Source organism: Streptosporangium amethystogenes subsp. fukuiense, from assembly GCF_042665875.1.
In the GTDB taxonomy this organism is placed as follows: Bacteria; Actinomycetota; Actinomycetes; order Streptosporangiales; family Streptosporangiaceae; genus Streptosporangium; species Streptosporangium fukuiense.
Genome location: NZ_JBHTEE010000001.1, coordinates 9191304 through 9248818, shown reverse-complemented (window position 1 = coordinate 9248818; position 57515 = coordinate 9191304). Strand labels below are relative to the sequence as shown.

47 protein-coding genes (2 of these 47 cut by a window edge) are annotated in these 57515 nt (G+C 70.7%); 20 read left to right on the top strand and 27 right to left on the bottom strand.

The window, feature by feature from the left end; translation table 11 throughout:
* From ACFQVD_RS41035 to ACFQVD_RS41010, 6 genes are all read right to left on the bottom strand, one after another.
* Positions 1 to 221, bottom strand: partial view of an endonuclease/exonuclease/phosphatase family protein gene (locus ACFQVD_RS41035; RefSeq protein WP_343962957.1) — the 5' portion only. 577 nt of this gene lie to the left of the window's left edge; 221 of the gene's 798 nt are visible here — the first part of the coding sequence; its start codon is at positions 219 to 221; its stop codon lies off the left edge, out of view.
* Between the two features lie 20 nt (positions 222 to 241).
* Complete coding sequence (gene tmk / locus ACFQVD_RS41030) at positions 242 to 844, bottom strand: dTMP kinase (RefSeq protein ID WP_343962958.1); 603 nt, start codon at positions 842 to 844, stop codon at positions 242 to 244.
* Positions 841 to 1932, bottom strand: a complete 1092-nt coding sequence (locus tag ACFQVD_RS41025; RefSeq protein ID WP_343962960.1) for a radical SAM protein — start codon at positions 1930 to 1932, stop codon at positions 841 to 843. The genes tmk and ACFQVD_RS41025 overlap by 4 nt, the downstream gene beginning before the upstream one ends.
* Before the next feature lie 245 nt (positions 1933 to 2177).
* Positions 2178 to 2507 (bottom strand): hypothetical protein, encoded by a 330-nt coding sequence (locus ACFQVD_RS41020; protein ID WP_343962962.1) that lies wholly within the window; start codon positions 2505 to 2507, stop codon positions 2178 to 2180.
* The gene (locus ACFQVD_RS41015) at positions 2504 to 2830 is read right to left on the bottom strand and encodes a hypothetical protein (protein ID WP_343962963.1); all 327 of its coding nucleotides are present in this window, start codon (positions 2828 to 2830) and stop codon (positions 2504 to 2506) included. Before ACFQVD_RS41015 ends, ACFQVD_RS41020 begins: the two co-directional genes overlap by 4 nt.
* Positions 2814 to 3233 (bottom strand): hypothetical protein, encoded by a 420-nt coding sequence (locus tag ACFQVD_RS41010; RefSeq protein ID WP_343962965.1) that lies wholly within the window; start codon positions 3231 to 3233, stop codon positions 2814 to 2816. The genes ACFQVD_RS41015 and ACFQVD_RS41010 overlap by 17 nt, the downstream gene beginning before the upstream one ends.
* A gap of 632 nt (positions 3234 to 3865) precedes the next feature.
* On the opposite strand from ACFQVD_RS41010, the gene ACFQVD_RS41005 reads away from it, so the two are divergent.
* The 3 genes from ACFQVD_RS41005 to ACFQVD_RS40995 all read left to right on the top strand — a co-directional run bounded on the left by ACFQVD_RS41005 (position 3866) and on the right by ACFQVD_RS40995 (position 6013).
* Positions 3866 to 4354, top strand: a complete 489-nt coding sequence (locus ACFQVD_RS41005) for a hypothetical protein (protein WP_343962967.1) — start codon at positions 3866 to 3868, stop codon at positions 4352 to 4354.
* 279 nt (positions 4355 to 4633) lie between these two features.
* Positions 4634 to 5371, top strand: coding sequence for a hypothetical protein (locus ACFQVD_RS41000; protein ID WP_343962968.1), 738 nt, complete (start codon positions 4634 to 4636; stop codon positions 5369 to 5371).
* Positions 5372 to 5377: 6 nt separating this feature from the next.
* Entirely contained in the window at positions 5378 to 6013 is a 636-nt protein-coding gene (locus ACFQVD_RS40995) for a 2'-5' RNA ligase family protein (RefSeq protein WP_343962970.1), read from the top strand.
* 251 nt (positions 6014 to 6264) lie between these two features.
* Here the strand turns inward: ACFQVD_RS40995 and ACFQVD_RS40990 are convergent, their stop codons facing one another.
* Positions 6265 to 7362 (bottom strand): glycerophosphodiester phosphodiesterase, encoded by a 1098-nt coding sequence (locus ACFQVD_RS40990; RefSeq protein WP_343962971.1) that lies wholly within the window; start codon positions 7360 to 7362, stop codon positions 6265 to 6267.
* A 95-nt stretch (positions 7363 to 7457) separates the two neighbouring features.
* On the bottom strand, positions 7458 to 8687 hold the full coding sequence (locus ACFQVD_RS40985) for a CynX/NimT family MFS transporter (protein WP_343962972.1): 1230 nt from the start codon (positions 8685 to 8687) through the stop codon (positions 7458 to 7460).
* A 394-nt stretch (positions 8688 to 9081) separates the two neighbouring features.
* Between ACFQVD_RS40985 and pcaB the strand changes: the two genes are divergently transcribed.
* Genes pcaB through ACFQVD_RS40970 form a run of 3 tightly spaced genes read left to right on the top strand, consistent with a single transcriptional unit; the run spans position 9082 to position 11699 of the window.
* Positions 9082 to 10428 carry a 3-carboxy-cis,cis-muconate cycloisomerase gene (gene pcaB / locus ACFQVD_RS40980; RefSeq protein WP_343962973.1) on the top strand — a complete coding sequence of 449 codons (1347 nt, stop codon included), beginning with the start codon at positions 9082 to 9084 and terminating at the stop codon, positions 10426 to 10428.
* 43 nt (positions 10429 to 10471) lie between these two features.
* A complete protein-coding gene (pcaC, locus tag ACFQVD_RS40975; RefSeq protein WP_343962975.1) occupies positions 10472 to 10894 on the top strand; it encodes a 4-carboxymuconolactone decarboxylase in 423 nt (140 codons plus the stop codon).
* Positions 10878 to 11699, top strand: a complete 822-nt coding sequence (locus ACFQVD_RS40970) for an IclR family transcriptional regulator domain-containing protein (RefSeq protein ID WP_343962976.1) — start codon at positions 10878 to 10880, stop codon at positions 11697 to 11699. The genes pcaC and ACFQVD_RS40970 overlap by 17 nt, the downstream gene beginning before the upstream one ends.
* 17 nt (positions 11700 to 11716) lie before the next feature.
* Here ACFQVD_RS40970 and ACFQVD_RS40965 read toward each other — a convergent pair whose 3' ends face one another.
* Positions 11717 to 12127, bottom strand: coding sequence for a winged helix-turn-helix transcriptional regulator (locus ACFQVD_RS40965; protein ID WP_343962977.1), 411 nt, complete (start codon positions 12125 to 12127; stop codon positions 11717 to 11719).
* Between the two features lie 91 nt (positions 12128 to 12218).
* Here ACFQVD_RS40965 and ACFQVD_RS40960 point away from each other — a divergent pair, with 91 nt between their 5' ends.
* The 3 genes from ACFQVD_RS40960 to ACFQVD_RS40950 all read left to right on the top strand — a co-directional run bounded on the left by ACFQVD_RS40960 (position 12219) and on the right by ACFQVD_RS40950 (position 15434).
* Positions 12219 to 13076, top strand: a complete 858-nt coding sequence (locus tag ACFQVD_RS40960; protein ID WP_343962978.1) for an SDR family oxidoreductase — start codon at positions 12219 to 12221, stop codon at positions 13074 to 13076.
* Between the two features lie 224 nt (positions 13077 to 13300).
* Complete coding sequence (locus tag ACFQVD_RS40955; RefSeq protein WP_343962979.1) at positions 13301 to 14404, top strand: hypothetical protein; 1104 nt, start codon at positions 13301 to 13303, stop codon at positions 14402 to 14404.
* Positions 14405 to 14444: 40 nt separating this feature from the next.
* Positions 14445 to 15434: a LacI family DNA-binding transcriptional regulator gene (locus ACFQVD_RS40950; protein ID WP_386273775.1), complete on the top strand. Its 990-nt coding sequence runs from the start codon at positions 14445 to 14447 to the stop codon at positions 15432 to 15434.
* On the opposite strand, the gene ACFQVD_RS40945 is transcribed toward ACFQVD_RS40950, so the two are convergent.
* Together ACFQVD_RS40945 and ACFQVD_RS40940 are read right to left on the bottom strand one after the other, a co-directional pair.
* Positions 15431 to 16267, bottom strand: coding sequence for a pentapeptide repeat-containing protein (locus ACFQVD_RS40945; protein WP_343962980.1), 837 nt, complete (start codon positions 16265 to 16267; stop codon positions 15431 to 15433). The genes ACFQVD_RS40950 and ACFQVD_RS40945 overlap by 4 nt on opposite strands.
* Before the next feature lie 66 nt (positions 16268 to 16333).
* A complete protein-coding gene (locus ACFQVD_RS40940; RefSeq protein WP_343962981.1) occupies positions 16334 to 17608 on the bottom strand; it encodes an MFS transporter in 1275 nt (424 codons plus the stop codon).
* A 67-nt stretch (positions 17609 to 17675) separates the two neighbouring features.
* On the opposite strand from ACFQVD_RS40940, the gene ACFQVD_RS40935 reads away from it, so the two are divergent.
* Positions 17676 to 18671 (top strand): ArsR family transcriptional regulator, encoded by a 996-nt coding sequence (locus ACFQVD_RS40935; RefSeq protein ID WP_343962982.1) that lies wholly within the window; start codon positions 17676 to 17678, stop codon positions 18669 to 18671.
* Positions 18672 to 18772: 101 nt separating this feature from the next.
* Here the strand turns inward: ACFQVD_RS40935 and ACFQVD_RS40930 are convergent, their stop codons facing one another.
* Entirely contained in the window at positions 18773 to 19531 is a 759-nt protein-coding gene (locus ACFQVD_RS40930; protein ID WP_343962983.1) for a hypothetical protein, read from the bottom strand.
* Between the two features lie 61 nt (positions 19532 to 19592).
* Positions 19593 to 20246, bottom strand: a complete 654-nt coding sequence (locus tag ACFQVD_RS40925; RefSeq protein ID WP_343962984.1) for a class I SAM-dependent methyltransferase — start codon at positions 20244 to 20246, stop codon at positions 19593 to 19595.
* On the opposite strand from ACFQVD_RS40925, the gene ACFQVD_RS40920 reads away from it, so the two are divergent.
* Positions 20245 to 20982, top strand: coding sequence for a TetR/AcrR family transcriptional regulator (locus ACFQVD_RS40920; RefSeq protein WP_343962985.1), 738 nt, complete (start codon positions 20245 to 20247; stop codon positions 20980 to 20982). The genes ACFQVD_RS40925 and ACFQVD_RS40920 overlap by 2 nt on opposite strands.
* Here ACFQVD_RS40920 and ACFQVD_RS40915 read toward each other — a convergent pair.
* The 6 genes from ACFQVD_RS40915 to ACFQVD_RS40890 form a co-directional block, all read right to left on the bottom strand.
* Positions 20951 to 21826, bottom strand: coding sequence for an MOSC domain-containing protein (locus tag ACFQVD_RS40915; protein ID WP_343962987.1), 876 nt, complete (start codon positions 21824 to 21826; stop codon positions 20951 to 20953). The genes ACFQVD_RS40920 and ACFQVD_RS40915 overlap by 32 nt on opposite strands.
* A 74-nt stretch (positions 21827 to 21900) precedes the next feature.
* Positions 21901 to 22833: a carbohydrate ABC transporter permease gene (locus tag ACFQVD_RS40910; RefSeq protein ID WP_343962988.1), complete on the bottom strand. Its 933-nt coding sequence runs from the start codon at positions 22831 to 22833 to the stop codon at positions 21901 to 21903.
* 79 nt (positions 22834 to 22912) lie between these two features.
* The gene (locus ACFQVD_RS40905; protein ID WP_343962989.1) at positions 22913 to 23800 is read right to left on the bottom strand and encodes a carbohydrate ABC transporter permease; all 888 of its coding nucleotides are present in this window, start codon (positions 23798 to 23800) and stop codon (positions 22913 to 22915) included.
* Between the two features lie 63 nt (positions 23801 to 23863).
* Positions 23864 to 25156 carry an ABC transporter substrate-binding protein gene (locus ACFQVD_RS40900; protein ID WP_343962990.1) on the bottom strand — a complete coding sequence of 431 codons (1293 nt, stop codon included), beginning with the start codon at positions 25154 to 25156 and terminating at the stop codon, positions 23864 to 23866.
* 255 nt (positions 25157 to 25411) lie between these two features.
* Positions 25412 to 26188: an AMP-binding protein gene (locus ACFQVD_RS40895; RefSeq protein WP_343962991.1), complete on the bottom strand. Its 777-nt coding sequence runs from the start codon at positions 26186 to 26188 to the stop codon at positions 25412 to 25414.
* Between the two features lie 774 nt (positions 26189 to 26962).
* Positions 26963 to 29356: an ATP-binding protein gene (locus tag ACFQVD_RS40890; protein WP_343962992.1), complete on the bottom strand. Its 2394-nt coding sequence runs from the start codon at positions 29354 to 29356 to the stop codon at positions 26963 to 26965.
* Positions 29357 to 29676: 320 nt separating this feature from the next.
* Between ACFQVD_RS40890 and ACFQVD_RS40885 the strand changes: the two genes are divergently transcribed.
* Positions 29677 to 31554, top strand: a complete 1878-nt coding sequence (locus tag ACFQVD_RS40885) for an ABC transporter ATP-binding protein (RefSeq protein ID WP_343962993.1) — start codon at positions 29677 to 29679, stop codon at positions 31552 to 31554.
* Positions 31555 to 31649: 95 nt separating this feature from the next.
* Here ACFQVD_RS40885 and ACFQVD_RS40880 read toward each other — a convergent pair whose 3' ends face one another.
* Both ACFQVD_RS40880 and ACFQVD_RS40875 read right to left on the bottom strand, forming a co-directional pair.
* Complete coding sequence (locus tag ACFQVD_RS40880) at positions 31650 to 33071, bottom strand: penicillin-binding transpeptidase domain-containing protein (protein ID WP_386368812.1); 1422 nt, start codon at positions 33069 to 33071, stop codon at positions 31650 to 31652.
* 177 nt (positions 33072 to 33248) lie between these two features.
* Entirely contained in the window at positions 33249 to 33611 is a 363-nt protein-coding gene (locus ACFQVD_RS40875; protein ID WP_343962995.1) for a MerR family transcriptional regulator, read from the bottom strand.
* Between the two features lie 103 nt (positions 33612 to 33714).
* Here ACFQVD_RS40875 and ACFQVD_RS40870 point away from each other — a divergent pair, with 103 nt between their 5' ends.
* Positions 33715 to 34653, top strand: coding sequence for an aldo/keto reductase (locus tag ACFQVD_RS40870; RefSeq protein WP_343962996.1), 939 nt, complete (start codon positions 33715 to 33717; stop codon positions 34651 to 34653).
* A 161-nt stretch (positions 34654 to 34814) separates the two neighbouring features.
* Here ACFQVD_RS40870 and ACFQVD_RS40865 read toward each other — a convergent pair whose 3' ends face one another.
* The 3 genes from ACFQVD_RS40865 to ACFQVD_RS40855 form a co-directional block, all read right to left on the bottom strand.
* Positions 34815 to 37109 carry a hypothetical protein gene (locus tag ACFQVD_RS40865; RefSeq protein WP_343962997.1) on the bottom strand — a complete coding sequence of 765 codons (2295 nt, stop codon included), beginning with the start codon at positions 37107 to 37109 and terminating at the stop codon, positions 34815 to 34817.
* A 14-nt stretch (positions 37110 to 37123) separates the two neighbouring features.
* Entirely contained in the window at positions 37124 to 46621 is a 9498-nt protein-coding gene (locus ACFQVD_RS40860) for a calcium-binding protein (RefSeq protein WP_343962999.1), read from the bottom strand.
* A gap of 582 nt (positions 46622 to 47203) precedes the next feature.
* On the bottom strand, positions 47204 to 47860 hold the full coding sequence (locus ACFQVD_RS40855; protein ID WP_343963000.1) for a TetR/AcrR family transcriptional regulator: 657 nt from the start codon (positions 47858 to 47860) through the stop codon (positions 47204 to 47206).
* Positions 47861 to 47929: 69 nt separating this feature from the next.
* On the opposite strand from ACFQVD_RS40855, the gene ACFQVD_RS40850 reads away from it, so the two are divergent.
* Positions 47930 to 49231 (top strand): GH1 family beta-glucosidase, encoded by a 1302-nt coding sequence (locus ACFQVD_RS40850; protein WP_343963001.1) that lies wholly within the window; start codon positions 47930 to 47932, stop codon positions 49229 to 49231.
* A gap of 126 nt (positions 49232 to 49357) precedes the next feature.
* On the opposite strand, the gene ACFQVD_RS40845 is transcribed toward ACFQVD_RS40850, so the two are convergent.
* Positions 49358 to 50170 carry an aldo/keto reductase gene (locus ACFQVD_RS40845; protein ID WP_343963002.1) on the bottom strand — a complete coding sequence of 271 codons (813 nt, stop codon included), beginning with the start codon at positions 50168 to 50170 and terminating at the stop codon, positions 49358 to 49360.
* 515 nt (positions 50171 to 50685) lie between these two features.
* Here ACFQVD_RS40845 and erm point away from each other — a divergent pair.
* Positions 50686 to 51378, top strand: a complete 693-nt coding sequence (gene erm / locus ACFQVD_RS40840; RefSeq protein ID WP_386274444.1) for an ErmE/ErmH/ErmO/ErmR family 23S rRNA (adenine(2058)-N(6))-methyltransferase — start codon at positions 50686 to 50688, stop codon at positions 51376 to 51378.
* 46 nt (positions 51379 to 51424) lie between these two features.
* Here erm and ACFQVD_RS40835 read toward each other — a convergent pair whose 3' ends face one another.
* A complete protein-coding gene (locus tag ACFQVD_RS40835; protein WP_343963004.1) occupies positions 51425 to 52246 on the bottom strand; it encodes an AraC family transcriptional regulator in 822 nt (273 codons plus the stop codon).
* Positions 52247 to 52364: 118 nt separating this feature from the next.
* On the opposite strand from ACFQVD_RS40835, the gene ACFQVD_RS40830 reads away from it, so the two are divergent.
* From ACFQVD_RS40830 to ACFQVD_RS40810, 5 genes are read left to right on the top strand one after another with little or no spacing between them, the layout of a single operon-like run.
* Positions 52365 to 53366 carry an ABC transporter substrate-binding protein gene (locus tag ACFQVD_RS40830; protein ID WP_343963005.1) on the top strand — a complete coding sequence of 334 codons (1002 nt, stop codon included), beginning with the start codon at positions 52365 to 52367 and terminating at the stop codon, positions 53364 to 53366.
* Complete coding sequence (locus ACFQVD_RS40825; protein WP_343963006.1) at positions 53363 to 54178, top strand: siderophore-interacting protein; 816 nt, start codon at positions 53363 to 53365, stop codon at positions 54176 to 54178. Before ACFQVD_RS40830 ends, ACFQVD_RS40825 begins: the two co-directional genes overlap by 4 nt.
* Entirely contained in the window at positions 54168 to 55157 is a 990-nt protein-coding gene (locus tag ACFQVD_RS40820; protein WP_343963007.1) for a FecCD family ABC transporter permease, read from the top strand. Before ACFQVD_RS40825 ends, ACFQVD_RS40820 begins: the two co-directional genes overlap by 11 nt.
* The gene (locus ACFQVD_RS40815; RefSeq protein WP_343963008.1) at positions 55154 to 56185 is read left to right on the top strand and encodes a FecCD family ABC transporter permease; all 1032 of its coding nucleotides are present in this window, start codon (positions 55154 to 55156) and stop codon (positions 56183 to 56185) included. Before ACFQVD_RS40820 ends, ACFQVD_RS40815 begins: the two co-directional genes overlap by 4 nt.
* Positions 56170 to 56946 carry an ABC transporter ATP-binding protein gene (locus ACFQVD_RS40810; RefSeq protein WP_343963009.1) on the top strand — a complete coding sequence of 259 codons (777 nt, stop codon included), beginning with the start codon at positions 56170 to 56172 and terminating at the stop codon, positions 56944 to 56946. Before ACFQVD_RS40815 ends, ACFQVD_RS40810 begins: the two co-directional genes overlap by 16 nt.
* 50 nt (positions 56947 to 56996) lie before the next feature.
* On the opposite strand, the gene ACFQVD_RS40805 is transcribed toward ACFQVD_RS40810, so the two are convergent.
* A protein-coding gene (locus tag ACFQVD_RS40805; RefSeq protein WP_343963010.1) for a hypothetical protein crosses the window boundary here: on the bottom strand, positions 56997 to 57515 show its final stretch. The gene runs 603 nt beyond the window's last position; only the last 519 of its 1122 coding nucleotides appear in the window; the start codon falls outside the window, past its right edge; its stop codon occupies positions 56997 to 56999.

The window sequence follows — 57515 nt, the reverse complement described above, 5'->3', positions numbered from 1 at the left end:
ATCCGGCTGACCAGGGCCGCCCCTCGCTCGCCCTCGTCGGGCGTTTTGACGACCGCGTAGCCTGCGCGGCGGAACCGATCCAGCAGGTAAGCGGTGCCAGTGCCCGCGCTGGTCTCGGTCAGCAGGAACACGTCCTCGGGACGGGAGATGAGCCAGCGCAGCAGCAGCTCGGCGCGCTCCCTGGATGCGGCCCCGATGTTGACGGTCAGCGCTGTGACCATCTGGCTCACCTCATCTCGTATCACGTTTCGAACTGCTTCAGGTGCTGGAGGAGCTGCGCCACCACACCGTCCGGGGTCAGAACGCGGCAGTCGATCCGTGCCTGACGCCAGCCGCGAGCGGCAAGAAAGCTGAACGCGTCCTCGTACAGGTCGAGCTCTCGCCGGGGTGAGCCGGCACGCTCCAGGCGTGACCGCTTGGCGCGCTGCTCCAACCGCTGCCATAGCACTTCGGGGGTGTGGTGCAGGTAGAAGGATAGGGATGCAGGTGGCACATGAGCGTTGTAATGCCAGATCTCTCTCAGGGGCAGGCCGTCGAGGCGCTGGAGCACCAGGGAGGACTGCACGTAGCGGTCGCTGATCACCACCTTCCCGGCCGCGAGTGCCGGGAGGATCTCGGCCTCCAGGTGGGCGTATCGGTCGGCGGCCACCGCCAGGGCCAGGGCCCGGCCGGTCAGGGCGCCTTCGCTGGTGCGGATCAGGCGCCCCAGCGGCGTGTCGGACGGCTCGGTGGTCATGTGGACGGCGCGGCCAGTTGAGCGGAGCCGGTCGGCGAAGCGCGCGACGGCGGTGGTCTTGCCGACGCCGTTGGGGCCTTCCACCGCGATGAACAGGCCGCCGGTCATGACGGGCGGGTGGTGATCTGCAACAAGGGGACGGGGCACTGTTCGGTGTCCACTTCACCGATCCGCTGCCCCCGGGAGATGAGCGCGGCCGGGCAGCCCTTACCGCAGCTGCTGTTCATCGAACACGACCGGCAGGTGGGGTTGTCGCCCATGCCGAGGTTGTCGGCGAGGTCGTAGCTGTCCAGGGCCGCTACGACCTCGTCGGTGAGGATGTTGCCGACGAGGAACTCTCGGTCGGAGTAGGGCGACTGCGGGGTGCGGGCGGCGAACACCAGGTAGGGGCAGACCGCGGTGAGCCCGTCGGCGAAGACGTAGATGAGCTTGCCGGCGTCGCAGCCGGCGAGCGGCTTGCCGTCGTCGTTGGGGAAGCGGATGTGGACGACGTCGATGCCCTGCTCGCGGAACCGCCCGGTGATGTCGGCGATGGCGCGCATCTTGTCGGCGTCGGCGGCCAGGCGGCCCTGGCTCTTCACCCCGCGGCCGAACGACGACAGCGGGTTCATCAGCACGTACTCGGCGCCGATCTCGACGGCGAAGGAGCACAGCGCGCCGAACTCCTCCACATCGGTGAGCGCGTTGGGAGTGGACAGTAGCCCTTGCAGCAGGCCGGCCTCGGCGAAGGCGCGGGTGGTGACCAGGGTGGTGTTGAACGACTTGACGTTGCCACGGAACTTGCCGTGGCTTTCGGGCCGGAACCCGTCGAAGCTGACGTTGATGTGGACGTTGCCGAGGTTGGCCAGGGTGGCGATCTGCTCGGGCGTGGTCTGCGTGGCGTTGGCGCAGATCCCCAGGGGCAGCCCCATGTCGGCGACGGCGTGGCAGATCTCCATGATGTTCGGGTGGACGAACGGTTCGCCTCCGGTCAGGGTCAGGCGTTCGACCCGGGCGCGGCGCAGCCGGGGGAACACGGTCTCGACCAGGTCCTCCAGGCGCATGTGCTCGCCCCAGTCGCCGGAGGAGACGAAGCAGTGGGCGCAGTGCAGGTTGCAGCGCTCGGTGATCTGCACCAGTGCTTTGCGCTCGTCTCCTCCGACCGATGTCCGGAAGTAGCAGGAGCTGGCATGGGTGTCGATGATGAGACGTTTCACGGTTCTCCCTTTGGTGGAGCTTGTAACGAAACAAGTGCTCAAAGTGACCGAAAAGGGGTGGAGATAGCCGGTTACCGTGTGTCTGCGTTCAGGATGACCAGCCATACAGATTCAGGCCAGATGGCGACCGTCTTTCCAATGGCGCGTCGCCTGCCCCGCGGGCGGCCCCTGGTTGTGCACCACCGCCCGCGGGGAGTTGAAGGTGCGGCGGCACGGGACGGGGTGTGGTGTGCCGCCGCACCAGCTCAGGGTGGGGTCACCGGGTCGGCGTAGTGCGTGCCGAGTCGTCCGGCGATGCGGTGCGCAACTCGCGGCACGTCGTCGGTCGGCGCCTGGTCGGCGGGTTCTTCCATGAAGGAGGCGCCCCAGCAGAAGACCGTGCCCGCCTGGTCGGCCCACACGGTCAGGTCAGCGCTGACCACGAGTCGCGGCCGGCCTTGGTCGTAGAAGATCTCCGGGTAGATGCGGTGGGTGTGCAGCTCGATGCGCAGGCTCTGCAGGGCGGCGATGGCGCCCGGGTGCCAGGTGGCCACGTTCAGCCGGTCGCCTGCCGGGGTGTCGTGAGGCGGGATCAAGACCTGTCTCTTTCCTGCGGGGAGTGGTGGGGCCTCGGGACTCGTTCGTCGCCCCCTATGGGCAGGACGCGGGGGTGGGGGACGAGCCCCAAGGCCAGGAGCGGCGGTGGCGAGATCCGCTGCAGCTTGACTTCTGCCTGCTGCATGAGGTCCCACAGTTCGGCGGCGCTGGCCGCGTGGACGATGCGGCATTCGTTGGGGTCGGCGCACTGCCAGGCTTCGAAGCGGCGGTGTCGCAGGCTCCACATAATCAGCCAGGTCGGCGCGTACTCCTGCACCTGCTGGGCGGCGCGGGCCGCGTCGGCATCAGCGCGGGACAACATGGTCGGCGAGGATCGCGTCGGCCAGCAGCGGCAGTTCGCCGTCCAGCAGCGAGATGGCGGGGCGGGTGCGCAGGATCGCGTAGTGCTCGGCGAGCCGCTCGGCGGCGGCGGCCGGTTCCAAGGCGGCGCTGAGCGGGTGGTCGCCGGGTCCGGTGAGCTCGGGGCTGGTCCACCAGAAGTTCTCACCGTCGGTGTAGGCCAGGAGGCCGCGGTAGACGGAAACGATGGCGTTGCCGGAGGCGAGTTCGTGGACGTCGGCCGAGATACCGTGGGTGCGGTCCAGTTCGGCGGCCAGCTCTTCGGCGCGAAGCCGGGCGGCGGACGACGGCGCGGCGGCGATCGCCTGGGAGGCGGGACTGCCGCCGCGCCTGCTTGTGGGGGTGTCGCCCTCTGGGGTCGTCATGCGAAGACCTCCCGCCGGTGCGGCTCGTATCGTCGGGGCGGGAAGGCGTCCGGCGGGTGGCTCCGGCCGGGGGCGGCCGTCATCGGCCGCGTGTGACGGCCGGACCATAGCTGGGGGGTGGTAATGGGCGGGTGGGTCTTCAGCGGGCGCGACGGCACAGCGGCAGGCATCGGACCGCACAGGCCCAGGCGCCGCCGGGTGGCCATGCGGGCGCATACCTGCCGGGGAGTGGGCTGCTCCCACCGGTGGTCGCGGCGATGCGGCAGAGAGTGCGCGTCGTAGGCATAGGGGGCGTGTCCGCACCAACGGCAGCCGAGTGGCAGCGGCGGTTTCTCTGCTCCCCAGCGGATCCGAATGGCTCTAACCTTGCTCATGGATCGCAGCTCCTTTGCGATCAAGGAGCCCGTCCTGATGTCGGCTACCAGTGGCGGGCTCCGCTTTTATGTGGCGGGATCTCCAAGTGTCCGGAGGCATTCCCAGCGGGTAGAGAGCCAGAAGAGTTAGCGCCCGGCGAGGCTCTGGCCTGGGCGCGAACTCTGGACCCGCTTTAATAGTTAGCTGTCAAGAAGCCGAATCTGCGCGTACGCCGTGAAAGCCAAGCGCTTCGTTATTTACACCAGGCGGACACAGTAATGGACAAATCCACCAATCCTGGTAGGCGGCAACGCGCGCACCGTTCCCAGCAGCTCAGGATCCGCGGTCTGACGTGGGATCAAATCGCCGCCGTCTGGGAAACGGACCATCCGGAAATCGGCCCCCGCATCGCGCTCCGGTGGGCGATCAACGCGAGCCACCAGGAAGTCGCCGACCGCTGGAACGAACTCGATTCCGGCGAGTCAACCATGGTCAAGGCCAGGATCTATCAATTCGAACATTGGCCGGAGAAAGGTCGGCGGCCGAGCATAGCGGCACTGCACGCCCTCGCCCGCATCTACCAGGTACAGGGGCGTCGGCTACTCACCAACGCCGAGTACGCCCTATACAACGCCGCCGACCGCGCCGAGATCGATCGCATCGACTACCGGCATCTTGACGCTAACTTCACCGGAGCGGGGCCGAGTCCGGGCGCATCGCCTGCATTTCCCGGAACCGCCGAAGTAGCGTCACCATCCCTTTCGTAGACACGTGATCTCCGGCCGCTTTCTAGCAGCGAACAGTTATCTCTCTACGCCCGGGAATCCGACCTCATTCTCAGCGAGGCCGAAAACAGTAACGCCGGCGCCTCGACGATCGAGCGCCTCAACGCTGACCTCCAGCGCATCGCGGCCAGCTACCTGAAGGTGCCCACGGGGCCACTGCTGGTCGACGTGCGGCGTATCCGAGATGAGGCCCTGCGACTGCTGGAGAGACACCAGCCGCTGCGTCGCCGTAGAGACCTGTATCTAATCACCGGTTGGGCGATGACGTTCCTGGCGTGGGTCAGCACCGACCTGGGCCGCCCAGACGCGGCCGAAGGCCACGCACGAGCCGCATGGCATTTTGCCGAGGAATGCGGACATAGTGGCCTGCTCGCCTGGGTGTGCAAGACCCGGCAGGTCGCCGCTTACTGGGATGACCGCAAAGAGAATGCCTTGCGCCACGCCGAGCACGGGCTTCGCTACGCCATGCGGGCCGGCGGGGAGACCGAGGTGATGCTGGCCAGCACTCTCGCCCTGGACTACGCCCGGCTCGGCCGCGGCGACGAAGCGCGCATCATGCTACGCCACGCTCAGGAGGTCGGACCGGGGCGAGCGGACTACCCCGGCGGGCCGCTGAGCTGCGCGCCGGAACGCGCGCTGAGCTACTGGGCGGACGCTTGCCTGGTGCTGTCGGACCCGTGCCAGGCGCTGGAGATGGCCAGCCGCAGCGTGGAGATCTCCCAGGGCAGACCCGGGCGGACCCGGAACCTGGGAACCGAGCGGATGACCGTGCTCCACATGGTTCGGGCCCATATCGATGGCGGCGCTCTGGACGGAGCGGTCGAGGCGCTCGCGCCGGTCCTGCAAACCCCTCCGGAGGCGCGTGCGGCGCCCCTGCTCCTCCAACTCGCGGAGATCGTCGGCCGGATCCCGGATGCGTCCCGCAACGGGGGGCAGGGCAGAGTGATCAAAGAAGCTATCGGCGCGTTCTGCGACGAGACACCATACACGGAAGGGTGACCCCCCTTGGCAGGAGACGACATCGAGACCCGCGACCACTGGTGGTGGCGGCCAGGCTGGCGGCCAGGCCGCAGCTTCTACACCTGGCACTTCCTCGTGGATGACCAGCCCGAGGTGCACGATCTCGTGGCGCGGATGCGTCCCGATCTCGATGACGTGGCGATACTCGACCCCATCCCGCCCCAGTGGCTGCATATGACCACTCAGGGCGTCGGCTTCGCCGACGAGGTGGGCGAGGAGGAACTGGCGGCGATCGGCGCCGCGGTGAGCGAGCGGGTGGCCGGCCTCGGCTCGATTCGGGTGACGCTAGGCCCAGTGGTGGCGGATGCCGAAGGCGTACATCTGCCGGTGCGGCCTGTCGAGGCCGTGGCCGCGGCGCGCCGGCTTGTCCGTGAAGCCATCGCCGAGGTCTGGGGACAGGGCAGGGTGCCGGAGGCCGCCGAGGGCTTCCGGCCACATGTCAGTCTCGCCTACGTGAACACCAGCGGGGTGCCGCTGGCTCCGCTCCGGGAGATGCTTGGTCGGCACGCCGATGCTGTGCCTGTCACCTTGTCGTGCATCGCCCTGATCGATTTGAACCGGGATGAGGGCTACCGCTGGAGGACCGTTCTGACCTCGCCGCTGTCCCTGCGGACGGCTTGAGTGTTTCCAACCGCCCGCAGGGACAGCACGGCGATGTACGCCTGGGATGGTGGTCTACCGCCGCGCTTGTTCGCACCGTACGCCAAGCAGGTCCTGGCTGGCCATGGCCAGCCAGGACTATGTCCGGGGCTGATGTTCCCCGAGTTCCGCCCAGTACCAAGACCTTCATGGGCACGATCATCACCCGGCGAGGATGTTCTGGTCGGCCGTTCCGAGGAGACCGTGGGCGGAGGCCCACCGAACCCGGCGGGTCAGAACACCCGCGCCCGCACCGCCCTGGCCATGCCCGGGTCGTCGGCGAAGACGCCGTCCAGGCCGAGCCGGTAGAGCCGCTCCAGCCAGCCCATCACGTCGCCGGTGGCCCGGGGGAAGGCCGGGCTGGCCGGGTTGCCCAGCCGGAAGTCCACCGGAAGGTGTGAGTTCTCGTTCCTGACGGTCCAGGCGTGCACCTTCAGTCCCGCCTCGTGGGCGTCCCGGATGAACGTGGTGGGCGGCAGCAGGCGGCCGTCGGGTCCCGCCGGCACGATCCGCCGGGTGTCGACGCCGACACCGTCCGCGTAACCGGCCACCTCACGCAGCCCCGCGGGGGTGACCATGGTGTCGTAGCTGCGCGGATCTCCGGCCGCGATCCAGTCGTACGGGGCGCCGCCGGCGGTGATCAACTGGATCAGCGGCAGTTCCGTCCTCTTGCTCAGCTCGCGCAGGTTGGCGGTCTCGAAGGACTGGATGAAGACCGGGGCACCGTTCCCGTTCCAGCCGTGCCTGCCGAGCACCTCCAGCAGCGGATCCTCCAGGGAGAGACCGAGGGAGTCGAAGTAGCTCGGGCTCTTGGTCTCCGGGTAGACCCCGACCCCGTGCCGCCGCGCCAGCTCGACCACCTCGTCGAAGGTGGGGATCTCCGCCAGGCCGTTGAAGACGGCGTTCTGCGGGCGCAGGTCGGGGATGCGCTCCTCGGCCCTGAGGGTCTTCAGCTCGGCGAGCGTGAAATCCTCGGTGAACCAGCCGGTGATCGATCTGCCGTTGACGGTCTTGGTGGTGCGGCGGTCCGCGAACTCGGGATGGCTCTCGACGTCCGTGGTGCCGCCGATCTCGTTCTCGTGCCTGGCGACCAGCACGTGGTCCTTGGTCGCGACCAGGTCGGGCTCGATGTAGTCGGCGCCGAGCGCGATGGCCGCCTCGTACGAGAGCAGGGTGTGCTCGGGCCGGTGGGCACTGGCGCCCCGGTGGCCGATGACGATGGGTTCGCCGCCGCGAGGCTCGGCGATCACGGGTTCGGATTTTGGCAACACGAAGGCGACGGTACCGGTCGCGAGGAACGCCAGCAGCGCGACCTGAAACCTACGGATCATGCCTGGGAACGTACGAGGCCGGGACCGTGATCGGAACAGCGACCTGCGAAACAGGTGATTCAGGAATCGACAAAGGCTGGGATCGCCGGGGTGGGTCAGGCCCGGGAGGGCGAATCCTCGGCCGGTCGTGGCTCGCCCACGCCGGTCGGCGTCGCCGGGCGGCCCACCAGGAATCCGGCCACCAGTTGCAGGCCGCACGCGCCGAGACCGGCCAGCAGCGGCAGCGTCCAGCCGCCGGAGAACTGGTGGATCGCGCCGACCACCAGCGGTCCGAGCGCGGCCAGCACGTACCCGACGGACTGGGCGACGGCCGAGAGCGCGGTCACCGAGACCGGGTCGGGGGCGCGGAGCGTGATGATGAGCAGGGCCAGCGCGATCGAGGCACCCTGCCCCACCCCCAGGACGATCATCCAGAGCCACGGGAGGGTGGCCGGGGCGAGCAGCACGCCGAGGTATCCGACCACCGTGATGAGGGTCGCGGCGGTGACGTACGACACCTGCGATCGCGCGCGCCCGGCGAGGATCGGGACCGCCAAGGTGGCCGCCACCTGGGCCAGGCTGGTGAGGCCGAGCAGGTATCCGGCCTGGTCGGCGGGGAGCCCCGCGTCCTTGAAGATCGTCGGCAGCCAGGCCAGCATGACGTAGAAGGTCAGCGACTGCAGGCCCATGTAGGCGGTGACGTACCAGGTCATCCGGGCGCGGAGCAGCGGTGCGAACGGTCTGGGCGCGACCTCGGAGCGGGCCGGTCGGCGCAGTGCCTGGGGCAGCCAGAGCGCCGCGGCGGCCAGCGCCGGGATCGCGGCCATCGCGGTCACCTCGCGCCAGCCGTACCCGGTGGCACGCTCCAGCGGGATCATCAGCCCGGACGCCGCGGCGGAGCCCAGCACCAGGCCGGAGACGTAGATCCCGGTGAACAGGCCGACCCGCGAGGGGAAGTGCTGCTTGACCACGCCGGGCATCGAGACGTTCATCACGGCGATGGCCATGCCGGCGACGGCCGCTCCGGCGTAGAGCGCGGGGACGCTTCCCGCGCTGCGCAGCATCACCCCGGCGGCCAGGATCAGCAATCCGGCCATCAGCGTGCGGTCCAGGCCGAAACGGCGGGCGAGCAGCGGGGCGAGCGGGCCCAGCACGCCGAGGCAGACCACCATGGCCGTGGTGATCGCCCCTCCCCCGGCGGCGGTCAGCCCGAGGTCGCCCATGATCTCGTCCAGCACCGGGGAGACGCTCGCCAGTGCGGGCCGCAGGTTGAGCGAGGCGAGCGCGAAGCCCGCGATGAGCACCACCCGCGACACCCGCGACACACCGACCCCCCGCTCGACCATTGGCCAACCTTCCCACAGCCCGCTCGGTGGCCTGTGAGGGGGAGCACACCATCGTGGAGAAGTACGGCGAGACCAAGCTGTCCTTGTCCCCTACACCTGGTGGGCCGAACAGCAGGAACGTGCGAACCGGGACACGCTCGCGCCCTAACAGGCACCCCCGCTCGTGCTGACCCCGGCCCGAAGGCCGGGGTCGGCACCCTTCGAGCATCAGGTCAAGGAACGATGGTCGCCACGTTGACCGTCCGCACGATGGGTCAGTAGGTTCACCAAAAGAACTTTCGTTCGCATGGCGCACATGTGTGAAGGGGCGCGATGGCCACGGTGGTTCCGCTCGCCGAAGCGGTGGCCGATCTCGTGCACGAGGCTCCCTGAACGACATTCGAACCATCCGGAGGTGACCGTGACCTCTCCCGCCACCGCCGGGCTGTTCTCCGGGATGTTCGCCCGGGGCGGGGCCGCCGCGCAGGTGTCGGACGTCGCGTGGCTGGCCGCCATGCTGGACGTCGAGTCCGCGCTGGCCGCCGCGCAGGCCGGGATCGGACTGGTCCCCGCCGAGGTGCCCCCGGCGGTGGCCGCGGCCTGCCGCCCCGAGCTCTACGACCTCGCCGGGCTGGGTGCCGAGGCGGCCCGGAGCGGCAACCCCGTCATCGGCCTGGTGGCCGCCCTGCGGACACGGATCGAGCCCGGCCTGCGGCGGTTCGTGCACTACGGCGCCACCAGCCAGGACATCAACGACACCGCGGCGATGCTGGTCGCCCGCCGGGCCCTGGCCCCGGTCCTGGCCGACCTGTCCGCCTGTGCCGGGGCGTGCGCGCGACTGGCGTCCGAGTACCGCGGCAGCGTCATGGCCGGGCGTACGGTCGGCCAGCACGCCGTACCGGTCACGTTCGGGCTGAAGGCCGCGGGCTGGCTGAGCGCGCTGGACCGCTCCCGAACCGAGCTGGCGCGGGTTCCGTTGCCGGCCCAGTACGGCGGGGCGGCGGGCACCCTGTCGGTCCTCGGCGAGCGGGGCCACGAGGTGCCGCCGCTGCTCGCGGCCGAGCTCGGGCTGGCCGAGCCGGTCGTTCCCTGGCACACCGACCGGACCCCGGTCGCCCGGCTGGCCTGCGCGCTCGGCACCGTCGCGGGGACACTCGGCAAGATCGCGAACGATGTGAAGCTGCTGGCCCAGACCGAGGTGGCGGAGGTCGCCGAGCCCACCGGGCCCGGACGGGGCACCTCCAGCGCGATGCCGCACAAGCGGAACCCGGTGGGCTCGATGTCGGTGCTCGCCTGCGTCCAGCGCGTCCCCGGGCTGGTCGCCTCCCTCCTCGGCGGCATGATCGCTGAGCACGAGCGCGCGGCCGGGCCCTGGCAGGCCGAATGGGAGACGCTGGGCGAGCTGCTCCGGCTCACCGGCAGCGCCGCCCGCTGGCTGCGTGAGGTGCTGGAGGGCATGACCGTGGACACCGCCAGGATGCGCGCCAACCTCGACGCGACCCGGGGGCTGCTGATGGCCGAGCAGGTGGTCGTCCGGCTCGGCGGCACCCCGCAGGACCGGCGGCTGGTGGACGCCGCCTGCGCCCGCGCCGCCGCCGGGGGCCTGACGCTGCGGGAGGTCCTGCTCGCCGATCCCGGCGTCTCGCTGACCGCCGAGGAGGTCGACGCGGCCCTCGACCCGGCGGGTGCCCTGGGCTCCGCCCTCACCTTCGTCGACCGGGCGCTCGCCGCCCACCGGAACCTCGCGGGACCAGGCAGGTGAGCGCCGGGAAGACCGGCGGACGAGCATGGGAGGAACCAGGGACATGAGCGCGGGAGAGAGCAGGGAGATGAGCGGCTGGGAGGCCGGGGACGCGACACGCCGGGCCGTACTCGGTGACGAGCACGTGGACCGCGCCACCGCGAGCGCCACCCCGTTCACCGCCGACTTCCAGGAGTTCATCACCAGGTACGCCTGGGGCGAGATCTGGAACCGCCCCGGCCTGGACCGGCGCACCCGCAGCTGCATCACCCTCGCCATGCTGGCCACGCTCGGGCAGGAGCACGAGCTGGCCATGCACGTGCGGGCCGCACTCCGCGTCGGTCTCACCGAGGAGGAGATCAAGGAGGTGCTGCTGCAGACCGCGATCTACGCGGGCGTACCCGCCGCGAACCGGGCGTTCGCGGTGGCGCGGGCGGCACTAGAGCTCGATCGGAACGAGGAGGACGGCGATGATCGAACCGGTTGACCGCGGCTCCGACCACGTGCAGTCGCTGGCGCGCGGGCTCTCGGTGATCAAGGCGTTCAGCGCGACGAGTCCCGAGCTGACGCTCAGCGAGGTCGCCCGCGCGACCGGCCTGACCAGGGCGGCGGCCCGGCGGTTCCTGCTGACGCTCGTCGACCTCGGCTACGTCAGGACCGACGGGCGGCTGTTCGCGCTCTCCCCCCGCGTCCTGGACCTCGGGTACGCCTACCTGTCCGGCCTCTCCCTGCCCGAGATGGCCGAGCCACACCTCGAACGGCTGGTCGCCGAGGTGCACGAGTCGGCGTCGGTGGCCGTGCTCGACGGCGAGGACGTCGTCTACGTGGCCCGGGTGGCCACCACCCGGATCATGCGGGTGACCATCAACATCGGCACCCGCTTCCCGGCCCACTGCACCTCGATGGGCCGGGTGCTGCTCGCCTGGCTGCCCCCGGACGAGCTGGACGCCTACCTGGAGCGCGCCGAACTGCCCAGGTTCACCCAGAGGACCGTTACGACCGCGGGCGCGCTCCGAGCCGAGCTGGAGCGGATTCGCGCCCAGGGCTGGGCGATGGTCGACCAGGAACTGGAAGAGGGGCTGCGCTCGATCGCCGTGCCGGTCCGCGACCGCTCCGGCCGGGTGGCCGCCGCGATGAACATCTCCTCCCACGCGAGCCGTACCACCCCCGAGTCCGCCCGCCGTGACCTGCTGCCGCCGCTGCTCGCGGCGGCGGCCCGCGTCGAGGCCGACCTGCACGCGGCCGGGACGGCGGGAGGCGCCACCCGGGCCTCCTGGCGCGAGTCCTCCTGAGCCGTTCCCGCCCGCGGTCACGCCTGGCGGCTGTCGTACGCCTCGCGCGCCGCGCCGATCTCGTCCACCGAGCCTTCGAGTAGATCCGCGAGATCGCGCAGGCGCTCGGCGACGCGGGCGCCGAGCGGGGTCAGGGAGTACTCCACCCGGGCGGGTATCACCGTCAGGACCTCGCGGGTGACCATGCCGTCTCGCTCAAGGGTCTGCAGGGTCTGCGCCAGCATCTTCTCGCTCACGCCCGCCACCCGTCGCCGCAGGGCGTTGAACCGGTAACCGGACTCCCCGAGGGCGAGCAGCGCGAGGATTCCCCACTTGCCGGCCACGTCCTCCAGGGCCGCCCGGGAGGTGCAGCCGCGGGCGAACACGTCGCTGATGAGTTCGTCGGTGGGCTCACCGGCGTCGGGGTCGGGGGCACACGCGTTCGGCATACCCCAAGGGTACATATGTCGTAAAACAACTAGTACTGTGTAAAAGTTAGTACTATCGCTTGGTAACCACAGGTGACCTCCAGGAGAGATCATGACCGTCCACGCCGTCACCGGTGCCACCGGCCCCCTCGGCCGTCTCGTCATCGACGCGCTGCTCGCCGGAGGCGTCCCCGCCTCCGACGTCGTCGCCGTCGCCCGCACCCCCGCCAAGGCCGCCGACCTCGCCGCCAGGGGCGTCGTGGTACGCGAGGGCGACTACTCCCGGCCCGAGACGCTGCCCGCCGCGCTGCGGGGCGTCACCAACCTGCTGCTCATCTCGGGCAGCGAGGTCGGCCGGCGGGTGCCCCAGCACACGGCCGTGATCGAGGCCGCCAAGGCCGCCGGGGTCGCGCGCATCGCCTACACCAGCGTCCTGCGCGCCGACACCACCGAACTCTCCCTCGCCGCCGAGCACAGGGCCACCGAGATCGTGCTGCGCGAGTCCGGCGTCCCGTTCACCCTGCTGCGCAACGGCTGGTACACCGAGAACTACACCGGTCAACTCGGCCGGTACCTTGAGCGCGGCGAGATCCTCGGGGCCGCCGGCGACGGGCGGATCGCCGCCGCCACCCGGGCCGACTACGCCGCGGCCGCCGCCGCCGCACTGACCGGCGAGGGCCACCACAACGCCGTCTACGAGCTGGGCGGCACGCCGTTCACGCTGGCGGAACTCGCCGCGACGATCACCGAGGTGACCGGGACGAAGGTCGTGTACCGCGACGTCACGGTCCCCGAGTTGGCGGGCCTCCTCCGGTCCGCCGGCCTCGACGAGGGCACCGCCCACTTCGTCGCCGGCCTGGACGGGGCCATCGCGCGCGGCGACCTCGACACCTCCGGCGACGACCTCAGCCGCCTGATCGGCCGGCCCGGCACACCGCCGGCCGACGCGGTACGGGCCGCCATGTCCTGATCCGGGCGCGGGATCGGATCCCGTTCCGAATCACTCCTCCTCCCCGATCCCGGGTACTGTGATTGCCGGCGTCCGTCCGCGCCCAACCTCCGGCGACCCGCCCCAGCCGGGTCACCCCAGGAGGCAAAGGGAGGTCCACCTCTCGGCCGGGTCGTTGTGTCGTCGATCGTGCGCCCGCCGTACCGGTCGCTGGGGGACCCGCGGACGGGCCGCGGGAGATGACGATGACCAGGCAGTCCGACTTCAAACGGCGGGTGCGCGCCCGCATGGCCAAGACCCGCGAGTCGTACGCGACCGCCCGCAGCCAGATCCTCGCGGAACGGCCGGATGCTCCGCCCCCCGCCTGGATGAGGGCGGCGTTGCACGTGACCAACGGCGATGCCACGGATCTGCCCGGGACCGGGCTCGCCGAGCGCGTGCTGTACTGGCGCGACGTGCTGCACGAAGGGCCGGTGCCCGCGGTGGGGCCGCAGGAGCTTCGCCGGATCAGAGCCGCCTTCCTCCTTCAGGCGAACTGCGACGACAGGGCCGAGGCCGCCGGCATGTTCGCCGAGCGGGACCGCCTCCTGGCCGCCGGTCGCGACGGTGAGTACGTGCTGTGGTTCGAGGCGGACCTGTACGACCAGCTTCAGATCATCCAGATCCTCGCCGGCCTCGCCGACCTTGGGGTGCCGGCGCAGCGCGTCACGTTGATCTGTATCGGCGAGCACGCGGGTATCGCCCGTTTCGGTGGTCTCGGCCAGCTGACGGCCGCGCAGTTGCGCGAACTGCCCGCCACGAACGCGTGCATCCGGTTGACCCCCGCCGCGCTGGAGCTCGCCGCCCACGCCTGGGCCGCCTTCCGCGCGCCGACTCCGGACGGTCTGCGCGCCGTCGCCGATGCCCGCTCCGGCGAGCTCCGGTTTCTGGGCGAGGCGTTCGACCGGCTCAGCCGGGAGTACCCGGCCACCCGCGACGGACTGTCTCTCACCGAGCGGCGGATCCTGGCCGCGGTCGCCGATGGCGCGCCCGACGCCGAGACGGCGTTCGTTCGTGCCGGGGCGCGGGAGACGCGTCCGTACCTCGGAGACACCTGGTGCTTCGCGATGATGGACCGGATGGCGCGCGCGTCCGTCCCGCTGCTCGACGCCGAGCGGGCGGACCGTCCGGTCGGTCGCGGGACCGGCCTGCGCCTGACCGACACCGGAGCACGGGTGCTCGCCGGTGTGGCGGACCACGTGACGCTCAACGGCGTCGACCGGTGGATCGGCGGGGTGCACCTGCACGGGCGTCACGCGCCCTGGCGCTGGGACGACGGGACCGAAACCATCGTCCACGCGACCGGTTGACAACGTTGTCAGTACGCCGCGCATAGGCGATGATCGAGTCGTGACAGAGAGTGTGCGAGGCCGTCCCACCATGAAGGACGTCGCGGAGGCGGCCGGGGTGGCGCTGAAGACCGTCTCCCGGGTCGTCAACGAGGAGCCGGGCGTCAATCCCGCCACGGCCGGACGGGTCACGGCCGCCATCGAGCGGCTCGGCTACCGGCGCAACGAGAGCGCCCGCGTGCTGCGCCGGGGCAGGACCGCGACCATCGGCCTGGTGATCGAGGACGTGGCCGACCCTTTCTACTCGGGGCTCAGCCGCGCGGTCGAGGACGTGGCGCTCCGGCACGGCTCGCTGGTACTCAGCGGCTCCTCGGGGGAGGACGCCCGGCGCGAGCGGGAACTGATCCTCGCCTTCTGCTCGCGCCGGGTCGACGGCCTGGTCATCGTGCCCGCCGGGACCGACCACGACTACCTGCGGCCCGAACTCGACGCGGGCATCGCCGCCGTCTTCGCCGACCGGCCGGGCGGGCTGGACGCCGACACCGTGCTGTGCGACAACGCGGGCGGCGCGCGCGCGGGGGTGAGCCACCTGATCCGGCACGGTCACCGCCGCATCGCCTTCATCGGCGACAGCGCGTCCATCTTCACCGCCGGCGAGCGCCTGCACGGCTACCGCCGCGCCCTTGAGGAGGCGGGCCTGCCCTTCGACCCGTCACTGGTCGCGACCGGCCCGGCCGAGCAGGCGGGTCCCGCGCTGGACCGGATGCTCTCCGATGACGCCCCGCCCACCGCGGTGTTCACCGGCAACGGCCGGATCACCGTGGCCGTGCTGCGTACCGGGCACCGTCCGGCCCTGGTGGGCTTCGACGACTTCGAGCTGGCCGACCTGCTGGTCCCCGGCGTCACCGTGGTGGCCCAGGACCCGGTGCGGCTCGGCAGGACCGCCGCCGAGCTGCTGTTCCGCCGTCTGTCGGGCGACCACGGCACTCCCGAGCGGGTCGAGCTGCCGACCCGGCTCATCCCCCGGGGCTCGGGGGAGCTTCCCGCCTAGGACCAGTGCGCGGGGCGGGTGAGCCCGGCGGGCAGCGTGGTCGCGGTGTCTCCCCTGGCCGCGTTGACCTGGGCCTGGGTGAGGAAGATGCTCCCGGTGAGGTCGGCGCCGCGCAGGTCGGCGTCACGGAGGTCCACCCCGATGAGGTCGGCCGTACGCAGGTCGGCGTTCCGCAGGTCGGCCGCGATGAGGTAGGCCCCGCGCAGGTTGGCCCCGCGCAGATTGGCGCCCTTGAGCCTGGCCCCGATCAGATCTGCTCCCCGGTGGTTCTTCTTGCGGCCGGGCACCTCGGCCCGTACCAGCTCGCTGGCGCGGAGCAGCAGGGCGTTGACACCCTGACGGACCGTCGCCACGTCCGTTTCCACCAGCGCCTCGGCACTGCCACGGGTGAGGCGCTCGGTGTCGTCCAGTGCGCGGCGGAGATCATCGTGGATGGGGCGGGCCTGCGGCAACGCCAGTGCCTCGGTCAGGTACCAGAGCAGCTCGTGGAGCTGCCGCATGACGGGAAACACCTCGAACATCCGCCCGGCGGTGCCCGGAGCCCGCCGCCAGTCCTGCCCGCCGAAGGTGACCTGGGAGACCTGCTGCCCCGCGCCGAAGCAGTCGAAGACCGTGCAGCCGGGAAAGCCCCGCTCGCGGAGGTTCGCGTGGATGCCGCAGCGGAAGTCCGCCCGCAGGTTCACACACGGCTTCCCCGCGGCCTTGTCGACCGCGAAGTCGGCCGAGGCGGCGAAGGGCAGCGCGACACAGCACAGCCCGAAGCAGTTCGCACAGTCGGCCCGCAGGCCGGGGCGGTCTCCGCCCGCCAGAGGGACTTCGTGCTTCTGGGACAACGTAGGTGATCTCCTAGCGCTCGGTGAGATGTTCTCCATTCTCTCCGACCGTACAAGGAGGCCCGGTCAGGAGGGCTCCGGCCGCAGGGAGCGGTGCAGGGCGAGTGAGCAGCAGACGGTCGCGGCCCCCGCCAGGACGATCGCCATGTGCGGGGAGGTCAGTTCGGCGGCCACGCCCACCAGAACCCCGCCGAGCGCCTGTCCGGACATCATTCCCGCCGAGGCCAGGCCGAACGCCTGCCCCCTGACCGGCTCGGGCACCGCCTCCACGAACCACCGCTGCAACCCGAGTTCGTAGGAGGTCGACGCCACCGTGGCGAGCAGCACGAGCAGCGCGGCTCCCCCGAGCCCCGGTTGGAAGGCGAACACCAGTAGCGGCAGGCCCGAGGCCACCGCCATGGGAAACGCCAGCCGTTCCCGGCCGGAGGGCGAGACCAGCCGGCCGACGACGAAGCTCCCCGCCGCCAGGCCCACGGAGGCCGCGGCGAGCGCGTACCCGGCGGTGCTGCCCAGATAGGGGACCAGCATCGCCTCGCCGCCCGCCACGAACGTCACCGGCAGCCACTGCGCGAGAAGCAGGCCGCGTATCCGCGCGTCCGCCAGCAGCACCCGGTTGACCCGCAGGGTCTCCCAGACGGCACCTCTGCCTCTGGCCTGCTCGGTGCGCACCTCCCCGCCTTCCGCCTCACCCGCCGGGAGACCTCCGTCCTCCGTACGCTCACCGGGCGGGCCGGCCTCCGCGCCCCTGGCCGGAAAGTCGGGCAGGCCGAAGCGGAGCACCACGGCGGCCAGCGCGGACAGCGCGGCGGTGGCGGCCAGCGCCCCCGAGGGTCCGGTCGCGGCGAGGATGCCGCCGCCCACGGCCAGCCCGCCGATCTGCGCGCCCGCCGCCGTCACGGTCAGCACGGACCTGCCCAGCACGAACGCGTCACCCGGCAGCAGGTCGGGCAGCAGGGCTATCCGCGCGGCCCCGAAGACCGGTGAGAACAGGCCGGTGACCAGGACCAGGGCGAGCATCGCCCAGACGGACAGCCCGGCGAAGGCGATCAGCAGGCAGGTCACCACCCGCACCAGTTCCCCCGCGATCATCAGCGCGCGCGGCCGGATCCGGTCGGCCAGCGAGAGCAGGAAGGTGGCGCCGACGGCGTAGGGCAGGAACCCCAGCATGTACGCCGCCGCCGACAGCCCGGGCGAGCCGGTCCGCGCGTAGACCAGCGCCGACAGGGCCAGCATCTTGACCTGGTCACCGGCCACCAGAAGGGTGAAACTTCCGAACAGGACACGGAACTCACCGCTCGCGAAGACCTCCGTGTAGGTCGCGCCGCGTTCTTGTGTGGTCATGGGGACGATGCTGGGCGAGCGTTCGGACGGCTGGCTAATCTTTCGGGTATATCCGAAAGGTCGCTCAGTGGTCTATCGCATCGAGGTCACCCCGCACGACATCATGGCCAGCAGGTTCGCCATCTCCCCGCTCATCGTGACCAAGCACGCCCTCTGGGTCCTGTCCGGGGCCAGGGGCTCCGGACAGTGGCGGTCGTGGGCGGACCGGATGCGGGAGCCGTACGAGAGACTGTTGCTCACGCAGCCGGGACTGGCCCCTTTGGTGGCGCTCTTCCGCGAGCGACACTACAACGCCGACTTCCCCGCACCGCCGCCGACCGGAGTGGACACCCCGTTCGAGGCGGAGCTCGCGGTGGTACGGGCCACTCCGGCGGCGCAGGCGCACGACGAGATCGCGAGGAACCTGGAGGGGATGCCGCGTCCCCCCGCGCCCGTCAGGGAGGTGCTGTTCTCCTCCGATGTCGTACGGCTCTTCGCCGAGGCGCTCCAGGCGACGTGGGGTGAGATCGTCTCCCCGGCGTGGCCGCGCTTCCACGCGATCCTGGAGCGGGACGTGATCCAGCGGGCGGGCCGCCTGGCGACCTACGGCTGGGCGGCGGCGCTCGACGACCTCACCCCGCGGATCCGGTGGGATCCCGACGGTGTCATCGAGGTGCTGGCCGGGGACGCGGACGAGACCCACCGGCTCAACGGGCGCGGGCTGCTCTTCGTGCCGACCGTTTTCCCCATCAAGATGGGCTCCTACCTGGAGGACGACTGGCCGTACGCGATCAGCTATCCGGCTCGGGGCACCGGCATCCCGCCCGAGAGGGCGGACGGCCTGGCCCACCTGATCGGCAGGACCAGGACCCGCCTGCTGCTGGAGCTCGCGACCCCGGCCACCACCACCCAGCTCGTCACCCAGCTGGGCCTCGGCCTCGGCACCGTGGGCGGCCACATCTCCGCCCTGCGCAAGGCGGGCCTCATCACCGGCAACCGCATCGGCCGCACCATCCTCTACCACCGCACCCCCCTGGGCGACTCCCTGGTCAACCGCTCACCGGCCCTCGACGCCTCTCGGTGAGGCCGTTCAGCGACATCCCGATCAGTCGGGAAGGTCGGGACGGCTGACGGGCGTTCGGGAATCGTTCATGGAGGTCGGGTGAGGGATGCCGCCTGTGCTGGTCAATGTCCTTGGTGGCCTGCGGCGCGTAGGCGGGTGGCGATGCCGTCCAGGCCGCAGGGGTCGGCCCAGCGGGAGGCCGGGTTGATCTCCTCCATGCCGCCGATGACCGTCAGGCCCCGGCCGAGGAGCACGCCCTGCGGGTGGGCCGAGTAGATCGGCGTTCCGGCCGGGAGCGCGGCGCGGTCCTTGATGACGGTTCCCTCGCGGACGTCCGGATAGACGAACAGCATGACCCGGCTACCCCGGGGCACCGCCCGCCGGAAGTCGGCCACCGAGTTGACCGGGGTCTGGTTCCTCCATATACCGCCCTGGAAGAACTTCACGTGGACCAGACGGGCGGCCGGCCCCTTGAACCGCTCGGTCACCCGCACCGGCATCAGCACGTAGTGCGTGCGGTCACCGGGGATCCCCTCCTCGACGATCTGTCCCGGCAGGAAGTCCTCGACGGTGCCCGCGACGACCAGCGGGGTCTTCTCCGCGAGTTCCTCAGGGGAGTTGAGCGGGTCGTAGTCGAAGGCCGTCTGCCGGAGCAGCCTGACATTCAGCTTCCTGGTGGGCGCCGGAGCACACGCGGATTCGGGTGTCGGGTCCGTCGAGGCCGGGGACGGCGGTGGAGTCGCCGAGGCTTTGAGGACCTCCGGCGCCTCCCGCGCGGAGGGTGCGGACGCCGTTGCCGGGATATCCGGGGTTCGGGCCATGGTCGCGGGGGCGCCGCAGGCGGTCAGCGCGCCAAGAAGCAGCAGGACCGGCAGTCTCATGATCGTGAGACGTTGCCGGGATCCATTCGGTTCAGCCGTTCAGGGGCTCGCATCGGAGTCTTCAAGAGGACGGGCGAACGGCTTCGACGTAGTACAGCAGCGGCTTCACCCTGCCGGTGGCCCTGACCTGAAAACCGGCGCCGGGCACCAGTTCGGCGAGCAGCTCCGGCATGCCGGGCCGCATGGCCGGCCCGACCAGGACGCCGACGAGGTGGGCGGCGACGGGGTTGGCCGGCGGGTGGAACTCGGCGATCAGCAACCGACCGCCAGGCCGCAGGACCCGGAACATCTCCTGGATGGCAGTGCCCCGGGCGGAGGAGGGCATGTGGTGGATCGCGACGGTTGACACCAGGACATCGAACGAGGCCTCGGGAAAGGGGAGAGCCTGCCCCTCGCCCACCCGGTAGGAGCAGTTGTGAGGTGCGCGCTCGCGGGCATGGTCGAGCATCGATGCCGACGGGTCGATACCGGTCACCTGCCCGGCGGGGCCCGCGATAGGGGCGAGTAGCCGGGTCAGGTAGCCCGTGCCGCAGCCGACGTCCAGGATCCGCTCCCCTGGCCGGATGCCCGTCAGCGCGGCCAGGTGGGAGAAGACCCGGCGGCGGCGCCCGGCGAAGCCGATCTCGGCCAGGACCTCGTAGGCGCGCGGGTAGTTGATCACACCGCCCCCGTCGCCGTGCTTCGAATGGTCGTGCAGGGATTTTCCGATACCCATGGTGCTTCCCCTTTTTCCGCATAGGTTGTTTGGTTATGAATGGTCAGTTCATCAACGTGAAGTGGTCAACAATCAGATTCACCAGGCCGTGCTGAACCGAACGGGAGCGGGAAAAGTGTTCGGAGCCCAGGAGCGGGAGAGCCCGGACCGGCGGGTGCGACGGACCCGCAGGCTCATCCGGCAGGCACTGGTGGAACTGATTCTGAGCAAGGGCTACGAGGCGGTGACGGTCACCGACATCATCAACCGCGCCGATGTCGGCCGCTCGACCTTCTACGCGCATTTCACCGACAAGCAGGAGGTGCTCTTCAGTAGCCTTGACGAGCTCTCCGAGCTGCTGCGTTTCACTCCCGGATATCGCTCGGAGACCCTGTTCTCATTCAGCCTGCCGATTTTCGAACATCTCCAGGAGCAGCGCCGGCTGGCTCAGGCGCTGCTCGGCCGGCGCGGGAGCATCGCCGTGGGCACGCGCGGAGAACAGATCATGGCCGCCGTCGTCCGCGACGAGCTGCTGGCCGCGCTTCCCGGGAAAGCCACCCCGCCGGCCTCGCTCGACATGATGGTGACCTGCGTCACCGGCGCGTTCATGGCCCTGCTGCGCAGGTGGGCCGACGGCGAGCTGACCGGCACACCCGCCGAGATGGACGCGGCGTTCCGCGCCGTGGTGCTGCCCGGTCTGGAAGCGGTGCTCGCCGCGGCCGCGACTACCGAAGCTCCGGCTCACCCCAGGATGTGACGTTCACCTCGTCGCCCAGAGCCAGTTTGCCGGGGCGTACGACGGAGAGTTTCACCCCGAACGCGACCCCGCCCTCGGGTGCGCGGCGGTAGGTGGCCAGCGTGCGCAGCGGCTCCGGGCCCGCTCTGGTGCCGCTGTCCTGGTCGACCATCGTGACCGCGCATCGGATGGCGAGCTTGGCGTAACCGAGTTCGGTGTCGCCGACGAGCATCCGCCGGGCCCCGTCCTCCCAATGCGGTCGCGTCCCTCCGCCGATCACGACGTTGGGGCGGAACCGGGCCATCGGCAGCGGGACGCCGCCCCCTTCGGTGAGCCGCCGGTTGAGCAGGGCGAGGGTGGCCTCGGAGACGAGATGCACCGGGCTGCTGTCCGCGTAGCCGGACGTGCCGGGTATCCAGCCGTCGGTCACCCGGCGGTGCTCCGGCGGCACCCGCACGAGCCTGCTCGGCGCGCCCAGCACCTCCGACAACCACTCGGCCGCGGCCCGGCCCTGGTCGATCCCCTGGTACGGCGTGCCGAACAGCTCCACCTCGCGCCTGGCGGAGAGCAGGTCCACCTGGACGGTCAGCGCGTCGAAACCCGGCAGCCGGAGCGTGAGCCGATCCCCGTCCGCGCTGACCTCGGGACTGATGGCGGCAAGCCGCGGATCGCGCCGCTGGCTGCGGAACACACCGTTGTCGCCGACCACCATGAAGGTGCGGTCGTGTGCCAGACCCGACTCCGTGAGCAGCGTCTCGGTCATCGAGACGCCGGCGCACCCCTTGACGGGATAGCAGACCAGTTCGGTGACAACGGCGGCCGCTCTGCCATCCGGCGACGCACCAGCCCGTGGGACAGAGAGCATGACCTGCACGCTAAAGACCGAATAGCCCACACACCAGCAAAAGAGGCGATATTTAACACAAAATCGTCAAGATATCAGCCCTTCAATGCTCCGGCCATCAGGCCGCGCATGAAGAAGCGGCCGAGGAGGACGTAAATGATCATTGTGGGGATGGAGGCGAGCAGGGCCGCGGCCATCTGCTGGCTGTAGGGGACGGTCTGGGCTCCGGCGATGTTGTTGAGCATGACCGTGGTGGGCCAGCTCTGCGGACCGGTCAGGAAGACGGCGAACAGGAAGTCGTTCCACATCGAGGTGAACTGCCAGATGATCACGACCGCGAAGGCGGGTCCCGAGACGGGCAGCACCACCGACCAGTAGGTCCGCAGCATCCCCGCGCCGTCCACCCTGGACGCCTCGATCAGCTCGTCGGGGATGGTGACGTAGTAGTTGCGGAAGATCAGGGTGCAGATCGGGATGCCGTAGACCACATGCGCCAGCAGCAGCCCGGGGATCGAGCCGTAGAAGACACCCGGTACCCCGGTGACCGCCAGGGTGACCTCGTTGAGCTTCACCAGCAGTTGCACCAGCGGGATCATGACGCCCTGGTACGGGATGAACATGCCGAACAGGAACAGCGTGAACAGCACGTCGGAGCCGGGGAAGCGCCACTTCGACAGCACGTAGCCGTTCATCGAGCCGAGCACCGCCGAGATCAGCGAGCCGGGCACGGCCAGCAGCACGCTGTTCCAGATGCCGGGTGCGAGCTTCTCCCAGGCCACCCGCCACGGCTCGGCCGTCCACACCTCGGGCAGCGCCCAGGCCCGGCCGGGATCGGCCTCGGTCAGCGGCTTGAAGCTGGTGACCAGCAGCACGTAGATCGGGATCAGGAAGACGAGCAGGAAGGCGACCAGCAGCGTCAGCCGTACGCCGCGCGACAGCCGCGCCCGCCGCCTGGCCCGCCCGCCGGCGGCACCGGGGCTCCCACCCCGTACGGGACTGGCGGGGGAACCGGTCACGGTGGTCGTCATGCGCGTCGCTCCCTGCGAAGTGTCCAGGGCGGGCAGGGGACGGCGTCCCTGGGATCCGCGCCCCCTGTAGGGATAGAGGTCATGAGCGCCGCTCCCTGCGGAGGGTCCAGACGAGGTAGGGGATGACGAAGACGCTGACCGCGAGCACGATGTACGACGCGATGGTGGCGCCCTTGGCCGGATCGTGGGAGTCGAAGACCGCGACCCACATGAAGACGGCGGGCACGTCGGTGATGATCTGCTTGCCGGAGACCGCGACGATCAGGTCGAAGACCTTGAGCGAGATGTGGCCGAGGATGATCAGGGCGGAGAGGGTGACCGGGCGGAGCATCGGCAGCACGATGTGCCGGTAGACCTGCCACTCGCCGCACCCGTCGACCCGGGCCGCCTCCCGGAGGTCTTCGGGGACCCCCCGGAACCCCGCCAGGAACAACGCCATTACATATCCCGACATTTGCCATATCGCCGGAATGGCCATGGCGGCCATCCCCCAGTCGGGATCGCGGAACCACTGCCACTGCAGGAACTCCAGCCCGAGGCTGTCGAACAGCCGGTTCAGCCCGACCGCCCGCTCGCCCTGACCGGAGTTCATCAGCCAGCGCCAGACCACCCCGGTCGCCACGAAGGAGATCGCCATCGGGAACAGGTAGACCGCCCGGAAGGTCCCCTCGCCCCTGATCCCCTTCTCCATCAGGAACGCCAGCAGCCAGCCGAGCAGCAGCGCCCCGAACACGAAGACCACGGTGAAGACGACGGCGTGGTTGACCGAGATGCCCCAGCGCTTCTGGTCCCAGAGGGTGAAGAAGTTCTCCAGGCCGACGAAACTCCCCTCGGACACCTCGTCGTGCTTGTCGGTCATCGCCAACTGGAAGTTCCAGCCGAGCATGCCGTAGACGAAGACCGCGATCGCGATGATCGACGGTGTGACCAGCAGCAGCCCCGGCAGCCATCTGCGTACCCGTGTCACGGCCACCCTTTCTGAGAGGTACGGCCCGCACGGGAGCGGGCCGTACCGAAGATCAACCGAAGATCACTGACCGGAGTTCTTGGCGGCCTCGGCCAGCGCCTTCTGCAGCGCGGCCACGTCCTTGTCTCCGTGGAACAGGCCGACCGCCTCGTTGATCGCGACGCGCCAGGCGTCGTTCACCACCACGCCGTGCTGGATGGAGCCGGCGAGCTTGTCGCCGCCCCAGTCCTTCAGCGCGTCCGCGAGGTAGTCGGTGTAGAGGGCGGTGTCGGCGTCCTTGCGTGCCGGGATGGAGCCCTTCTTCGGGTTGAAGGCGTCCTGGCCCTCCTTGCTCGCGGCCACCTTCAGCCAGGCCACCGCCCCGTCGCGGTTCGGCGCGCCCTTGGGCAGGGTGAAGCTGTCGGAGAGCCACATGAACGTGCCGCCGGTGCCCGGCGAGGGCGCCCAGTCGAAGTCGGTCTTGGAGGTCTTGCCCAGGCCACCGTCCGGCGGGTTGTGGAAGTAGCCGTACGCCCAGTCGCCCATGATGTTGAACGCGGCCTCGCCGTCGGCCACCTGCTTGGCCGCGGGCTGCCAGTCGTCGGCCGGGTCACCGGCGTAGGACAGGATCGTCTTGAAGTCGTCGAGCGCCTTGGTCATCGCCGGGCCCGACCAGTCGGAGCCCGCGGTCCAGAGCCGGTTGTAGGCGTCGGTGCCGAGCGAGCCGAGCAGCACGCTCTCCAGCAGGTGGACCATGGTCCACTCCGAGCCGATCGAAAGCGGGATCTTGCCCTTCTGCTTGACCTTCTCCAGCGCGGCGACGAAGTCGGGGATCGTCTTCGGCACCTCGGTGACGCCCGCCTCCTTCAGCACCGCCGGGTTGAACCACATCACGTTGGAGCGGTGGATGTTGACCGGCACCGAGTAGACCTGGCCCTCGACGCTGATCTGGTCGATCAACTGCTGGGGGAAGACGTCCTTCAGCTTGAGCTCGTCGTAGAGGAAGTTGAGCGGTTCGAGCTGCCCGGCCTTGATGTAGCCCTGGAGTTCGGCGCCCGCGTGCCCCTGGAAGGTGTCCGGCGGGGTCTGGGCCTGCAGCTTGGTGGTCAGCAGGGCTCGCGCCTTGTCCCCGGACCCGCCCGCCACGGCCGCGTCGAAGAACTCAAGCCCGGCGTTCTGCTTCTCGAAGATCTCCTTCATGGCCTTCAGGCCGTCGGCCTCGCCGGGGCCCGTCCACCAGGAGAAGACCTCGACCTTCTTCTTCGCGTCGGCCTGCGGGCTCTGCGTGGCACCGTCACCGCCGCCGTCACCACAGGCGGTCAGGGCGAGCAGGCCCGCCACGGTGACCGCGACGGCTGCCATCCACTGTCGTCGCACAGCTCTCCGTCCCTTCGGGGTTTGGGGTGCACAGAATCCCCGAAAATATGACAACGTTGTCAGTACGGCAATCAAGCCACTCCACCCCAAGCGCCGTCAAGGTCGCGCGGATAACAGCTCAATATCCCGGGATATGAGCGCCGGACGACACTCTCCGGTGACGGCGAACCGGTCGGCCGCACGGCGGTGCGGAACCGCGGCGCACCGGACGATGGGGACGGGAAAAGGATGGCTGTAAGGACCGGCGGGCGGGGCTCAGACGCGCTGGACCGCGCCGTCGGAGAGCGCGACGACGGTGACGCCGAAGTCATGGATGGTCGCCGCCAGGTCCTCGGACGACAGGCCCGGGGCCACGACGACCAGGGAGCCGCGCATCAACGCCAGCCCGATCAGGGTGGTCAGGGCCAGGCTGCACCTCAGTGGCCAGGTCACCAGGAGGACATCGGACTTCCCCAGCTCGGTGCCCCTGTCGAGCAGGCTCATCCTCGTGATCAGGTCCTGGTGGGTGAGCACCCCTCCGTCCTCGATCAGCAGGGCGGGCTGCACCGCGGGGTCGAGGAAGGGCAGCGGGACGGGCTCCAGGAGCAACAGGTCGGCGAAGTCGACGGTGTCGCGGGCCTGACCGAACGCGATCACCTGCCGGACCCGCGAGTCCTCCACGGCCCGCAACGAGGCGTCCGCCAGGCGCGGAGTGGTGATGAGCAGCCGTGCCTCCCACTCGGCCAGCAGGTCCGCCATCTCCGCACACCCCGAGGTGATCGGCGCCGCCACCCCTCCGGCCGCGATGACCGTGTGCACCGCCAACGTCTGGGCCACCGCGCTGTCCACGTGGATTCCGGCCACCTGACGCCGCCGTGCCCCCCGCCGCACCAGGCCCGAGGCTCCTCGGGTCACCTCCGCGGCCAGCCTGCGGTAGCCGTACACCAGGCCGGCGCCGAGGTCGATCAGTGCCGGCCGATCACCTCGTCCGTGCGCGTAGCCGAACACCGCCTCGGTGAGTGTGCAGCTGGTGGACGGCGAGGTGGGTCTCATTCCGATGAGGGTAGGGTCGGCCTGTCCACAGGGGCATCGACAGATGTATGTAGATGGCTGTGTATTCGGCCCCTTGACGTCCTCCCATGTCTCGAAAACCGGGGATTCCAGCACCCGACCCACCGGTCGGGTCCGCCGGTTCGCGATTCACCGACCCGCGCGAACACCGACACACCCCGCCGCGCTCATGGCCGGGGCTGGTCGACGCGGTGCTTCGAGGCGCATCGCCGCGCCGCAAGCCCCCTCTTCAGAAGGGGGTCGTCGACGGAACCCCCCGACCCCGCCGAGTCGCACCCGCACGACAAGCAATGCTTCCTCCCCCAAGACGGGGCGTCCGCCCCAGACGTTCAGCGACCCCTCTGAGCCACGCCCCCCGAAATCAGACCCCGGAAACAGCCCCCTGAGCGGTCCCCCACAACGGAAGGCGGGCTCGAGCCCTGCGCGACTCGAGCCCGCTGCCGCGTGCGGCCCTTGGCTTCGGCCCCCACCCCTCCGAGGGGGCCTCGCCGTCTACCGGGACACGCGACGTCCGCGACGTGCTCGACCGAGACGCCCGGGATGGTGTGGACCTGCCGTTCCGGACCGGAACTGTGGCCGGCACGGTGCGGAAGGCTGGACGTCATCGGTCGAACACCAGGAAAACGTACGGCGAGCGGCGGTCCCGGCACATACTCCGGACTGGGTATCCCGAGATGTATCTTCACACCCGCACATGTGTAGCCCGGGTGTGTAGAGCCCGAGCGGTCGACCCGGTGACCGCTCCCGGCCCGCCTGTCAGGAACGATTCTGCTCGACGACCCAGGTGGCGACCTGGGTGCGCGAGGAGAAGCCGAGCTTGGCCAGGATGTTGGCGACGTGCCTGGCCGCGGTGGCGGGACTGATCACCAGCTCGTCGGCGATGGCCCTGTTGCTCATTCCCCTGGCGATCAGTTCGGCGATCTCCGCCTCCCTGCAGGTGAGCGTGGTCAGCGGGGCGACGACCGGAGGCCTGCCGAGCAGCACCGGCGTCTCGCACGGCTCGTCGAGCTGAAGTGCGTAGCGGACCGCCTGCTCCTGGGACATCTCCTGGCCGTGCGCCCACAGCTGGGCGACCAGCGCGTCACCGAGGCGTACCCGGGCGGGCTGGAGCAGTTCCTCCATCCGTGCCCCGAACCCGGGCGGCAGCACGGCCCCGCTCATCGCGCTCCTGATCGCGGCGGAGGCTCCGGCCAGGCGCACCGCCCTGCGGTCGTCCTCCTCGGCGAGGGCGAGCTGGGCGAGCGTCTCGATCCGGCGGGCCACGCCGAGCCGCTGGCCGGTCCCGATGCAGAGCCGCAGGCTCTCGATCAGCCTGGCCCGCGCGGTGACGAGGTCCCCCTGGGCCAGGGCGATCCGGCCCAGACCTGACAGGCAGGTGATGGACTGCCAGTGAGCGGTGATGTCCTGGAGCATGTCGAGGGCGCGCTCGTAGTGGGCGCGGGCCTCCGCCAGGTCGCCGCGGAGCCAGGCGACCTGGGCCAGACCGATGAGGGCCACCGGCGCGGCCCAGTGATTGTCCAGCTCGTGGGCGATGGCCAGCGCGGCCTCGAAGGAGCGCTGCGACTCCTTCGCCCTGCCCTCCGACAGGGCGAAAGTGCCCTCCATGGAGCGGATGACCGTTTCGTGCCACGGGTCGTCGACGGTGTGCACGGCCTCCAGCGCCTCGTCCAGCAGGGATCTGGCCCGTTCCGGGCGGCGCTGGTAGATCGCCACCCAGGCGAGGATGGCCAGCGCGCCGCTGAGCGGTCCGGGCAGGCCCGTCTCACGGCACAGCTCGACCGCCGCGGTGCAGGCGATCTGCGCGGTGTCCGGATCGCCCTGCCCGAAGGCCACCTGCCCGCGCAGCGCGAGGGCGTCGCCACGCACGTACGGCGCCAGTTCGTCCGGGGCGGTGTCGAGCAGGCGGTCCAGCCACTTGTCGGTCGGGGTGAACCTTCCCCCGGCGATGATCGGCCAGCGGAGCAACACCAGGAGGCGGAGCGCGCTCTCCGGGTCGCTCGCGGCCTCGACCGACCAGCGCACCGCCGCCCAGACGTTGGCCTGGAGCTCGTCCAGCATGACCAGCATCGGGCAGATCTCGGCCCAGGTGGGCCGGGGCCGCCGGACTATCGTCTGGTGGATCCGGGCGGCGAGCTCGATCATGTGGTCGCGGTGCAGCCGCCGGAACTCGGGTTCCTCGCCGGAGGCTTCGAGCTGCTCCGCGGCGTACTCGCGGATCGTCTCCAGCATGCGGTAGCGCGTCTCGCCCGCGACCTCGGCGTCGGCCAGGACCAGCGACTTGTCGACCAGGTCGCAGAGCACCCCCAGGACGTCCTCGGCCCACAGGGCGTTGCCCGCGCAGACCTGCTCGGCCATGTCGAGCGTCCAGCCGCCGGTGAAGACCGCCAGCCGCCGCAGCAGGATCCGCTCGGGCTCGTTGAGCAGCTGGTAGCTCCAGTCGACCGTCGCCCTGAGCGTCCGCTGCCTGGCCGGGGCCGTTCTGTCGCCCGCCGACAGCAGCCGGAACCGGTCCCGGATCCTGGCGTTGATCTGCTCCACGGTCAGCACCCTGCACAGGGCGGCGGCGAGCTCGATGGCGAGCGGCATCCCGTCGAGCGCCTCGCAGAGCCCGGCGATGTCCGCCGCGTTCTGCTCGGTCATGGCGAAGCCCCGCGAGGCGGCGGTGGCGCGGTCGACGAAGAGTCGCACCGCCTCGCTGGCGCCGGCGTCGTGGCCCTCGCCCCTGGGCAGGCTGAGCGGCGGCACCCGCCACACGGTCTCCCCTGCCACCCGCAGGGGCTCGCGGCTGGTCGTGAGCACGCGAACGTCCGGGCAGACGGTGAGCACGGCGCGGCAGAACCTGGCGGACTCCTCGATGAGCGACTCGCAGTTGTCCATGACCAGCAGCAGCCGCCGTTCGCCGAGCGCGTCGATCAGGGTGTCGGCCAGCGCGCGGGACGGCTCGGCCTTGACCCCGAGCACGGCGGCCACCCGGGGCTCGATCAGGTCGCCCGGCACCGCGTCGGCCAGCTCGACCAGCCAGACACCGCCGGGGAACTCCTCCGCCAGCTGGGTCGCGACCCGGATCGCCAGCCTGCTCTTGCCGATGCCGCCCGCCCCGCAGAGGGTGACCACCCGGGCGACGCCCAGTAGGTCTGCGAGTTCTTCCACGTCGGCTTCACGCCCCACGAAGCCGTTGGGTTCGAGAGGCAGGTTGCCTCCGGTGAGGGAAGCATGTGCGGTTTCCTGGGTCATCGGCTCTTAAAGAGGTCGAGGGTAGAACCGTCACAGAAAGTGTGACATCAATTACCGAACCATGCCCAGTCTTAGGCCATTTCCGCCCCTCGGATCATCCCGTCCCCGGCCGCGGCCGCGCACACCGCCTCCGAGCGGCGACCCGTCGCGGACGGTGACGGTCCGCGCGCGAGGCGACGCCGACCGTAACCGGCCATTCGATGGCCATCGCCGGTGCGGCGGCCCACACTGCTCGCATGGCAGACTCTCCCCCCGATCCGGCCCCCGAGCTCGGCGAGCTCAGCCTCTCCGAGTGGTACGCGCACACCGACAAGATGGCGAAGGTCGGTTTCCTGACCATCGCCCGCAGGCTTCCCGCGCTGGTGTCGCAGGCCGTCAGGCTGGCGTGGCTGGCCAGTCCCCGCGACACCGCCGTCGCGATCACGCTGAACCTGCTCGGCGGAGCTTTCACCGCGTTCGGGCTGCTCGCCACGACCGGGGTGTTGTCGGCGCTGTTCGAGGCGGGCCCGACTCCCGAGCGAGTGCGGGCCGCCCTGCCGAGCCTGATCCTGGTGGGCGTGGCCGCGACCCTGCGTACCCTCACCCAGGCGGGCGCGGGCTGGGCTCAGTCACGGCTGGAGCCCCAGGTCGGCCGGATCGCCGAGGAGCGCCTGTACGGGCTGACCAGCCAGGTCGGCCTGGCGGCCTTCGACGACCCCGACTTCCACGACACGCTCCAGCGGGCCAGGGCACGCGGGGTGTCCATGGCGGACGAGGTGGTGGTCACGGCCATCAACGCGCTGACCGCGATCATCGGCATCGTCGCCGCGGCGGGCGTGCTGGGGGTGCTCCACCCGGTCCTGCTGCCGCTGCTGGTACTGGCGGTGCTGCCCGACGCCTGGGCGGCGGTCCGCTCCGCGCGCATGCGCTACACCACCATGTACGCGCTGATCCCCGCCCGCCGCCGGAAATGGATCATCGCGGAGCTGCTCGCGGAGCGCGAACCCGCCGCCGAGGTGCGCTCGTTCACCATGCGCGGCTTCCTGATGCGGATGTACGACGCGGTGGCCACCGCCGAGCAGACGGTCATGCTCGGCCTGGCCCGGCGGCAGGTGCTCGCGAAGGTCGTCGGCGAGGCGTTGGGCGGGGTCGGCACCGCCGTGGTCTACGTGGCCCTGGGTGTGCTGCTCGCGATGGGCGCGGTCCCGCTGGCGGTGGCGGGCACCGCCGTGCTGGCGATCCGCTCGGGCCAGACCTACCTGGCCAACCTGATGTACGCCACGAACCGCCTCTACGAGGAGGGGCTGTACTTCACCGACTTCCTCGACTTCTGCGCGGAGGCGGAGCGCAGGCTGCCCTCCGGGCGGCCGGCGCGGGCACCGGAGAGCTTCCAGCGGATCACCGCCGAGGACGTCGTCTTCACCTATCCGGGTTCCACCGTGCCCGCGCTCCAGGGACTCACGATAAACATCGACAGGGGCGAGGTGATCGCCCTCGTCGGGGAGAACGGCTCGGGCAAGACCACGCTGGCCAAACTCCTCTCCGGGCTGTACGAACCGGACGGCGGCCGGGTCAGCTGGGACGACGTCGATCTGGCCGAGGTCGATCCCGACGAGCTGCGCCACCGCATCGCGGTCATCGCCCAGGACCACACCCGCTGGCCGCTGACCGCCCGCTACAACATCAGCATGGGCACCGACAAGGGGGAGCCCGCGCTCGTCGCGGCGGCCGAGGTCGCGGGCGCCGACCAGGTGGTCGCCGAGCTGCCGCACGGTTACAGCACCCTGCTCGACCGGCGTTTCAAGGACGGCCAGGAGCTGTCCGGCGGCCAGTGGCAGCGGATCGCGGTGGCCCGCGGCTTCCACCGGGACGCCCCGCTGCTGATCTGCGACGAACCCACCGCGGCCCTGGACGCCCGCGCCGAGCACGCCCTGTTCGAACGCATCCGGCAGCACGCCGACGGTCGCACCGTCCTGCTGATCACCCACCGGCTGGCCAGCGTCCGCTACGCCGACCGGATCTACGTCCTGGACCACGGCAAGGTCGTCGAGCACGGCACCCACGACGAGCTCATGGGCCTCGACGGCCTGTACGCCGACCTCTACGGCCTCCAGGCCAGGGCCTATTCCGTCTAGTCTCCGTGACGGCTTTGGCCATGGGAGCCGCCACCCGCCACCCTCGACGACCTACTCCGCCTGACCGCCCAGAAACTCCGCCATGACGGCTTTGGCTATGGGAGCCGCCACCCGTCCCCCGGATCCGCCCCCCTCGACCAGGACCCCCACGGCGATCCGGGGGAGACGGCCGGGGCGAAGCCGGTGAAGAGCGCGTGGGCCCTGCCCTTGGCGGTGTTCTCCGCGGTGCCGGTCTTGCCGGCCACCTTCACCCCCCGGATGGCCGCGGCGGAACCGGTGCTCCCCTTCCCGGTGGCGGCGACCATCATCACGGTGAGCCGTTCGGCCTCCTCCGCGCCGAGCACCCGGCGGTACGCCGACGGCTCGGCCTTGTCGATCATCGTGCCGTCGGCGAGACGTACGTCCTTCACGAGGTGGGGGCGCATCAGCGAGCCGTCGTTGGCCACCGCCGCCGCGATCATCGCGATCATGAGCGGGGTGGCCCGGACGTCGAACTGGCCAAGCGCCGACATCGCGGTCTGCGCGTCGTCCAGCACGGGAGGGTAGACGCTCCTGGCCACCGGCATGGGGACCTCCAGATCGTCCGTGTCGAATCCGAACGCCTCGGCCTGCTCGCGCAGCACGTCCTGGCCGAGGTCGACCCCGATCTTCGCGAAGGGGGTGTTGCACGAGAGCTTGAACGCCTGGAGCAGCGGCGGGTTGCCGTTGCCGCAGGTATCGCCGCCGAAGTTGCGCAGGTAGGTGCTGGTGCCGGGGAGGCGCAGGGACGCCGGGGCGCTGACCCGGGTGCCGAGGCCGTACCGCCCGGAGTGCAGCGCCGCCGCGCCGGTGACGACCTTGAAGGTGGACCCCGGCGGGTAGTTCCGCTGGATCGCCCGGTTCAGCAGCGGGTTCGCGGGGTCACCCCGCAGCCGCTTGTCCACCCTGTCCAGCCTGGCCGCGTCGAAGCTCGCGTACAGGTTGGGATCGTACGAGGGCAGCGAGACCATGGCCAGGATCGCGCCGGTGCGTGGGTCGATCGCGACGACGGCGCCGGGCTTTCCGGTGGCGCGCAGCCCGTCGTAGGCGGCCCGCTGGGCGCCGCGGTCGACGGTGAGCCGGAGCGTGGCGCCGCCGCGGGTGCCCCCGACCAGCCCGCGCACCTTCACCCGGGGGTCGCCTCCCGAGAGCAGGGCCTCCTCCGCCTGCTCGATGCCCGCGCCGCCGTGGAGCGAGAAGTGCCCGGTGATCGCCGCGTAGAGCGGGCCGTCTGGATAGAACCGCCGATACCGGTAGGTGGCGCCGCCGGCCTTCCGGCTGGTCGCGATGACCGTGCCGTCGTGGAGCAGGATCTGTCCCCTGGGGCTGTGAAAGCGGGCGATCATCGTCCGCTGGTTGCGCGGGTCCTCGTTGAGCCGCTCGGAGTCCAGCCCCTGGAGGTAGGTCACGTTGGCGAGGAGGGCGAACAGCATCCCACCGCACATCAGGGCGACGTGCCGCAGCGGAATGTTGATCCGGCGTGCGCGCGGTGCGATCATGACCCCTCCCCGATACCGGTTTAACAGCCGGACCGAAAAGGGCACCTCGACCAGTGGCAAAGCCGCCGTACGGGTTCTAGCCGACCATAAGCCGCGAGGGTCCACGGCCGTGGTCACCGGGTTCGACGGCGGGGCCGCAGCGACGACCTCGGCTGGAGCAGCCGGGGAGCCGGCGCGCTAGTCGACCACCGAGTGGTAGTAAGCGATCTTGTTCCGGATCGCCACCTGCCGCTCGCGCAGGTTGTCGACCTGTTCCTGCACCCGCTGGTCGTGGGCTTCGAGCAGCGCGATCCGCTCGCGGACCGTGTGGTCGCCCGCCCTGGTCATCTCCGCGAAGCGGAGCATCTCCGCGATCGGCATCCCGGTGTCGCGCAGGCAGCGGATCATGCCGAGCCAGCCGACGTCCTTCTGGGTGAACCTGCGCTGTCCGGCCGCGTTGCGGTCGATCGACTCAAGCAACCCGATCCGCTCGTAGTAGCGGAGCGTGTCGAGGCTGAAGCCGGTCTCCTCCGCCACCTGTCCCGGTGTGTACACACTCACACCGGGCAGCATGCCACCTGGAGCCCACTCCAGGTCAAGCCCAAAAACTTCCCGGCGAAATCATCTTGACCTGGAGTCCACTCCAGCATTCAAGGTCATCTCCATGACACACCTTCCCCTCGCCCTGGGCACCATGTACTTCGGCACCCTCCTCGACGACAGGACCGCCTTCGCGATCCTCGACCGGTTCGTCGAGGCCGGCGGCACCCTGCTGGACACCTCGAACAACTACGCCTTCTGGAAGGAGGGGGCCACCGGCGACGAGAGCGAGCTGGCCCTCGGCCGCTGGCTGGCCGCCCGGGGCAACCGTGACCGGGTGATGCTGAGCACCAAGTGCGGCGCCCGGCCGACCGTCCCCGGCGCCCGGACCCTGGACTCCGCCGAGGGCCTGTCGGCCGCGACGATCGCCGCCGCCGCCGAGGGCAGCCTGCGGCGGCTGGGCACCGACCACGTCGACGTGTACTGGGCCCACGTCGAGGACCGCACCGTCCCTCTGGAGGAGACCCTGGGCGCCTTCGCCGAGCTGGTCGGAGCGGGCAAGGTCGGTGAGATCGGCGCGAGCAACGTGCGGGCCTGGAGCCTGGAGCGCGCCCGCGCCACCTCCCGGGCCACCGGCCGGCCGCTCTACACCCATGTGCAGCTCCGCCACACCTACCTGCACCCCCGGTACGGGACGCGGCTGCCCGAGGCGGGTCACACCCTGGTCGAGGACGACATGCTCGACTACCTGCGCGCCGAGCCCGGTCTGACCCTGTGGGCGTACAACGCGCTCATGGCCGGCTCCTACACCCGCGCGGACCGGCCGATGCAGGACGCCTACGAGCACCCGGGCACCACCCGCGGGCTCGCCGCGCTACGGGAGATCGCGGACGAGCTGGGCGCGACGGTCAACCAGGTGGTGCTGGCCTGGCTGACCGGCGGTGACGTCACGACGGTCCCGCTCGTCGGGGTGAGCTCGGTGGCCCAGCTGGAGGAGGTCCTGGGTGCCCTGGACGTCAAGCTCGACGACGAACACCGCGCCCGCCTGGACGCCGCCCGCTGAAAGGCCGCCGGGATCCCGCCCCCGGTCACGGGGCCCGGGGCCCCTCAAAGGGGGCCAGACCGGGCTGTCACCGGTTGACCGGTGACGGCCCGGATCCGGGCACCACCTGATCGTCGGCGCAGGTGGCACCCCGCCGGTGGTGTCGGCGACCGGGTCGGCCCTCAGGAACGGGCCAGGGTGAAGCGCCCGCTCCCGCTCTTCTGGATCACTATCACGGCATGGGAGCCGGTCACGGTCGGTGTGATGGTGATGCGCTCGGCCATGCCCGGTCCCCGGGCGAAGGCGCCCTTCGCGTCCGCTCTCGGTCTCGCCCACTTGGACGCGCTGGGCGCCATTGTGAAGATGTCGAGATCCTGGCCGTCGAGGGGGGTGACGGTGAAACTCACCGGCTCACCCGTCGTGAGGTCCGCGGTGCGGATCTCGACGATGTCGGCCGATTCCATGGACAGCTCGGTGGAGGTCGCCGGCGCGAGCGAGCCCTCCGACTCGGCGAACTCGACGAGGTAGGAATCGCTGTCGAGCGCGCTCGCGTTGTGGACCCGGGGGAAGTAGGTCTTCGGACCGGACGTGGCGTCGACGGCGACGAAGTCCGGCTTGTCGTTGCCGGTCTGCTTGCTCGAGATCCCGTTCGTGTGCGACCGATCCTTGAAGAGGCTCACGTGGACGTCTCGCGTGGGAGACTCGACCAGGAGCGCGGCCACCACCGACCAGGTGGGCCGTGCGGTGGTGAGGGAGTAGTCGCCGGACGGCACGGGCGGGCGGTTGAGCTCGACCCTGTCCAGCAGCGGTTCGAAGAACTCCGGATCGATGGTGTTCTGGTAGAAGGCGGCCAGCGCCTCCTGCTTTCCCGCCGGGGTCGATATCCCCGCCAGCAGGGCGTTCTTGAACTCGCTGACGGTGTTCGGCCTGCTCGCCGCGACGACGGAGGCGACCTTCTCCGGGCCTTCTGAGGAGAGGTCCCAGTAGATCTCGTTCCTTGGGTCACCGTCGGCGATGTCCATCAGCGCGCCGGCCACCCGGCCCTCGATGTCGGGTCCCGTCGCTCCTCCCCATTCGGGGGTGTCCCAGGTGGCGTTCTCCAGGTCGACCGACGCGTCCAGCGGCCCCCAGCGCCGGTGAGTCTCCCCGTAGGCCTGGACCGCCAGCCAGGTGGCCCACCCCTCCGTCCAGGCGCATCCCTCCGAGGTCACCTGGTTCATCCAGCGCAGGCCGCCGCACGAGGGGGCCGACGGGTACGCGTCGGCGTAGGCGTAGTCCATGATGAAGTGGCCGATCTCGTGGGCCACGGTCATCTTCGCGAGGTGATCCGTCGCGTTCATGATGATGTGGTCGGGCTCGGAGCAGCTCGAAACGCAGTTGTTGAAGACGGCGTACGGGACCGTGAAGTCGGGGGCCCATTTGATCGGTATCGAGCGGCAGGGTGAGGCGCCGGCGACCCAGCAGCCGCCCGGGTTCCCGATCCAGCCGGTGTACGCCTTCCACGCGGCGTGCGCGGCCGTGAAGATCCGGAACGTGCCCTCGTCCGTGCTGCCGGGCGCGGGGAGGTAGTCGACGATCTCTCTTTCGCCCTGCTCGACATCCGGGACGACGGGCGTCTGGAACGTGTAGAGGGCCCTGTTCCTCGGATCCTGGACCGACCAGTGGTCGTTGAAGGACAGACCCGTCACGTAGACGTCCTGACCACCGCTCTCGTCGCTGTCGTCTCCGTCGAAGCACAGCTCGTAGTCGCCCTGGTCATCGGTCTCGCCTCTGGCGAGCACGTCGTCACCCCCTTCCGCGTCCCGGTCCATGACGTGCAGCCTGAGCCGGGGAACGCCCTGGACGGTCCCTTCGACCGTCAGGTGCGCGACCGTGCCCTGCACGCAGGTGTCCGCCTTTGTCACGTCCACTGTCGCGTCCACCGTCGTGTCCACCGCCGCGAACGTCTCGGCGGGCGGAGGGGCGAGGGTCACGGTCGCGGGTCGCGCCATGCCGAAGAAGGACTTCTCCTGCCCGACGGTGACGTAGGCCAGCGCCTCGTTGCCCGGGCCGGGCCGCCCGTCCGTGACGTGGACGTTGACGGCGGCCGGGCCGGGCGCGGTGGCCGTCACCGTGCCGACGTAACGCGCCTGCTCGTTCTTCCGCATCGGGCCGGTACGGCTCGCACGGTCCAGGTGGCTGCGCCCGATCGTCGCGGGGCCCCGGCTCGTTCCCGAGGGCGGGCTCACCCAGCGCAGGTTCTCGGGCAGGTCCATCAGGACCCGCACGTTCGCCGCCTTCTCCTTCGAGGTGACCGTGACGCTCAGCGTGGCGGTCTGCCCCACGGCCGGTGCCCGGTCGAGGGTGGCGGTGACGGCGAAGCAGTCGCCGGGCACGCACCGCTTCGCGGCGGCGGGTCCGGTCTCCGCGTGGGCGATCGCCCCTCCGGCGGAGAGGCCGGTGGCCACGAGCACCACCGCCAGTAGTCGATGCAGCATTGACGAATCCTTTCTCAGCTCGCGCATGCCCACGGCGAATCGAAATGTCCAGGTGTGGAGGGGTAGGCCGAGCCGCTGTCATTGGCCGGTATCGCCAGCTCCACGTACGCGGACGTACCGGGTGTGGTCGCGTCCGCCGCCGTACGGCCGGCGCCCGAACCCCACGCCACCTTGGCGAGGAAGTCCTGCATGGCCGGGGAGTGCTGGCGGACGATGTTGTGGCCGCCGTTGGCCGCGCCGCAGTGACTGAACAGGTTGTACGAGCCGTTCCAGTCGATCATCCTGTCCCCCGGGTTCGGCCCGTTGGCGGTGATGTCGCCCTGCAGCACGTCCCGGCCCGCTCCTCCGTACAGCCAGTCGACGCCCTGGTGATGCTGGTCGTCGCCACCCTGGGCGTCGGCCTTGTCGGTCAGCTTGAACCACAGGCACGGGTCCACGCTGGTGGTCGGCGTGTCGGCCGGCCAGCGCCCGGGGGCGCAGTTGCCCGGGTAGGAGCCCCGGGGGTTGTAGTCGAGCAGGTCCGAGCCGAGCACGGCCGGCTCCGTTCCCCCTGCGCCACCGAACACGTGGTCGACCATCCGATCGCCGGTGCCCCTGGCGCCCGGATCGAACGTCCCGTCGGAGCTCAGGCAGTCCGGGGTCGCCGCGTCCAGGACGGGGTCGCAGCCCTTGCCGCCCCACAGCACGTCCGCGCCGCCGCCGCCGAAGACCTCGTCGCCGCCGCTGTCTCCGTTGGCCAGGTCGTCGCCGTACCCGGCGTGCAGGCTGTCACGGCCGGGACCGCCTCGCATGGTGTCGTCGCCACCCGAGGTGAGGCCGTCGTGCGGCATGGCCGGATCGGTGGGCGCGCCGACCCAGACATCGCCGTCGGCGTCGTGCAGCAGATCGGCCCGCCGGTCGTAGGTGCCCTCGCGGAAACCGGTGTAGCTCTCCTTGGGCGGCGACTTGAGGCTGACCGTGAAGCTCAGCCGTCGCGCGTCCCCCGCGTCGACGCGTTCGTTCACGACACCGCCCCGGTCGCCGAGCATGGCGTCCTCGCCCGCGCCGCCGTCCATCTCGTCGTCGCCGAGTTCGCCGAACAGGTCGTCGTTCCCCGCGCCGCCGAAGATCCGGTCGTCGCCGTCCTGACCCCACAGTCCGTCGTCGCCGTCGTCGCCGTACATCCGGTCCGCGCCGAACGCGCCCGCGGGTTCACACGTCCGCTGCGCCTCGGTGCAGAACCGGGTGGCGGAGCCGGGCAGGTCCGGGTCGTGGGTGCGGCCGCGTGTGGCGTTCGCCGGCACCTGGCCCGCGGGGTACCGCTCGGTGTAGACCCGCTCCGCCGTCCCGGTCAGGGTGCGGACGAGTGAGCCGTTGTCACCGAGCAGCACGTCGTCCGCGCCGCCGCCCTCGATCGCGTCGTCACCGTCCGGCGCCCCGGGGACCGAGGATCCGCCGATCAGGTCGTCCTGTCCCGCCTGCGGATCGGTGCCTTCGAGGTCCTGGGCCCCGCCCGCCGTTCCCGGCCAGCCCGGGTCGGGCAGCGGGGTGACGGTGGTCTGCGCGGAGTTCGCCGACAGCGGGAGGTCACCGCGGAGCACGTCGGCTCCGCCGCCTCCCTCCACGTAGTCGCCGTCGCCGCCGCCGGAGAGGAAGTCGTCGCCGTCCTGGCCCCAGAGCACGTCCACTCCCGTGCCGCCGGAGATCCGGTCCGCACCCGCCGCGCCGCCCAGCGACCGCACCGCCCTGGCGGTCATCGGAGTTCCCCGCGACCCGATCCGCACGGTGGCGCGGGTCGGTTTCTCCGCCCCGGCCACCCGGAGGATCTCGGCGTTGTCGCCCAGCACGACGTCGTCGCCCGGCCCGCCGTACAACGCGTCGGCCTGGTCGGCCGCACCGGTGAACGAGCCGCCGACCAGATCGTCGTCGCCCTGGTCGCCTTCCACCCAGTCGGTGTCCTGGCCGCCTTCGGCGTAGTCGTCTCCTTCCCCGCCGCGCAGCCGGTCGGTGCCCTCCTGCCCGAAGAGGGCGTCGTCGCCCGCGCCGCCGTCCACCACGTCCGCGCCGGAGCCGCCGCCCAGCACTTGCACCCGGTGGGCGCGCTGCTGCCCTGGCCTGCGGGCCACGGGGGTGGCCTCCCCCGTCGTGGCGAGGACGGCGTTGTCGCCCGCGATCACGTCGGGCCCGTCACCGCCGAACAGCGTGTCCCCCTTGTCAGGGTGCGCCCCGGTTCCTCCGCCGACGATCTCGTCCTCGCCCGCCTCTCCGTACACGGTGTCCGCGCCGTTGCCGCCCTCCAGGTGGTCCGCGCCGTCGTTGCCGTGGATCTCGTCGTCGCCGATCCCGCCGAAGGCGGTGTCGTCGCCGTCCCCGCCATGGATCACGTCCCCGGCGCCCGCCGTCGCCGGCGTCCCGTCGAGGTCGTGCGACCCCGTCGCCGTGCCGTTGTCGCCGACCAGCCGGTCGGCGCCGGTGTCGCCGTACAGTGTGTCGGCCCCGTCGTCCTTTCCGGCGAGACGGTCTCCGCCGACGACCAGGTCGTCCCCGGCGCCGCCGAAGAGCGTGTCCTCGCCGTCGTTGCCCTCGACCGTGTCGGCCTGGGCGCCGCCGTACAGGGTGTCGTCACCGCCGCCGCCCGACACCTGGTCGACCCCGTCGTCGCCGTATCCGGTGTCCTTGCCCGACCCGCCTTCGACGACGTCGTCGCCGGCGCCGCCGTACAGTTCGTCGTCACCGCGTTCGCCGCAGACCCGGTCGTCGCCGCCGCCCGCCACGACGCGGTCGTCGCCACCGCCCGCCGACACGACCTCGCGGCCCGCGCCGCCCAGGATGAGGTCCCGGCCGTCCTTCGCGTCCTCGGCCTCCTCGCACGGCTCGGCGCGACGACGGTCACCGAAGACGGTGGCCCCGCCGTCCCCGCCGACCAGGTGGTCGTCGCCGTACCCGCCCACCAGCAGCTTGGCCGAGGCGACCACCCCTTCCGGCAGTGGCAGGTGATTCACCGCGCGCACCGGCCCGTACGGCTCCGTCCCGGTGACCTCGCCGACCTCGGACGGCTCGGCGATCACCCAGTCGTCGCCGGGGCCGCCGAAGATCTCGTCCTTCCCGTAGCCTCCCGCGAGCACGTCCTCGCCACCGCCGCCGAAGATCCGGCTGACCTGGCCGGGCTGCGAGCGCCCGGCGACCAGGTCGACGCCCCTGCCGCCGTAGACCTTGTCGTCGCCCGCGCCGGTGTCGACGTAGTTGACCCCCGAGTCCTCCGGGCCCTCGTCCTCCGGCCCGGTGACCTGCCGCGGACCCGTGTAGATCTCGTCGTCGTTCGAGCCGCCGGTCAGCGTGTCCCCGCCCGGCCCGCCGACCAGGGTGTTCGGCTGGGCGCGGTAGCGCGGGGACGGGTCGCCGGCGGCCAGCGGGCTGTCGGAGCCCACGCTGATCGTGTCGGCTCCGCCGTTGCCCCACAGGTGGTTGCCGCCCAGACCCGCGGTGATCCTGTCGTCACCGTCGTCGGCGCGATCCTGCGGTTCTTCCGGAGTGTCGTCCCCGTCCCAGTCCGCGACCTCGACGCCACCGACCCTGCGTTTGCCGGGAACGAGCCCGCCGTCGCCCGCGACCCAGTCGCCCGCGCCGCCCACGGTCAGGTGGTCGTTGCCCGGCCCGCCGGCCACGAAGGCCCTGGCACCGCCGTACTGGTCACCCGTGGTGATCTGGTCGTCGCCCGCGCCGCCGTCCACCACGGACGCGCCCGTGCCCGTCATGACCACGTCGTTCGCCGCGCCGCCGAAGGCCACCACCTTCTTGTCGAAGGGGTACGGCTTGCCGTCCGAGCCCGCGTAGCCCTGGAAGAGCAACCGCAGGTCGCCGGTCGCCCCACGACCGTCGGCCAGCACCCGGTCGAACCCATCGCCTCGGTACTCCTCACGGAAGCCGAGCGCGCTGACCGCGAATCCCGCCTCCTGCGTGTCGTCGGCGGGGAGTTGGATCACCGTCCACTGTTCGGCGTCGTCGCCCGGATCCGCCCAGTCGTCACCGCGAGCCCCGCGCATGGGGCCGATGTGCAGGACGAGGGCGTTTCCACTCGCCGTCGCCAGCTTCGGTGGTTCGACCCCGCAGTCGGGCCGTACGGCGAAGTCGAGCAGGGTGGCCTCGACGATCGTCCAGTCGAACCGCTTCTTGAAGATCGAGACTCCGATCTCCACCCATGCCTTCAGGTAGACCTTGAGCTTGCCGTCCATGTTGAACAGGCACTGCGGGTTGCGCAGCAGCACGGTCACGAACTCGCCGAACCGGAACTTGCCGTCGTTGGTCGGGTCCGCCCAGCTCATCGCGATCGTCAGGGAGATGCCCCCGTTTATCCCGGCCTTGATGAGGAACAGTTCCACCGCCGCCCCGGCCTCCAGCTCACCGCGCAGGGTGATCACCGGGAGCGGGAGCCCGCGCTCGTCGGTCGTCACCAGGTAGAGGCTGTCGAGAACGCGGATGTCGACCTTGCGTTCCTCGATCGCCTTGCGGATGCCGTAGGTGTCGAAGCCCGCCTTGATGCGCCCCTCGATGCCGGCGCTGCCGGAGATGACCACCATGATCGGCGGCGGGGCGTAGACCGGGCCGAACGACTGGCTGTAGTTGAACCCGAGCCGCAGCGGGCCCGAGTCGTACTCGACGAGCTCCACGTCCTTGCCCATGAGCAGGCTGAAGATCGCCTTCCCCTTGTTCTCGAGCACGGGGAAGGCGAACCCGGCGCTCTCCGCGTGGTCGATGGGGCCGGACGGGGCGGCCTTCGCCTTCGCGCCGCTCTTGGCGCCGCTCTTGGCACCGGCCTTCGCGCAGGTCCTGGCCTTGTCGTCCAGCGCCTTGAAGAGATCCTCGGTGGCGAAGCGCTCCCCGGTGATGAGCGAGTCCGCCACGTCCGGCGAGTTCGGCGTGTTCAGCGCCTGGCCGCCGAGCACCTGGAAGCTCCCGATCGGGATGGCGATCGAGCCCTGGCAGTCGGGCAGGCTGGACAGGACCCTGGTGACCTCGACCACCTTGGTCAGGAACTCCGTGTCCATTCCCCCGCCGAGGGTGTTGAACTTCTCGGCGATCGTGATCAGGTTCACGTCCGTGCCCCCGGCCGCCCTGCTCAGGTCCGACAGTACGGGGATCGGCGCGTAGAGCTGGTCGATGACCGGCCTGACCGGTTCGGTGAGCCGTTTGACCTGGGTGACCACCGGGCCGAGTACGGTGCGGAAGAAGTCGCCCGCCTCCAGGGTCACGTCGTTGAAGGAGATGTGCAGGTCGTCGGGGTCCGGTGTGCCCCCCTTGGTGAGGTCCCAGTCGAGACGGAATCCGCCGTACAGGCCGGGCAGCATCGGTGAACCCGCCTGGACGGTGAACTTCCAGTCGATGTTCGCCCGAGCCGACATCGTGGTCTCCACGAGATCTCCCGGGTCGGCCAGCTGGGCCATGCCGATCCGGCCGACGGGCTTGAGGCCGACGATGAACGCGCCCGCGAAGAGTTCGGGTGCCGCCGTGGGCCGGTTCTCCAGCTTCACGTCCAGAATCGAGAGCTTGGCGTTGATCTCCTTGGGCAGCTTGACGTTCACCCCTACTCCGAGGTTGGGCCGGTCGTCCTGCTCGGAGTTGACGAAGAACCCGCTCTGGCGGTCCAGGCCGACGGTGGCGTGCAGCCTCCAGGCGAGGTTCGCCTGCACGCCGTCCCCCTCTCCCTGGCGCAGTGCGAGGCCGGGGACGCCGATGTCCAGCCGCCGCTCGACGCTCTCGCAGTCGCCGGAGCACCCCTTGACCGGGTCGAGCTCTCCGACGCCGATGTCGATGGTGAACTTGATGCCGGTCAGTTGCGGGCCCGGTACGGCGTCGCACGTCTCTCCCTCGGCGGGCCCCTGCGCGGTGACACAGCTGATCACCGGCTGCACTCCTGGGCCGATCTTGGGCGCGAGGTAGGTGGTGTACCAGGTCCGCAGGTCCTTGCCGGTGGGGACCCTGCCCTGGTTCGGCAGCTTGGAGAGCGCCTCCTTGATCTCCTGGCGCTTGGCTCCGATGAAGTCGGCACCCTGCTGGAGGTCGTCGCCGACGGCGGGCAGCTTGCCGTCCTGCGCGGCGAACCGCAGGCCGGACTCCATCAGCGTGAGGTAACGCTCAATGCCGTCGCCCAGGTTGTACCAGTCCAGCTCCATACCGGCGGGCAGGGTGCCGAAATCGAAGTCCGGCACCTCCAGCCGTTTGATCCCGTCCGGCAGTTCGGTGGTGAGGTCGAACATGTCGGACAGCGGGGCCACGCGCGGGAGCCGCACGACGAAGGCGTGCTTGCCGTCGGTGGTCACCGGACCGCCGTTGAGGTAGGTGGGGAGCACCGCGCACAGCGCCAGGTCCGTCTGCTCGCGCTGCGGGTCCTGGGCGCACTGGACCGAGTCGCTGGTCTCGTTGAGCGACAGGTCGATGCCGGTGAAGAAGTCGGCCAGCTTGACGGGCTCCTCCGTCTCTCCCGGGTAGCGCAGGTTGACGCTGTAGGCGAGCTTGACCTGCAGGGGGTCGTCGTCCTTCTTGCCGAGCGCGACGGGCAGCGGCCCGATGGTGCCCTCGACCGTGCCGTTCAGCTCCGCCTGGGCCCCGAGCCACACATTCGAGGTGGGGTCGATCCGCAGGTCCTCGGCGGGGTCGAAGGCGGCCTTGAGCGGCACGACGAGGCCGAGCTGGACCCCGCCGTCCACGCCGACGTCGAGAGTTCCGGAGCCGGAGGCGGCGACCAGGCTCTTGTCGCCGAACGAGAACCGCAGCGGCTCCTCGGAGGTGGCCTTCTTGTCGTAGTTCAGTGTGATCTTGAGCTCACCGGGGGAGCCCGGCAGGTAGTTGATCCCGACCTGCCCGCCGAGCGCCTTGTTCAGCTCGTCCACCAGACCCTGCAGGGTGTCGGGCGGAGCCGCGGTCAGCCGGTCGATCGCGTCCCTGAGGGGAGGTCGCAGGCGGTACCGCGTGCCGGTCTCGGGGAGGTTGCCGGTGAACTTCTCGGTGAAGGCGAGGGTGTCGTCGCCGCAGACGGCGGCCACCCGCAGGAGCCGGCTGCCGATGTGCACCCCCCGGCCCACGTAGGCGTCGGTGAACGTGTGCGAGGGGTCGGTGAGGTGGCCCAGGTCGGGGCGGCAGCCGCCGTTGCCGTAGCGGACGCCGGAGCCGCCGCCTGTCTCCTCGGCGGCGACGAGCTCGGACACCGAGCGGCCGACCAGGGGAAGCCTCGCGGCCAGGGCGTCCTGCACCGGGCCGGTCCCCTTGACGTTGTCGAGGTAGGCCGCCAGCGCCCCCAGTGACTTGATCAGCGTGCCGAAGAGCGCGCGGGGGTTGTCGGGGTCGAAACCGAACTCCCCGACCTCGCCGAGCCTGTCGAACCCGCGGAACTCGACGGTGGCCGGATCGCCGATGTCCGGCATCACGACGTCTCCGGAGATGGTGCCGCCGAAGAAGTCGGACGCTCCGGGAACACCCACGGCGAGCCTGCCCCTGGCCTCGGCGTTCACCCGAACGTCGAGTAGCTCGTCCGGCTTGGCGGCGAGCCGCTCGAACAGCTGCGTCAGCCGTACGTCACCCTGGTCCTTGAGCGTCACCCTGAGCAGGTCGCCCGTGTTCCTGGCCCCCATCGACAGATTGCCGGTGAGCCGCACACCCAGGTAGCCGACGCCCGCGTCGACGTTCACTCCGGTCAGCACCGACAGCTGGGCACCGAACAGGTCGCGTCCCGTGCGGAGCAGGGTGCGGTCGGCGGCGCGGGGCAGCTCGGACACCACGGTCGAGGTGCCGTCCGGGTTGGTGTGACGGTAGGGGCACGCCTTGCCCTGGCCGTCCGGCCTGCTCGCGCAGCCCTGGCCGGTGACCGGGTCGCTCAGGTCGAGTACGACCGTCGCCGAGGCGTGGTAGCCCCGCATGACCTGTGCCGTCGACGCCGCGGCGTTCGCCCTGGTGATCCCGGCGTCGGCCTTGAAGGTGTCGCCGAAGGTCACCTGGCCGATCAGCGGATCGGACGAGGCGATCCGGTAGGTCGCGCCGGGCGCGGGGACGCTCGTGCGCCAGTCGCCGGCCAGGGTGATCGTGTCCGCGGAGTTGCCGGCCACGATGCCGCTCGATGTGCCCGCGGTGACCGTGCGCCCCTTGAACTCGTCCTTCTCCCACTTCCTGCCCGTGTGCTTGAGAGTCCGGGCGGCATAGGTGACGCCGGTGCCACCGCCACTGGTCGTCTGGCCCGCCGGGTTGAGCGGTTCCGGCGTCGCGTTGACGCCGCGGTCGACGACGATCGTGAAGGCGATCTTCTTGTCGGAGTCGTCGTATCCGGCCTCGGTGACCTTGACGACCGCGCCGCCGGGAAGGTTCTTCGCCGCTCCCAGCGCGGCCAGCATGCTCTGGATCGAGGTGAACGTCGGCTCGCCGGTGTCACCGTTGACGCTGTCCTTGACGAACTTCTCGATCGCCTCGGAGACCCGCACCGCGTCCGCCAGGCTGCCGCGCATGAACGGTAGGTCCAGGTTGCCCTTCAGCGGGCTTTGGGCGTCCTTGCGCCACTGGGAGCGCTGGACCGCGTTGATCGCGTTGGCCAGGTGCGCCAGCCCGTCCAGCAGGTCCTTGGGCGTCAGGTGCTGGAAGCGGTTGAGCCGGTCCAGGTCGGACTGGGCGACGGTGACCTGTGGCGTCCCGGTCGCGATGTCCGGCCAGTTCACCTTGACGGTCGCGGTCGCGCCGTCGACCGGCGCCCCCGCGAAGGGCTGGGCCCGCAGGTTGAAGGTGGCGGCGGCCGACCCCGCCGGGGAGACGCGGAACAGACCGGCGGCCGCGCCCTCCGCGGCCAGCTCGCCTGTCCCGGTCAGGTCCAGCCTGCCGTCGCCGTTCGGGTCGGCGGCCGAGAAGGTGAGGGTGGAGCCGATGTCGAGCGCCGAGTCTCCCAGCACGTCCACGCCGAGAATGCCGAACGCCGCCGTGGCCTTCGCCGCGGAGTCCAGCCGTCCGGCGGCCTGGACCGTCAGCGCGGGGCCGGAGGCGTCCTTGATCAGGTAGACGGACCGGGTGACCTGGTCGTATCCGAAGGACAGCTTCGCGTTCAGCTTCAGGTCGACGTCCACGCTCTTCGACGTGGTGAACGACACCCTGGGCGTCGCGCTGGAGATGCTGACCGGCTGGTCGCCGACCGACCTGGTGACGTCGAGGGTCAGGTCGAGGCGCTTGAGGCCGCCCTCCTCGCGGGTGCTCGCGAGAAGCCTGCCTGCCCGCGGGCCCGGCGTGGTGTACTCCGGTTCGAGTTCGGAAAGGCTGGTGATGTCCTTGATCGGGTCGTACATCGCCTGATCGAACAGGGTTTCCAGGCCCAGGCCCGCCTCGGCCCCGGGGACCAGCCCGACCAGTGGCAGCCGCTCACCGAGCCTGCCCAGGGTGGCGAAGCCCCGGCTCACCTCGGCGAACCGCTTCACCCCTGCCAGCAGGGCGGTGGTCTCGGCGTCCCGTTGGGACCGCGCCGACGCGGTCTGAGGTAGCCCGGCCGTCATGCTCACCGTGACGAGCACCGCACACAATATTCTGAGCAGTCCACGTGCCCGCACGAGGCCTCCATGACAAACCGGGTTATTCAGGTGCAAAACGCGATTTTTGTACTCCTGCCGACTTGAGATCGACTAAGCGAGATCTCGTCGAGAAAACCCCAAGTCGCCTCGGATAGAGGAACCCGCCGCCCGCCCAGCGGCACGCCGCAGGGACAGCCCTGGACGCGGCACCGCCCCTGCCGCGCGCCGCGCGCGACCCGGGGTCGAGGAAACCGCGGACAGCCGCGACAGAACAGATCTTGCATTCTTTCCGGTCTACCGGATCTCATCCATCCAGGTCAGAGCCGTCGCGTCGGCACAGCGGCCGATCCGGTCCCAGAGGCGACGCGACCAGATGTCGCCGAAACCCGATCGGGCCACAGTGGGTCTGGAGCACGCCCGCGCCCTCGCTCTACACCCAGGTGCGGGACGCGGCCGCCCGACTCAGGTCACGTCCTGGTCGAGGACGACATGCTCGACCACCTGTGCTCGGAGCCCGATCTGACCCTGTGGGCGCACAACACGCTCATGACCGGCCCCTGCACCAACGCGGGCGGGCGCCCGGGGTCATCCCTGCGACAGGTGCGCCGACAGGTAGCGGCGGACCAGGTGCTTGCACTCGGCGATCAGCTCGGGGTCCCCGTCGGGCAGGGAGCGGAAGGCGAGCTTGAGCACCGCGTCGGCGGCCTCGACCGCGACGAAGAGCGCCCGGTCCAGCTCGGGGCCGATCGGGGCGCCGAGCAGCTCGACGGTGATCGTACGGAGCCGGTCGGCCACGATGACGTTGTTCTCCAGCGCGGCGTCGAGCATCCGTTCGGTCCCCTTGACCACGGGCCCGCCGGGTGCGGCGAGCACCTCCCCGAAGTCGACGACGGCGAATCCCGGCGTGGCCCGCTTCATCGCGACGAACTCGTCGATCGCGAGGTCGACCATCTCCGTCCAGTCGGAGAGCCGCACCTCCGCGAGCCTGGCCGTGATCCGGCCGAGGAACGCCTCCAGGTTGCGCAGCGCCAGCGCCCGTACCAGCCCCTGCTTGTCGGGGAAGAACTGGTAGAAGGTACCGATCGGCACCTCCGCGCGGCGCGCGACCTCCTTGGTGGTCAGCGCCTCGTAGCCGACCTCGTCCAGCAGCCGCGCGCACTCGTCCAGCATGCGCTCGACCCGTTCCAGGCTGCGGCGCTGGGCAGGGCGGCGGCGAAGCGTTCCCCCGGAGACGTTCGTCATCTCTCCATCATCCCCCACGGGCAGGCCCGAGGGTTAACATGAGCCAGACTCATACATTTGGAGGCCGGAATGTTCCTGTGGGGTACGGCGACCGCGTCCTACCAGATCGAGGGCGCCGTCGCCGAGGACGGGCGTGGCGCCTCGATCTGGGACACCTTCGCCCACGAGCCCGGCCGCGTCCGCGGCGGCGACACCGGCGACGTGGCCTGCGACCACTACCACCGCTGGGAAGAGGACGTCGAGCTGATGTCCGGCCTCGGGGTGAACTCCTACCGCTTCTCCATCGCCTGGCCGCGCGTCCAGCCGGACGGCAAGGGCGCGATCAACCAGGCCGGCCTGGACTTCTACGACCGGCTGACCGACGCGCTCCGCGAGCGGGACATCGTCCCGGCGGCCACGCTGTTCCACTGGGATCTGCCGCAGCCCCTGGAGGACGAGGGCGGCTGGCTGAACCGCGACACCGCCTACCGCTTCGCCGAGTACGCCGCGGCGGTGGCCGACCGGCTCGCCGACCGGATCCCGATGTGGATCACTCTGAACGAGCCCTTCGTCCACATGGTCTTCGGCTACGCGCTGGGCGCCCACGCTCCCGGCAGGACCCTGGTCCTGGACGCGCTACCCGCCGCCCACCACCAGCTGCTCGGGCACGGCCTGGCGGTGCGGGAGCTGCGGGCGCGCGGCGCGGAGCAGGTCCTGATCACCAACAACTGCACCCCGGTCTGGCCCGCCTCCGCCGACCCCGCCGACCTGGCCGCCGCCGACGCCTACGACATCCTGCACAACCGCCTGTTCAACGACCCGGTGCTGCTCGGCTCCTATCCCGACCTGTCGGCGTACGGGGTGAGCCTGGACTGTGTCCGAGACGGCGACCTGGATCTGATCGGCGCGCCCCTCGACGGCATCGGTATCAACTACTACAACCCCACCCGGATCGCCGCGCCCACCGGTGAGGGCCTCCCCTTCGAGGACGCGGGTGTCACCGGCTACCCCACCACCGCCTTCGGCTGGCCCGTCGTCCCCGACGGCCTGCGCGAGCTGCTGGTCGGCCTCCGCGCCCGGTACGGCGACGCCCTCCCACCGGTCTACGTCACCGAGAACGGCTGCTCCCAGCCCGACGAACCGGCCCCCGACGGGACGGTCGACGACCAGGCCAGGATCGACTTCCTCGACGGCCACATCGAAGCCGTCGAGCGGGCTCGGGCGGAGGGGGTGGACGTGCGCGGCTACTACGTCTGGTCCCTGCTGGACAACTTCGAGTGGGCCGAGGGCTACAGCCAGCGCTTCGGACTCGTCCACGTCGACTTCCCCACCGGGAAGCGCACCCCCAAGGCCTCCTACGAATGGCTGCGCCGGCGGATCTCACAGGGCTGACGTCACGTCTTTCACACCCGGCGCCGCGTGCTCGGACGTCCGCGTACACCGGGAGCCGGCATCGCGCCCCCGGCGCCGGCCCGTGCCGTGGCGGTGAACCTCACCGTCACGGCACGGACACCGCACTCAGCGGTTGAAAGCGTCCGGGTCGGGGCCGATGCGGGTGCCGGCGTCCAGCTTGGCGATCTCGGCGATGTCCTCGGCCGTGAGGGCGAAGTCGAAGACGTCGAGGTTCTCCCTGATCCGCGAAGGCGTCACCGACTTGGGGATGACGACGTTCCCCAGGTCGAGGTGCCAGCGGAGCACGACCTGGGCCGGGGTCTTGTCGTACTTCCCGGCGAGGGCGACGATCACCGGGTCGTCGAGCACGGCCCCCTGCGCCAGCGGGCTCCACGCCTCGGTGACGATGCCGTGCTCGGCGTGGAACCCGCGCAACTCGGCCTGCTGCAGGGCCGGGTGCAACTCGACCTGGTTGACCGCCGGGACGACGCCGCACTCCTCGATGAGGCGGCTCAGATGGGCGGGCTGGAAGTTGGACACCCCGATGGCGCGGACGCGGCCGTCGGCGTACAGCTTCTCCAGTGCCTTCCAGGTCTCGACGTACAGGTCCCTGGCCGGGGTGGGCCAGTGGATGAGATAAAGGTCGAGCCGGTCCAGGCCCAGCCTCTCCATGCTCGCGTCGAAGGCGGCGAGGGTGGAGTCGTAGCCCTGGCCGTCGTTCCACAGCTTGGTGGTGACGAAGACCTCGTCACGCGGCAGACCTGAGGCGGCCAGCGCCTCGCCCACTCCCCGCTCGTTCCGGTACAGCTTCGCGGTGTCGATACTCCGGTATCCCGCCTCCAGCGCCTCGGTCACCACCTCGGCGGTCTGCTCCGGGGGCACCTGGTACACGCCGAAACCGAGCCGGGGCATGGAGACCCCGTTGTTCAAAGTGATCATCAGTACTTCTCTCCTTGAGCGGCCGCCGACGACCCGGGGCGGCCGTCGGCGGCACGCGCCGAACACGGATGCCTCATGGGCAAACGCCTGTCATTCGAGCACACCGCCGGGGCGACCGCCAGAACGTATCCGTACCCGGCCCCTCTGACCTGGGGCGGAGCGGAAAACCCGTTGCGAGGTGACGAGACGAGCCGTAGCGTCCAGCACCATGTGCACCTACTTCGCCAACCTTCTGGTCGGCTACGTGATCCGTCCTCGCGGCAGCCGGGCTCTGGCCCGCTAGGGACGCGTCGGCACTCCGTTCCGCACGCGTCCCCGATGCGCGCCCAGGGCTTTTCCGAGACCTTTTTCACCTCGGACCCGAAAGGGCGACGGCTGTGGCGCACTCCTTCGCGCACGGAAACCATTCACACACCCAGGGAAAGGTAAGGAACGGCAACGGTCGCGGCGAACGCGACCGGGCCAGACGCACCCTCTCGCAGAACTTCCTCGTCGATCCGCACGCCGTCCGGCGGATGGCCGCCGCGGCCGGATCACACGGGCTGCTTCTGGAGCCGGGCGCGGGCACCGGTGCTCTCACCCTCGCCCTCGCCGAAAGCTGCGCGAGGGTCGTGGCGTACGAGATCGACCCGCGGCATGCGGGCAGGCTCGCCGCCCGCACCCGCGGCGACGACGGAATCGAGGTGATCAGGGGTGACTTCCTGACCGCGCGGGCTCCGCGCGAGCCGTTCGCGGTCGCCGGGAACATCCCGTACTCGATCACCTCCAGGATCGTCGACTGGTGCCTGCGCGCCCCCGGGCTCACCTCGGCGACCCTGCTCACCCAGCTGGAGTACGCGCGCAAGCGGTCCGGCGACTTCGGCCGCTGGAGCAGGCTGACCGTGCTGAGCTGGCCGGGTCACTCCTGGGAGCTGGCCGGCCGCGTCGGCCGGATGAGCTTCCGGCCGGTGCCCGCCGTCGACTCGGCGATCCTGCGGATCGAGCCGCGCGGTGTCCGGCTGCTGCCCGCGGGGCGGGACGCGGCCTGGCGCGAGTTCGTCGAGTACGGCTTCACCGGCCTTGGCGGTTCGCTGCACGCCTCGCTGCGGATGCGGTACGCGGCCCACCGGGTCGACGCCGCGTTCGCGGAGGCGCGGGTGGACCGCGACACGGTGGTGGCCTTCGTCCACCCCGACCGGTGGCTGACCCTCTTCGAGCTGCTCCGCTGACACCCCCGCGCACCGCCCGATCCCGGGCGGTGCGCGGTCCCTTCGATCAGGCCGAGTCGGCCTCGTGCAGGGCATAGCGGCCGGGCGTGCATCCGTACTCCCTGGCGAAGGCCGTGATGAAGGCCGAGGGGGTCGCGTACCCGACGCGGCGGGCCACCTCGGCCACCGGCCGGCCCTCCAGCAGCACCCGCGAGGCACGCAGGCGCAACTTGGTTCGCCACTGCGAGTAGGGCATGCCGAACTCGCGCACGAAGTCGCGTTGCAGCGTCTTGACGCTGACGTGCAGCCGTTCGGCCCACTCCTCAAGGCGGACGGGGTCGCCCGGGTCGTGTGACAGCGCGCGGGCGACGGTCATCGCGAATCCGGTACCGGTGGCGTGGTGGCCGACGAAGTCACGGGTCGACGCGCCGAGCCCGGCCATGATGCGCTCGCGGGCGACGAGTGCCGCCTGCTCGTCGTACCCCGGGCGGGCGATCGCCTGGACGAGCCGGGCCGCCTCGTCGTCGATGGACACCGCGCCGGCGCGCAGCCCGCCGAGCATCTCGGGCACCTGGCGCAGGCAGATCCGGTACACGGTCTGCCGGTCCGCCGCCCGCACCTCGTGGCTCACCGCGCGGTGGGCCCAGAACGCCTCCCGCGCGCCCACGAACTGCGTGTCGGCACCGTACCGGGTCGAGAGCATGCCGTCGGGTGACCAGTAGAGCTGGTGCAGGAAGTCCTGCCTGCTCTGGCCGAATTCGAGCACGGCCGCCGAACGGTACCTGAGCACGAGGACACCGGTGAGCGTGCCCAGGCCGTAGCCGTACTCCTCGCACCAGAGCGGATCGGTCCCGAAGTGGCCGGCACCGGTCGCAGAGTGACTTCCCATCGACATTGGATGGCCTCCCGACGACATCGAAAAAGTATTGGTAAGGCTAACCTAAGTACCGCCTGACCATGAGGTCGGGTTGTTCGCCCGTTCTGAAGCACACTGAAGGAACACGCCCATGTCCTCCCGACAGCCCCGGCGCCTGGCCGGCGCTCTGGCCCTCACCCTCGCCCTGGTCGCCGGCTGCGGTTCCACCGATTCCGGCGAGGAGTCCACCGCCGCGGCACCCGAGACCCGCGTCTTCAGCGCCGACAACGGCGAGATCACGATCCCCGCCGCCCCCAAGCGCGTCGTCGCGACCGGTTACGCGGTGCCGGCGCTCATCGAGGCCGACGCCCCCCTGGTCGGCATCTCCGGCTGGAGACGCGGTCTGGCGATGATGACCGAGGAGGACCTCGCGACGTACAACGGCCTTGAGAAGATCGCCGGAGAGACGGCCGCCGAGACCAACTACGAGGCCGTCGCCAAGGCCAAGCCCGACCTGATCGTCATCGGCGTCCCCAAGCCGGCCCTCGGCGACATCGACATGAAGCGGCTGGAGTCCATCGCCCCGGTCGTCGTCATCGGCCCGACCGTCCCCTCCGCCTGGCGCGAGCTGTCCCGGCGCCAGTCCGACGCCGCGGGCCGCCTCGGCGACTTCGAGACCGCCAAGGCGGCGTACGAGAAGAAGGCCGCCGAGCTCGCCGAGAAGTACGAGGGCGCGCTGGACGGCGTGAAGTTCGGCCACGTCGGCGCCTACGGCGACATCGCCAAGGGAACGTTCCACCGCGAGTTCGCCGGGTCGTGGGGCACCAACATCGCCTCCGACATCGGTGTGACCTACTACGGCGAGGTCAAGGAGAAGGGCGGCGGCGCGCTCGACGTCACCGAGTACCCCTCGATCGAGGAACTGCCGGACGGTTTCGCCGAGGCCGACGCCGTCACCTACACGCTGGAGAGCGACGGCTCGGTAAGCGAGCCGGTGCAGTACGTCCTCGACTCCAAGCTGTGGAAGAACCTGCCCGCGGTCAAGGCCGGCAAGGTCTTCCCGCTGCGCTACACCGAGGCGGCGACGTACGGCTCGGCCATCAAGACGCTGGACGCCATCGATGAGGCGCTCGCGCCGCTGCTCGGCCGATGAGCGTCGACCGTAGCGACCCGAGGGGTCGCGTCGCCGCCCACCACCGGTCCGGAACCGGCACCGCGCGGATCGGCTACCCGATCGGGGTCCGCACCGTCTCGGTGCTCGCGCGCCGGTACGTGACCCCGCGCCTGCTCCGGCTGACCGTCGGCGGCCCCGGGCTCGAAGGATTCCACAGCTACCAGGCGGACGACCACATCAAGATCGTCTTCCCTGATCCGGACGGCACCCGCCGCGACCCGGTCGCCAACGACCACCTGGAGCTCGACTGGCCGACGCCGTCGCCCACGACGCGCAAGTACACGGTGCGGCGGTACGACGCCGAGGCCGGCGAGCTCGACCTGGACTTCGTGCTCCACGAGGGCGGGGTCGCGTCGGCGTGGGCGGTCGCCGCCGAGGTGGGCGAGGAGCTCACGATCGCCGGTCCGCCGGGGGCCAAGGCGTTCCCGCACAACTACGGCCACTACGTCTTCGCGGTCGACGCCACCGCGCTGCCCGCGGTCGCGCGCTGGCTGGAGGAGTCCCCGGCCGACGTCTCGGCCCAGGTGGTGATCGAGACCGACGACGCCGCCGAGCACGCCTACCCGCTCGCGGCACGCGACGGGGTGGAGGTCGTCTGGCTGGCCCGTGAGGGCGACCGCTCCTCGCTCGCGGAGACGGTGCGCTCCCTGGCCCTGCCCGAGGAGCGGACCTTCCTGTTCGCGGCCGGGGAGGCGGGTGACATCAAGCCACTGCGCTCGTGGAGCGCGGGACGGCTGGACTCACTGTTCACCGGATACTGGAAGCGCGGAGTTGCCGGGCTTGAGGACTGATCCACCGGCGAGGGCCGCACTCCTCCTCGCGGCCCTCGCACTGCTCGCCGTGGTGGCGGTGGCCGGCGTGAGCGTCGGAACGCGCGCGATCGCACCGGCCGAGATCTGGCGTGCCTTCGCCGACTACGCCGGCACCGACGATCATCTGATCATCCGCGATGTCCGGGTGCCGCGCACGATCCTCGGCATCCTCGTCGGTGCCGCCCTGGGCGCCTCGGGCGCGCTGATCCAGACGCTGACCCGCAACCCGCTGGCCGAACCCGGCATCCTCGGGGTGACCGCCGGTGCCGGTTTCGCCATCAACCTGGGCGGTGTGCTCGGCGTCGCGGGGTCGCAGTCCGCGCAGTTGACGCTCGCGTTCGCCGGCTCCGTGCTCGCGGTGCTCCTGGTCTACTCCGTCGGCAGGACCTCCCCGCTCCGGCTCGTGCTGGCCGGCGTCGCCCTCAGCTCGGTGCTCGCGGGCCTCTCGCTCGGCATGCGCCTGATGCTTCCCGACGTCTTCGACCGGTTCCGCTTCTGGTCCGTCGGAGCGCTGGCCGGCCGCGAGCAGATGTCGCACACCGTCCCGCTGCTGGCGATCGGCATCGCCCTGGTCTGTGCCATGGCGGTGGCCAGGCCGCTGAACGCCATGGTCCTGGGCGAGCAGGTCGCCCATACGCTCGGCGGTCACACCGCACGGACCAAACTCGCCGTCCTCGTACTCGTCACCCTGCTCGCCGGCGCCGCCACGGCCGTGGCCGGACCGATCACCTTCGTGGGGCTCATGATTCCGCACCTGGCCCGCCGGCCGGCCGCCGGCTCGATTCCGTGGCTGATGGCCTACACGATGGTGCTCGGCCCGATCCTGCTGCTGATCTCCGACATCGGATCGCGCGTGCTGCTGCCGACGGGCGAGGTCCCGGTGGCCGTCGTCACCGCCTTCCTCGGCGGCCCGGTGCTCATCTGGGTCGTACGGCGCTACGGGGCGGCGTCGCTGTGAACGCCGTCGTGCTGCGCGCGGGCTCCCACTCGGTCAGGATCGAACGCCGGACGCTCCTGATGTCGCTCGCGCTCGCCGGCGTCGCGCTGGCCCTGGCCTTCCTCGGCCTCAGCCACGGCCCTTCCTGGGCCGCGCCCCCGGAGGTGTTCGCGGCGCTCGCCGGTCACGGGGACTCGGCCCTGGTGATCCGGGAGTGGCGGCTGCCCCGGGTGGCCGCCGCGCTCGTCTTCGGCGCCGCCCTGGGGCTGGCCGGGGCGATCTTCCAGAACCTCACCCGCAACCCGCTCGGCAGCCCGGACGTCATCGGCCTGGACGCGGGCGCCTACACCGGCGCGCTGGCCGCGATCACGGTGCTGAGCGGAACCTCCGCGCAGCTCGCCACGAGTTCGGTGCTGGGCGGCCTGCTGACCGCGGCGGCCATCTACCTGCTGTCGCTGGACGCGGGGCTCAGCGGCCTGCGGCTGGTCGTCATCGGGATCGCGATGAACGCCATCCTGACCGCGGTCAACTCCTGGATCGTGCTCCGTGCCGAGCTCGACGTCGCGCTCGCCGCGACCGGGTGGAGCGCGGGTTCGCTGAACGGCGTCGACTGGGACGAGGTGCGCCTGCCGTTCCTGGTCATCGGCGTGCTCACGCTGCTGCTCGTCACGCTGTCGCAGGCGATGCACCAGGCCGCGCTCGGCGACGAGCTCGCCGTCACCTCGGGTGTGGGCCTGGGCCGCCTCCGGCTGCTGATCGTGCTGGTCGGCGTCGGCTGCACCGCCACCGTGACGGCGGTCGCCGGGCCGATCGTGTTCATCGCGCTCGCCGCCCCCCAGATCGGCCGCCGCCTCGCCGGCGCGGCCGGGGTGCCCCTGGTGCCCGCGGCGCTGACCGGCGCGGTGCTGCTACTGGCCGCCGATCTCATCGCGCAACTGCTGCTGGCGCCGGTCGCGCTGCCGGTCGGTGTCGTGACGACCGCGATCGGCGGGTGCTATCTCATCTGGCTGCTCTTCAAGGAAGTGAGGCGACCGTGGCAGCGCGCCTGACCGCCCAGGACATCACCCTCGGCTACGGCGAGCGGGTGGTGTCGGCGCACGTGAACCTCGACGTGCCCGACGGCGCGTTCACCGCCATCGTCGGCGCCAACGCCTGCGGGAAGTCGACGCTGCTGCGTTCCTTCGTCCGGCTGCTCAAGCCCTCGGCCGGTACGGTCGGCTTCGACGGCCGCGATGTGAACGGCTACCGGCCCAAGGCCATCGCCAGACAGGTCGGGTTCCTGCCCCAGGGCCTGGTCGCCCCGGAGAACATCATCGTGCGACGGCTCGTCGCCCGGGGCCGCTACCCGCACCAGTCGATGCTGTCCACCTGGTCGGCCGAGGACGAGCGGGCCGTACAGCAGGCCATGGCCGCGGCCGGCGTCGCGGAACTGGCCGAGCGGGGCGTCGAGGAGCTGTCCGGAGGCCAGCGCCAGCGCGTCTGGGTCGCGATGGTGCTGGCCCAGGAGACGCCCTACCTGCTGCTCGACGAGCCCACCACGTTCCTCGACATCGCCCACCAGTACCAGCTGCTCAAGCTGTTCGCGCGGCTGCGCGACGAGGGGCGCACGATCATCGCGGTGCTGCACGACGTCAACCAGGCCTGCCGGTTCGCCGACCACGTGGTGGCGATGAAGGCCGGTCGCGTCGTCGCGGAGGGAGCCCCCGCCGACATCGTCGACGCCGAGCTCATCGAAGAGGTCTTCGACCTGCCCTGCGTCGTCGTGCCCGACCCGGTCACCGGCACCCCCATGGTGGTGCCGACCGCCTGACCTTCACCCGCCAGGCGGCCCGAACACGGGGACCGCGCATCGCCATGCCCCTACCAGGTGGTTTCCAGGCTTACGTCCTGCCCTTGCGGCAGTTCGGGCGTCTTGATCCGGGTCACCCGCTGACCGTCCAGCCGGGCAGGAGCCCCACCTCGGACGATACCGAGCAGCACCCGCCCCGACGCGTCGAACGCCACCGGTTTGAACCACTCCTGGGGAACCCACGCGCGCACTCGCCTACCGGTGGTCACTGAGAATTCGACCAGGGAGGGAGCCCTCACATTTCTCCCCCCTTCCTGGGTGACGAAGCTCGATCCGCCGGGCCTGGCAGCGAAGAAGGTCGTGTCGCCGTCGACCGGCTTGGCGGACAACAGGTCGCGGCCCGCGACGGAGGTGTCGAGCAGCATCGCCTCCTGGCCGAACGGCCGATCGTTGTCCTGCCAGGAGAACACCAGTGTGCGGGCGCCTCCCACCCAGGCCATCCGGTAGATGGAGCCGGATTTGGCCGTACGCCAGCGACGCACCTCGCCGGTCACGACATCCGCCACTCGCACCTCGCGCATCCGGTCGGT

Excerpts from the sequence above, each read along its gene's own strand:
- tmk (WP_343962958.1), bottom strand. The coding sequence starts at position 844 with ATGACCGGCGGCCTGTTCATCGCGGTGGAAGGCCCCAACGGCGTCGGC.
- ACFQVD_RS41015 (WP_343962963.1), bottom strand. The coding sequence starts at position 2,830 with ATGTTGTCCCGCGCTGATGCCGACGCGGCCCGCGCCGCCCAGCAGGTG.
- ACFQVD_RS41010 (WP_343962965.1), bottom strand. The coding sequence starts at position 3,233 with ATGACGACCCCAGAGGGCGACACCCCCACAAGCAGGCGCGGCGGCAGT.
- ACFQVD_RS41005 (WP_343962967.1), top strand. The coding sequence starts at position 3,866 with ATGGACAAATCCACCAATCCTGGTAGGCGGCAACGCGCGCACCGTTCC.
- ACFQVD_RS41000 (WP_343962968.1), top strand. The coding sequence starts at position 4,634 with ATGACGTTCCTGGCGTGGGTCAGCACCGACCTGGGCCGCCCAGACGCG.
- ACFQVD_RS40990 (WP_343962971.1), bottom strand. The coding sequence starts at position 7,362 with ATGATCCGTAGGTTTCAGGTCGCGCTGCTGGCGTTCCTCGCGACCGGT.
- ACFQVD_RS40985 (WP_343962972.1), bottom strand. The coding sequence starts at position 8,687 with ATGGTCGAGCGGGGGGTCGGTGTGTCGCGGGTGTCGCGGGTGGTGCTC.
- pcaC (WP_343962975.1), top strand. The coding sequence starts at position 10,472 with ATGAGCGCGGGAGAGAGCAGGGAGATGAGCGGCTGGGAGGCCGGGGAC.
- ACFQVD_RS40970 (WP_343962976.1), top strand. The coding sequence starts at position 10,878 with ATGATCGAACCGGTTGACCGCGGCTCCGACCACGTGCAGTCGCTGGCG.
- ACFQVD_RS40965 (WP_343962977.1), bottom strand. The coding sequence starts at position 12,127 with ATGCCGAACGCGTGTGCCCCCGACCCCGACGCCGGTGAGCCCACCGAC.
- ACFQVD_RS40960 (WP_343962978.1), top strand. The coding sequence starts at position 12,219 with ATGACCGTCCACGCCGTCACCGGTGCCACCGGCCCCCTCGGCCGTCTC.
- ACFQVD_RS40955 (WP_343962979.1), top strand. The coding sequence starts at position 13,301 with ATGACCAGGCAGTCCGACTTCAAACGGCGGGTGCGCGCCCGCATGGCC.
- ACFQVD_RS40940 (WP_343962981.1), bottom strand. The coding sequence starts at position 17,608 with ATGACCACACAAGAACGCGGCGCGACCTACACGGAGGTCTTCGCGAGC.
- ACFQVD_RS40930 (WP_343962983.1), bottom strand. The coding sequence starts at position 19,531 with ATGAGACTGCCGGTCCTGCTGCTTCTTGGCGCGCTGACCGCCTGCGGC.
- ACFQVD_RS40920 (WP_343962985.1), top strand. The coding sequence starts at position 20,245 with ATGGTGCTTCCCCTTTTTCCGCATAGGTTGTTTGGTTATGAATGGTCA.
- ACFQVD_RS40925 (WP_343962984.1), bottom strand. The coding sequence starts at position 20,246 with ATGGGTATCGGAAAATCCCTGCACGACCATTCGAAGCACGGCGACGGG.
- ACFQVD_RS40915 (WP_343962987.1), bottom strand. The coding sequence starts at position 21,826 with ATGCTCTCTGTCCCACGGGCTGGTGCGTCGCCGGATGGCAGAGCGGCC.
- ACFQVD_RS40910 (WP_343962988.1), bottom strand. The coding sequence starts at position 22,833 with ATGACGACCACCGTGACCGGTTCCCCCGCCAGTCCCGTACGGGGTGGG.
- ACFQVD_RS40895 (WP_343962991.1), bottom strand. The coding sequence starts at position 26,188 with ATGAGACCCACCTCGCCGTCCACCAGCTGCACACTCACCGAGGCGGTG.
- ACFQVD_RS40885 (WP_343962993.1), top strand. The coding sequence starts at position 29,677 with ATGGCAGACTCTCCCCCCGATCCGGCCCCCGAGCTCGGCGAGCTCAGC.
- ACFQVD_RS40880 (WP_386368812.1), bottom strand. The coding sequence starts at position 33,071 with ATGATCGCACCGCGCGCACGCCGGATCAACATTCCGCTGCGGCACGTC.
- ACFQVD_RS40870 (WP_343962996.1), top strand. The coding sequence starts at position 33,715 with ATGACACACCTTCCCCTCGCCCTGGGCACCATGTACTTCGGCACCCTC.
- ACFQVD_RS40865 (WP_343962997.1), bottom strand. The coding sequence starts at position 37,109 with ATGCTGCATCGACTACTGGCGGTGGTGCTCGTGGCCACCGGCCTCTCC.
- ACFQVD_RS40855 (WP_343963000.1), bottom strand. The coding sequence starts at position 47,860 with ATGACGAACGTCTCCGGGGGAACGCTTCGCCGCCGCCCTGCCCAGCGC.
- ACFQVD_RS40850 (WP_343963001.1), top strand. The coding sequence starts at position 47,930 with ATGTTCCTGTGGGGTACGGCGACCGCGTCCTACCAGATCGAGGGCGCC.
- ACFQVD_RS40845 (WP_343963002.1), bottom strand. The coding sequence starts at position 50,170 with ATGATCACTTTGAACAACGGGGTCTCCATGCCCCGGCTCGGTTTCGGC.
- erm (WP_386274444.1), top strand. The coding sequence starts at position 50,686 with ATGGCCGCCGCGGCCGGATCACACGGGCTGCTTCTGGAGCCGGGCGCG.
- ACFQVD_RS40835 (WP_343963004.1), bottom strand. The coding sequence starts at position 52,246 with ATGGGAAGTCACTCTGCGACCGGTGCCGGCCACTTCGGGACCGATCCG.
- ACFQVD_RS40830 (WP_343963005.1), top strand. The coding sequence starts at position 52,365 with ATGTCCTCCCGACAGCCCCGGCGCCTGGCCGGCGCTCTGGCCCTCACC.
- ACFQVD_RS40825 (WP_343963006.1), top strand. The coding sequence starts at position 53,363 with ATGAGCGTCGACCGTAGCGACCCGAGGGGTCGCGTCGCCGCCCACCAC.